Here is a 50,558-nt window from a genome sequence, read left to right on the forward strand (position 1 = left end):
CGCCTCACTCCGAGGCGGCGCCCCTCGCGTCGTCGAGGGTGAGCGCCGCGACGACCCCGGCGCCGACCATGAGCAGGATGCCGATGAACGAGGTCACGACGACGCCGCCGTCGAACGCGTGCGCCGCGGATGCCAGCAGTTCGGCGGATGCCGCGGCGGGCAGCGACTCCGCGACGTTGACGGCACCCGCGAGCGTCTCGCGCGCGGCATCCGCCTGCGATGCCGTGAGGCCGGCGGGCAGGTCGAGCGACGCGCGGTACCACGCCGCGAGGATGCTGCCGAGGAGCGCCGTGCCGAGCACCGCGCCGAGTTCGTAGGCCGTCTCGGAGACCGCCGAGGCCGCGCCGGCCTTCGCCGGCGGCGCCGCCGAGAGGATGAGCTCGTTCGACACGGTCTCGGCCATGCCGATGCCGAGTCCGAGCAGCACGAACGCCACCACGACGCCCGCGACGCCCTGGCCCGCGGTGAGCGCGACCGTGAGGTAGCCGGCGGCGGAGACCGCGAGCGCCGTCGGCACGAGCACGCGCGGGCGGATGCGCCGGGCGAGCGGCACCACGGAGAGGCCCGCCGCGATCATGGCGACGAGGCCGGGTGCGAGCGCGAGCCCTGCCTGGACCGGCGAGAGCCCGGCGACGAGCTGGAGGTGCTGGGAGACGAAGAAGAGGAACCCGACGAGCGCGATGACGCTGAGGAGGTTCACGACCACGCCGCCGCCGAACGCGCCGACGCGGAAGAGGCGCATGTCGAGCATCGGCGTGCGCGCTCGCAGCTGTCGACGCACGAACCACGCGCCGAGCGCGAGTCCGCCGACGATGGATCCGACCGCGACGACGTCGACGCCCTCGGTCGCCAGGTGCTTGATGCCGTAGACGGCCCCGCCCATCGCGCCGAACGAGAGCACGATGCTGAGCACGTCGATGCGGCCGGGCGCGGGGTCGCGGCTCTCTGGGATGAGCATCGGCAGCAGCACGACGAGCGGCACGAGCACCGGCACGGCGAGGAGGAACACCGAGCCCCAGGCGAAGTGCTCGAGCAGCACGCCGCCGACGATCGGGCCGAGCGCGGCGCCGGCCGCGAAGCCGGACGCCCAGATGGCGATCGCGAGGCGCCGCTCCTCGCGCTCGGTGAAGACCGAGCGGAGCAGCGACAGCGTCGAGGGCATGAGCATCGCGCCGAAGAAGCCGAGCGCGGCACGCGCCGCGATGAGCGCCTCGGCGGTCGGCGCGAACGCGGCGGCGATCGACACGACGGCGAACCCGATCGAGCCGATGAACAGCATGCGACGGCGGCCGAACCGGTCGCCCGCGCTGCCCATGGCGACGAGGAGCGCCGCGAGCACGAGCGGGTAGGCGTCGATGATCCAGAGCTGCTGCGCGGCCGTCGGGCCGAGGTCTCGGGCGATCGCGGGCAGCGCGAAGCTCAGCACGGTGTTGTCGACCGCGACGAGCAGCACCGGCAGCATGAGCACGGCGAGCGCGACCCAGCGGCGGGTCGCGCCGCGCCGCGCGACCGAGCCGACGCGGCCGGGGTCGGGGCGCGGGGCGGATGCCGCGGCATCCGTCTTCGCCTCGGCGGCGGCACCCTGGAGGGTCGGGTCGATCGTGGTGGTGTCGAGTTCGTTCGTCATGTCGGAGTCCTATTACTGTACCGGCTGGACGGTAGAGTATCAGATGCCGACGACCGTTCCCCTCGCTACCATCGGAGCCATGAGCCGACCCCCCGCCGCCCGCGACGCCGTCCTCGACGCCTTCGAGCGACTGCTCATCGACGGCGGCGTCCGCGCGGCGACGCTCGACGCGACCGCCCGGTCCGCCGGCGTGTCCAAGGGCGGGCTGCTCTACCACTTCGCCAGCCGCGACGCGCTCATCGAGGGCGTGCTCGAGCGGTTCTCCCAGCTCGTCGACGACGACATCGCCGTGCTCGAGGGCGCGCCGGAGGGCGCCATCGCGTACTACGTCCGGAGCTCGATCTCACAGGACAGCCCGCTCGAGCGCGCCGGCGTCGCCGCCGCACGGCTCGCGCAGGCCGGCAGCGCGCCCGCGGTGCGGATGATCCGCGACGTCCGCGACCGATGGCTCCGCGCCATCCGCCGGCACGTGCCCGACCCCACGATCGCCCTCGCCGTCACGCTCATCGGCGACGGCCTCTACTACGACTCCGCGCTCCACGGCGTCGACCCCGAGATCGGCGTCGACGCGCCGCACGGCGCCGACATGGACGCCCTCGTCGCACTGCTCGAGCAGCTCGCGCACGGCGGCGCCGGCGGGGCGGCCGACTGACGGTCGACGCCAGCGGCGCGGATCGCGTGCGGGCCGCCCGCGACGAATCGCCCGGTGACGCCGAAGGGCGGCGGGTCGCGCGTGCGACCCGCCGCCCCGCGGCATCCGTCTCGGACTAGGACTCGGTGATGTCGATCTCGACGAGCACGTCGGCGGCGATCGCCTCGCCGACCCGCTCGAGCACCTCGGCCGGCACCGGCGAGTCGACCGTGAGCACCGACAGCGCCTGGCCGCCCGCCTCGCGTCGCGCGATCTGCATGCCGGCGATGTTGATGCCCGCCTCGCCGAACTCGCTGCCGTAGACGGCGACGATGCCCGGGCGGTCGGTGTACAGCATCACGATGTGGTGGTCGGCGATCGGCACCTCGACGTCGTAGCCGTTGATGCCGACGAGCTTCTCGGTCTGCTTCGTGCCGGTGAGCGTGCCCGACACCGACACCTGCGTGCCGTCGGCGAGCGCGCCGCGCAGCGTGATGACGTTGCGGTACTCGGGGCTCTCGGCATCCGCGATGAGACGGACGGCGACGCCGCGCTGCTCGGCGAGGAGCGGCGCGTTGACGTACGACACCGACTCGCTGACGACGTTCGTGAAGACGCCCTTCAGCGCGGCGAGCTTCAGCACGCTCACGTCGTAGTCGACGAGTTCGCCGTGCACCTCGACGTCGAGGCTCTCGAGCGGGCCCTGGGCGAGCCCGGCGAAGAGCTGGCCGAGCTTCTCGACGAGCGGGATGCCGGGGCGCACGTAGGGGTCGATGATGCCGCCCGCGACGTTCACGGCATCGGGCACGAGCTCGCCCGCGAGCGCGAGGCGCACCGACTTCGCGACCGAGATCCCGGCCTTCTCCTGCGCCTCGTCGGTCGAGGCGCCGAGGTGCGGCGTGACGACGACGTTCGGGAGGGCGAGCAGCGGCGACTCCTTCGGCGGCTCCTGCACGAAGACGTCGAGGCCGGCGCCCGCGATGGTCTTCGCGACGAGCGCGTCGTGCAGCGCGTCCTCGTCGATGAGGCCGCCGCGCGCGACGTTCACGACGAAGGCCGTCGGCTTCATCTTCGCGAGCTGGTCGGCGCCGATCATGCCCGTGGTCTCCGGCGTCTTCGGCATGTGGATCGTGATGAAGTCGCTCTGCTCGAGGAGGTCGTCGAGCGTCACGGTCTGCACGCCGAGCTGCTGCGCGCGCGCGGCCGTGATGTACGGGTCGTACGCGATGACCTCGACGCCGAACGCCTGCAGGCGCGCCGCGATGAGCGCGCCGATGCGACCGAGGCCGATGATGCCGACCGTCTTCTCGTAGAGCTCGGTGCCGGTGTAGGCCGAGCGCTTCCACTCCCCCTGCGCGAGCGCCGAGTGCGCGGCGGGGATGTGGCGGGCGAGGCTCAGGATGTGGCCGACCGTGAGCTCGGCGGCCGAGATGATGTTCGAGGTCGGGGCGTTCACGACCATGACGCCCGCGGTCGTCGCGGACTTGATGTCGACGTTGTCGAGGCCGACGCCCGCACGCGCGATGACCTGCAGCTTCGGCGCCGCGGCGATCGCCTCGGCGTCCACCTTGGTGGCCGACCGGACGAGGATCGCGTTCGCGTCGGCGAGCGCCGCGAGCAGCGCCGGACGGTCGGTGCCGTCGACGTTGCGCACCTCGAAGTCGGGCCCGAGGGCGTCGACGGTGGCGGGCGAGAGTTCTTCGGCGATCAGCACGACCGGCTTGGTCACGGACGGATCCTCACTGCGTTCGGGGATGCGGTGCGTGCACCGCGGGACGTCGCGCCGGCGTCGTCGGGGCGCGGATGACGCGGCCAGCCTACTTCAGGGGTATCGCGCCGCCCGAATCGTGTGACGTGCTCAGACGAGCGGCGGCATCCGTCGCCCTCGCTCAGGCGAGCAGCGCGTGGGCGGTACGGTGGTACCGCCCACGCGGGCGCGAACGCGGCCGTCACTGTGTCAGGCGCAGACGCCGCTCGACCTGGTCGAGGGTGCTCGGTACCTCGCTCGAGGGCTGTGGTTGGCCGGCTCGGCGCTCGGCCTGGTCGCGATACTCGTACGGCGCGATCTCGGCGAGGAGCGCCTTGGACCGCAGCTGCCCGCGCAGTGCGTCCTGCTCGGCCATGGTGGCGCGACGCGTGTCCACGTCGCGAAGTGCCGCGTCCCGATGCTCGGCACGCAACGCCTCGGTGTCGACCCGTGTCGACCGGTCGCGGTCGACCGTCGAGGGCCCGTGCTCGGCGCACGCGCTGAGCCCGATTCCGAGGCTGAGGGAGGCGAGGATCGCGGCTCCCGTGGCGATGTTCCTGGTTCGTGTCCTGGTATCCATGACCTCAGGCTGGATCCGCCCGGTATGGCCACGAATCGGCACGGGTATGGGTTCGGTATGGGCCTCGGGACGTGTTCGTTGACAGCCCGCTCGCGGAGCTTCCATCATGAGCTCGTGGAGATCCGGGCATTCGGTGACCTCGCGATCGACGGTGGACGGCTCAGCCCCAAGGAGCGCGCTCTCCTCGCCGCCCTCGTGCTCGACGCCGGGCGGCCCGTCACCCCGGCGGCGCTCGCCGACGCGGTGTGGGGCGACGATCTGCCGGCGACCTGGCCCAAGCAGGTCCAAGCGGCAGTCGGATTCATCCGTCGCGCGCTGGGCGCCTCGGCGATCACGACGTCCCGCGCAGGGTACCGGCTCGACGTGAGCCCCGACGCGATCGACGTCGTGCGATACGAACAGCTGGTCGCCGACGCTCGAGACCATCGGGAGCAGGGTGACCCCGCGCGGGCGATCGACCTGCTCGACCGCGCCGAGTCGCTGTGGCGGGGAGCCCCCTACGCGAATCTCGACACCGCGCGTGCGGCCGCGGAGGCCGAACGTCTGGGAGAGATCCGACTGACGGCGGCCGAGGATGCGCTCACCGCTCGACTCGAGTGCGGGGAGCACAGAGCGGTGGTGCCGGATGCCGAGCGCCTCGTCCGCGCCGAGCCGCTCCGCGAACGGCGTTGGGCCATCCTCGCGACCGCCCTCTACCAGGGCGGTCGCCAGGCCGAGGCACTCGCATCTCTCCGACTCGCACGGACCCGCCTCGCCGACGACCTCGGGATCGAGCCGGGCGCCGAGCTCGTCGACCTCGAGGCAGCGATCCTGCGGCAGGATCCAACGCTCGATGCTCCGGCCGCAACAGGCGGCGAGGAGTCTCGATGCCCGTACCGCGGTCTCGAGGCGTACGGTCCCGGCGACCAGGAGGAATTCTTCGGTCGTGACGATGACATCCGCGCCGCTCTCGACCGCATCGAACGCTCCATGTTCCTCGCCGTCTCCGGCCCATCGGGATGCGGCAAGTCGTCACTCCTCCTCGCCGGCGTGGTGCCTTCGCTGCGCGCCCGGGGCCGCACCGTGACGGTGATCCGCTCCCCCGCCGCGTCGATCGAACGGCTTCGCGGAGCACTCGACGCATCCGCGACGGACGTCCTCGTCATCGACCAGTTCGAGGAACTGTTCCATGCCGGCCTGGACGATTCGGGCATCGACGACGTCGCAGGGCGAGTCGCCGCCATGACCCGGGCAGGCACCAAGGTCGTCATCGCCGTTCGAAGCGACTTCCTCGACGACTGCACGAGCCGGCCGATCCTCGCACCGCTCTTCGCCGACGGCGTGCACCTCGTCGGTCCGCTCACCGAGAACGGACTGCGTGCCGCGATCGAGGAGCCGGCGCGACTCGCCTCGCTGCGGCTCGAACCGGGCCTCGTCGAGCTGATCCTCCGAGACACGGCCGGAGAGCCCGCCGGTGTGCTCCCCCACGTGTCCCACGCCCTGGTCGAGACCTGGATGCGGCGGGAGGGCCGGACGATGACGGTCGCGGGATACGAGGCCTCCGGAGGGATCGCAGGGGCCATCGCCCAGTCGGCCGACCGCCTGTACAGCGGCCTCGACGAGGCCGAGCGCGAGGTGTGCCGGACGACGTTGCTGCGGCTGGTCTCGATCAGCCCCGAAGCCCTCCCCGTCCGGCGACGGGTCGCGCTCAAGACCATCCGCGAGGACCCCGCTCGAGCTGAGATCGTCGAACGCCTCGAGTTCGCCCGGCTCGTCAGCTCCGACCAGGATTCAGTGGTCGTCTCGCACGAGTCCCTCGCGCTGGCATGGCCGAGACTCCGCCGTTGGCTGGAGGCCGATGCGGAGGGCGCGAAGACGATGACGGCGATCGCGGCGGCCGCAGAGGCGTGGGATGCCGACGGGCGGCCCGACGACGAGCTCTTCGTCGGAGCGCGACTCCAAGCCGCGCTCGAGTGGCGCACCGCGACGAACCCCGAGCTCATGGGCGTCGAGTCGGCGTTCCTCGACACGAGCGCGGCGAAGGCCAGGGCCGCTGCGGACGCGCTCGCCGAGCGAGCACGGCACGACCGACGCCAGAACCGCCTGCTCCGGGGCCTCCTGGCCACGGCCGTTGCGCTCGTCGTCATCGCCGCCGGATCGGGTGTCCTCGTGGCCATCGGCGCTGCGGAGACCGAGCGGCAGCGGACCCAGGCCGACATCGAGGCGCTCACGAGCACCTCCCTTTCCTTCCGCGGGACCGAGCGCGACGTCGCGGCGCTCCTCGCGGTGGAGGCCTACCACCGCTGGCCCGACGATGCGCGGACTCGCTCAGCCCTCTTGGGGGCGATGACCGCATCGCACGGGCTGGTCGGCGCGACGTACGTCGAGGGAGTCGAACGGATGACCGGGGTCGTCGTTCCGGGTACCCGTCACGCCGTGCTGGCGACGTCCGCGCAGGAGGTCGGCGTGTTCGACGTCGAGTCCGGGGACCTCATCCGACCGCTCGACGTGCCCAAGCTGCACTCGGGCGTCGACAGTCGGATGGGGCCGACCGTCAGCGGCGACGGAGGACGGATGGCCCTCGCCGAACGCGAGTTCGGCGAGCAGGGCCCCACGGGCATCGTCCGGATCACCGTCGCCGACGTCGCGACCGGAGATCGGGTGGTCGGTCCGATCGAGGTCGACGCCTCCCTCAGCTCGATCACGATCGACGGAGACGGCGCGACCATCGCCGCGCTCGACGAGACCGGCGGCGTGCGGCTCGTCGATGCCGGTGACGGCACGGTCCGCACCGTCGCCGGCACCACGACGCACGAGCCGGAACTCGACACCAACCGGGCCGGGGTCGTGCGATTCGCGCCCGACGGACGTCTCCTGTACGGGACGCTCGAGGGGCCGCTCCTCGTCATCGACCCCACGTCGGCGACGGTCGTCGACATCGTTCGGATGCCGGCCGCATCGACGAACGTGTCGATGAGCCTGCTCCCGGACGGTCGGGTGATCACGACCGGAGATCGACGGATCGCACTCGTCGACCCCGCGGCGAAGCAGGTGACGTGGTCCCAGGTGTTCGCGACCCGGCTCGACAGTCCCTGCGTCTGGGTCGCGGCAGCCGCTTCCCTCGGCACGGTGTACTGCGCCGACTCATGGGGCAGCATCGAGGAGCGGAGCCTCGAGACCGGCGCTCCGACGGACCGGGCCTTCTCGCCCCAGCTCGGCTTCGTGGGACCGCTGGCTCTCTCGGAGAGCGGCCGGGAACTGATCGTGATCGGGCGCGGGAATCCGGCGATCACGCGGTGGATGCTGGACGGGTCGGGAGCGGTGACGCGCGTCGTCGCACCCGGTTGGTCGATCCTTGACCGATACTCCTCCTCCGGCGCGAGCCTGCTGGTCGGCCGACGCACCGATGATCTGGGTTCGTGGGAGGACTATCGCGAGTTCGCGGTACTCGACGCTCGCACGGGCGAGATCACCCGGACTCTGCCGACTCCGTCCTACGGCGTCAGGTGGGTCGGCTCGGAGACCCTCCTCGGCGACATCGGCGGCCTCGGAGAGCAGTACGTCGCCTCGTACGACATCCGCACGTCGATGACGTCGCTGGTGGAGGCCTTCCCGCGCAGGACCGTGGACGTCTGGGCGAACGCAGACGGGCGCCGAATGTACGTCGGGACGGAGACCGGCGACATCCTGACGTACGACTCGACCACCGGTCGGCGAGTGGAGCCGACGCTCCATGCGGACGCAGGCCTCTTCAACGTCACCACGAACCCCGACGGAAGCGAGGTCCTCGTGACGAGCGCGAAGGGTTTCGACCCCGCGACGACGACGGTCTTCGACGCCGACACCGGCGAGCGGCTCCGTACCGGCCTCGAGGGGTTCTTCTGGACCACGATGACCGCACGGGGTGAGATCATCGCCGCGACGAACAACCGCATCGTGCGCTTCGACGCCGAGACGATGGAACGGATCGGTTCGCTCCCCGGCGTCCCCGGGGGCATCGACGAGATCAGCGTGAGCCCCGACGGGCGGACACTCAGTGTCTATGCCATGAACGAGACGGTGTCGGTCTACGACTTGGTGGGCGGCATCCGGCTGGGCGACCCGATACCGGTCTCGGGTGAATTCACCATGTCCGGCCCCTTCGGGGCGAACGGCGATGAGATGGCGGTGAACGTGCCCGGCGGCATCGCCCTCTGGGATCTCAGGCCATCGGCCCAGGCCGAGGCCGCGTGCGCGATGGCGGGCCGCGATCTCACCCGCGACGAATGGGGGGCCTATCTCGGCGACGTGGACGAGTACCGTTCGACCTGCGGATTCGGCACCCTCGAGTAGTACCTCGTCGTCGGGGTGCGGCCGCTCAGGCGAGCAGCGCGCCCGGACCGAACATGAGCAGGATGTCGAGGTAGAGCAACGCCGACACGGCCAGCCCTGCAAGGTAGAGGGCCGCCTGCACGAGTGCGCTGCGGCGCCTGCCGATGAGGAAGGCGATCGCGAAGAGCGCGACCGGCAGGAGGATCGCGAGGATCAGGACGATCCAGCCCGTGACGCTGAGGGTCGTACCCAGGGCCGAGGCGACGCCGGCGATGCCCACGAGGTTGCCGACGGCCTCCCACGCGTCGTACGCGAAGAACAGCCCGAACGCGATCGCGAGCACCAGTTCGAGCCAGAACGGCGTGCGACGGGCCCGAGCGGTCGCCGCGGAGCCGGTGCCGGCCGGGTCGGTCGAGGCGGGCTCGGCGCTCATACGGTCACCCCCGCCACGAACGGGACGGGCAGCAGGACGACGGCGCCGACCGCGAGCCAGGTGAACCGCAGCGGGACCTGCCCGCGCGTGAGGGCGAACGCGACCGCGAACCACATGGCCGGGGCGATCACGGCGAGCGCGAGACCGAGCGCGAACATGAACTGCCCGACCGGGTCGGTCGCCGTGTTCGTCACTCGGAGCACCGTGAGGATCCAGCCCAGCGTGTAGAGGAGGAACACGCCGCCGAAGACGCCCAGCAGCACCAGCTCGGCCGAACCGATCTGCGGCCCCGCAGGGGTGCCGTCCGCACTGGTGGATGCCGCGGCATCCGTCGCCTCGTCATCGCCGTCGCCCGCCGCGTCGCCGGGCGTCGTCGGCTCGCCGACGCGCTTCCACCCGGGCGCGAGCGTCGCGTCCTCGTCTCCCTCCCAGCGGAGGGCATCCTCATCGTCGCCGTCACGGCCCATGTGATCACCCTATCGACGGCCGTGCCCGCCGGACGCGACGGCGGGCACGACCGGCCCAACCCGGGCGATCAACGTCCGCCGAGCGGACTCAGGTCGTCGTCGACGGTGTCGACGACGGCCACCTCGTCGATCGGAGGCTGCGACGACCGCGTCGCCGCGTTCGATCCGTTCGGGCTGAGATCGTCGTCGACGGTGGAGGTCGGAAGCCTGAGCAGCTCCTCCAGCTGCCGCGCCTGCATCGGGCTGAGGTCGTCGCGGACGGCGGACGACACCGACGTCTTCGCGGATTCGGAGGTCTCCTCCGAGCGGGTGCCCTGGCACCCGGCGAGCGCCACGCCGAGGGCGACGGCGGACGCGGCAGCGGTGATGCGGATGACTGCGGTTGCGGTGTTCATGGTTCGACGGTTCGCCCCACCGGTATGGGACAGGCGCTCGAGCGGTATGCATCCGGTATGCGTCGCCCCGCAGCCTCGTTGACACATGGTCTCTCGCGGGAGAACACTGCGAGCATGGGCATCAGGGTCTTCGGCCCGCTCCGTCTGGATGGGTTCTCGCTCAGCCCGCGCGAGCGCATCGTGCTCACCGCGCTGGTCCTCCGCGCCGGCCGGCCGATGACGACGGACGAGCTCGCCGATGCGGTCTGGCGGGACGCGCCGCCGGAGACCTGGCCCAAGCAGCTCCAGGCGTCGGTCGGGCGCATCCGTTCGGCCCTCGGACGCGATGCGATCGAGACCAGACCCGGCGGCTACACGCTCCGCATCGACCCCGACAGCGTCGATGCCGAGCGATTCGAGCGCTTCGCGTCATCCGCCGAGGAGCACTTGGAGGGCGACGACCCGGCGCGCGCGGTGGACGCCGCCGACCGCGCGTTCGCGCTCTGGCAGGGCTCGCCCTACACCGACCTCGCCGACTGGGCACCGGCCGTCGTCGAGGCGGAGCGCCTCCGCGAGGTGCGGATGGGGCTCGAGGAGGTGCGGCTCGCGGCGCGGCTGCGGCTCGGCGAGCACGCGGCATCCGTTGCCGAGGCCGAGCGTCTCGTGCGTGAGGCGCCGCTGCGGGAACGCCGATGGACCATGCTCGCGACCGCGCTGTATCGAAGCGGGCGGCAGGCAGACGCACTCGCCGCGATACGCACGGCGAAGGAGCGGCTCGCGGCGGACCTGGGCGCCGAGCCCGGCCACGAACTCCGGGAGGTGGAGATCGCCGTCCTGCGTCACGACGACTCGCTCGAACTCGGCGACGCACCGCGACCTCCGAGCGACGCCTGCCCCTACCGCGGGCTCGCCCCGTTCGGGGTCGAGGACGAGGACGACTTCTTCGGGCGCGCGAGCGACACGACCGCGGCGCTCGCCAGGCTCGCCCGATCCCGATTCCTCGCGGTCTCGGGAGCCTCGGGGAGCGGGAAGTCCTCGCTCGTGCGAGCGGGCCTCATCCCCGCCCTGCGGCGTCGGGGCGACCGCGTCGTGCTGCTGATCCCTGAGCGCGACCTCGACGTACACGTGCGTGACGCGCTGTGGGGAGCGCGGCGCGCAGATGTGATCGTGATCGACCAGTTCGAGGAGGTCTTCCACGTCGGCGAGGCCGACGTCGACGCCGCTGCCTCGGCGATCGCCGAGGCCGCGGCGTGCGGGACGACCGTGGTGCTCGTCGTCCGCTCCGACTTCCTGGACGACTGCGCCGCCCACCCCGACCTCGCGCCGCTCGTGGCCGAGGGCGTGCACCTCGTCGGCCCGATGGCGCCCGACGCACTGCGCGAGGCCATCGAGCAGCCCGCGAGACGGGCGGGGCTCCGGCTCGAGCCGGGCCTCGTCGAGCTGCTCCTCCGAGATGCCGCGGGCGAGGCCGGGGCACTCCCCCACCTCTCGCACGCGCTCGTGGAGACGTGGCTGCGACGCGAGGGCGGAACCCTCACGGTCGCCGGCTACGAGGCTTCGGGTGGCATCTCCGGCGCGATCGCGCAGTCCGCCGACCGTCTCTACCAGTCGATGGACGCCGAGCAACGCGCGCTCTGCCGCTCGGTGCTGCTGCGGCTCGTCGCACTCGCTCCCGACGGGACGCCGGTGCGCCGGCGCGTCCCGTCGAGGCCGCTGCGATCGGATGCCGCGCGCGACGACGTGCTCACGCTCCTCTCCCGCGATCGCCTGATCAGCGCCGAAGCGGAGTCGGTCGAGGTGGCGCACGAGTCACTCGCCACGGCCTGGCCGCGACTGCAGTCCTGGCTGGCGGAGGACGCCGAGAGCACCCGCCTGCTCAACGCCGTCACGGCGGCCTCGGAGGCCTGGGCCGCTGCCGGTCGGCCGGACGACGACCTGTATCGCGGCGCACGACTGCAGTCGGCCCTCGAGTGGCGGGATGCCGCTCACCGCGACCTCACCGACGTGGAGGTCGCCTTCCTCGACGAGTCGGCTGCACGCGCTACCGCCGAGCGCGACGAGCTCGCCGAGCGCGCCCGCCGCGACCGTCGCCAGAACCGTGGCTTGCGTGCACTGCTCGCCGGAGCCATCGGTCTCATCATGCTGCTGGTCGGCGTCGGTTCGGTGGCGGTGGTCGCATCGCGGGAGGCGAGCGCACAGCGCGACAACGCGACGATCGAAGCACTCGTCGCGACGGCGCTGTCGCTCAGCTCGAGGGAGCGCGACGTCTCGGCCCTCCTGGCCGCCGAAGCGTACCGACGCTGGCCGGACGACCCGCGCACCCGATCCGGGCTCATGGGGGTGCTGCAGCACGCGGGCGGCTTCATGGGCAACGCCTACGTCGACGAAGCGCCGGTTCCGGGTGCCGTCGTTCCCGGGACCGAGACCGCCCTCGTCGCGACGCCGGACGGAGGCATCTCCATCCGCGACCTCGAGACGGGCGCCGTCGTCCGAGCGTTCGATGCGCCGACCCCGGCACCGTTCATCGGTCGCCCGGTCCCCCTCGCCGGAGTGAGCGACGACGGCCGTGTCGGCGTCGTGCTCCGGCCAGTCGAGGCGGAGTCCGCCGGACCCTTCGATCGCGACGTCGTGTCCTCCGAGCTGGTCGCCCTCGACCTCGCGAGCGGCGAGCCGGTGCTCGGCCCCGAACCGGTGCAGATCGGCAACGGTGCACTCGCCGTCGCCCCGGACGGATCGACGATCGCGATCGCCGATGACCGCGATGGATCGATCGCGATCGTCAGGACCGACACCGGGACCGAGCGCCGACTTCCCGCTCGGTCGACCGAGTCCAGCACCTCCCTGCTCTTCGCCGCCGACGACCGACTCCTGGTGGGGGGTCCCGGCGCAGAGGTTCGCATCGTGGACGTGACGACCGCCACGATCGTCGACTCGGTACCGGTGCCGGAGTACACGGCGAACCTCGCGCTCACGATCAGCTCGTCCGGCACGCTCATCGCAAGCGGCGATGCCGGGGTCATCGCCTACGGCCTCGGCGAGCAACGACTGCTCTGGCGCAACGACGGACTCCCGTCGCCGTGCAACTCCGTCGCGGTCTCCGAGGAGGTCGGACGGGTCTACTGCGCGGGATGGGCCGGGCTCATCCCGCAACTCGACCTCGCCGACGGCACCGCGTTCGAGTCCGACCTGACGTCGCTGCTCGGGGACACCGGCCCCCTCTTCATCACCGATGGCGGGACGACGCTGGTGGCCATGCTCGTCCACTCCGGCGTGATCGCACGGTGGAGCCTCGCCGGCGACGGCCCGGCCCGCCGGCTCCTCGCGCCGGGGGAACTCGCCCTCACCGATTACGGCCGAACGGAGAGCACGATCGTCACGGCTCCACCCGGGACCGGCGATACCACCGCGAGCGGGTCCTGGTCGGACGCGGTCGTGCGCGACTCGTCGACGGGCGAGATCCGGTACCGGTTCGACGCTCCGCTGTCGGACGTCACGTGGATCGCGGACGACCGTCTGATGATGCGGTTCTCGGGCGAGGATGAATGGCGCGTGATCGAACCCGACGGCTCGTCTGCGCCGGCGCCGTGGCAGGGGGACTGGTTCTGGCTCATCGATGCGGGGACGAGGATGGTGACGCGCACCGACGCGCCTTCGATCTCGGTACTGGATGCGCGCACGTTCGAGCCGATCGGCGACCCGATCGACATCGGCGGCATGCCGGCGTGGGCGTCGGCGGCGCCGGACGGCTCACGGCTCGGGATCACCTACTTCACCGACGACGCCACGATGATCGACGGCGAAGTCTCGCCATTCCGGCTCGCGATCGTCGACCCCGCGACCTCCGAGATCCTCGCGGATGAACGGGTCCCGTTCGGCGCCTTCATCCTCATCGGCGACGGCCAGCTGATCGGCATGAACGACGACCGCGTCGACCGATACGGGATCGATCCGATCGAGAAGATCGGCACCCTGCCCGGCACCGCGGGCGGCCTCGGTTCGCCGACGCTCAGCGACGACGGCCGGACCCTGCTGGTCAGCGCGGGGGACGGATCCAGGATGCTGTACGACCTGCCGAGCGGCGTGCGCCTCGGCGAGCCGATCACGGGCGGAACGGGCAGCACCGGCATGCTCCGCCCGGACGGCCGCGAGATGGCCATCACGATGCCGGAGGGCGTCATCGTCTGGGACCTCGACCCGGAGCGCCAGTTCGCCGCGGTGTGCCGCATCGCCGGTCGCAACCTGACCCCGCAGGAGTGGAGCACGTACCTCGCCGACTTCGGCGCCCCCGAGAACACCTGCGGATTCGACGACTGAACCGGCGATGCCCGGTGCCCCGGCCCGGTCGCCACGATCGCGAGATCCGTGTCCGCTCAGCCGCAGGAGTCGGCCACCAGTCGCTCAGACGTGTCGGCCGTCACGAAGGGCCGCTGCGCGAGTGCGAGGACGGCGCACTCCTTCACAGTCCGGGGCTGGCGACCGGTCGCGGCGGCCATCCGCTGCTCGATGCGGTCCGCGGGGAGCCCCGCGAACTCCTGGGCCAGGGCCTGGCGCCGCTCCGCCTCCCGGAGGATGGCCTCCTCGAGGCGGTCGGCCGGCGCAAGGTGGGACAGGTACGCGGGCCGCTCCGCCCGGACGCCCGCCGACACCCCTCCACCCTGGGTCTGCGCGGCAGTCGCACAGGCCGAGAACGACAGGGCGACTCCGACGGCGGCCACGATCCCGGCCGAGGCGCGAACGATGCGTACGCGGCGGTTCCCGATGCGAGTGTTCATGATGCTCCCTTCGGCCGGAACGATTCCGGCGTTCGCATTCACGCTCGCAACCTCGGATATCGGCGGACGATCGGTCGATATCCGTGCGATATCCGTTCGGAACGGGCACAATTGACCGTTACCTGAGATTGTCTCGATACTTCAGGCATGAGCATGCGGATTCTCGGCCCGATGGACACCGGCGGCCCTTTGCTGAGCCCGAGGGAACGCACCATCCTCACCGCGCTCATCGTGCGACGAGACGCCGTGGTCTCCCCCGCCGAACTCGCCGAGGCGTGCTGGGGCGAAGCGCCTCCGGCCACGTGGGCGCAGCAGATCCGCAACGCCGTCGCGAAGATCCGATCGAGGCTCGGCGCCGATGCCGTGCGCACGGTCGGCGTCGACTATCGACTCGGGATCGAGCCCGACGCGATCGACGCGGTGGAGTTCGAGCAGGCGGTCGCGCAGGCCCGGCGGCAGGCGCTGCAGGGCGCGCACGATCGTGCGGCGGCGGGCTTCAGGAAGGCGCTCGCGCTCTGGCGTGGCGCTCCACTGCCTGACGCCGCGGACTGGCCACCCGCCGTGATCGAGGCCGCCCGCCTGGTCGAGATCCGCAGGAGCGTCGAGGAGGAACTGCTCGACGCCAGGCTCTCGGCCGGCGAGCGAGGCTCCGTGATCGCCGACGCCGAGCGCCTCGTACGCGAGGAGCCGCTTCGCGAGCACCGCTGGGCGATCCTCGCGCTGGCGAACTACCGGGCCGATCGGCAGGCGGAGGCGATCGCGGTCATCCGCGGTGCGCGAGAGCGGCTCGCCGGCGACCTCGGCATCGATCCGAGCCGAAGCCTCGTCGAACTCGAGACGGCCATGCTCCGGCAGGACCGGAACCTCGAGGCACCCGATATCGTGCTGGGCGAACGCGAGGTCGCGGCATCCTGCCCCTATCGGGGACTCGCCGCCTACGGCGACGACGACCGCGCGCTCTTCTTCGGTCGCGATGCCGACATCGAGGAGGTCCTGGCGCGCTGCGGTCGGCAGTCGGTCGTCTCCGTCGTGGGGCCGAGCGGGTCGGGCAAGTCGTCGCTCGTGCGCGCGGGCGTCGTGCCCCGACTGCGCGACCAGGGCCGCAAGGTGGTGATCGTCACGCCCGGCAGTGCGGGCGCCGAGCAGCTGCGGGCGTCGTTCGGGGACGGCGCGGCGGTGGTCTGCATCGACCAGGCCGAGGAACTCCGGACGCTGCCGGACGACGAGCTCCGCGAGGTCGGCGTCCGCTCGGCCGAGTGGGTCGAGCGGGGCGGATGCCTCGTCCTGGCCCTGCGCTCCGACTTCATCGACCGGGCGACCGGCATCCCGTCGCTCGGGACGCTCATCGGTCGCGGCCTGTACGCGCTGTCGCCCCTCGGCGAGGACGGCCTACGGGAGGCGATTACCCGCCCCGCCGAATCGGCGGGACTCGAACTCGAGCCCGGCCTCGTGGAGCTCATCCTTCGCGACGCAGGTGATCGGCCCGGCATCCTCCCGCCGCTCTCGCACGCGCTCGTCGCCACCTGGACCAGGCGCGAGGGCGCGACCCTCACGGTCGACGGCTACGAGACCTCGGGAGGTATCGCGGGCGCGATCGCCCTGTCGGCCGAGCAAGTGTTCCGGGGGCTCTCGCCGACCCGCCAGGAGGTGTGCCGGTCGCTCATGATGCGCTTGGTCGAACGCACGCCGGAGGGCGTGACGGTGCGCCGCCGGGTGCCGCTGGCCACGCTGAGCTCGAGCCCGGAACGGCGTGCCGTCGTCGAGGCCCTTGTGCAGGCGCGCCTCGTCACCATCGACGGCGACGCCGCGATCATCGCGCACGAGGCGGTGGGCACCACCTGGCCGCGTCTTGACGGGTGGCTGACCGAGGACGCGGCGAACGCCCGCATTCTGCGACGGATCGAGGCCGCCGCAGCCGCGTGGGACGCGGCGGGGCGCCCGCCGGACGACCTGCTGCGCGGCGCCCGCCTGCACGGTGCGACGGAGTGGCGCGACGGCGCGGACCCCGACCTCACCCCGATCGAGACCGCGTACCTCGACGCCTCGCTCGAACTGCACCGGTCGGAGATCCGCGAACTCGAAGCCCGCTCCGCCCTCGACCGCAGGCGCAACTCGTGGCTCCGCGGCGCGCTCGTCGGGGCCGCGCTGCTGCTGGTGGCCGCCGTCGTCTCGGGCGGCATCGCCGTCGTGCGCGGCAACGAGGCGAGTGCCGCCGCCGAGGACGCGACGATCGAGGCGCTTGCCGCGACCTCGCTCGGCATCCGCGACAGCGACCGCGCCGTCGCGGCGCTCCTCGCGGTCGAGCTGCAGCGTCGCTGGCCCGACGACTCACGGGCACGATCCGCACTGATCGGAGCCCTCACCGGCGCGGACGGGCTCGTGGCCCGGCTCTCCCTCGGCGAATCAAGGGTGAACGGCGCACTGGTCCCGGGCACCCGAACGGCCTTCATCGTCGAGGATCGCCTGATCGACGACGAGTCCCCCGGGGCCACGGCCGAGCCTCGTTCGGTCCGGGTGATCGATCTCGACGACGGCCGCACGATCCGCGAGTACGACGTCGACCTCGCACCGGTGGACTCGAGGTTCGAGCGCGACGTGTTCGTGAGCGAGGACGGATCGACCGCGTTCATCCAGTCGGGCGCGCAGCGCGATCCGGCGCGCGACAGCTGCTGCAGGAACTACTTCGACGCGGTCGACCTGGCGACCGGGGAGCAGCCCTTCCCGACCGTGGACTTCGACGACCGCACCGGGCAGGTCCCCGTGGTGGTCGCGGACGGGTCCCGCGCCTACTTCAACCACGCCGTCACCGGGGATCCGGGCTGGGTCGACCTCGCGACCGGCGCGGTCATGTTCTCGGTCGAGCACGACCCGCTCGAGTTCGAGGGCGTTCCCCTGTACACCAACGGTCTCGCGCTGATCGACGAGCGGCTGTACGTCGGCGGCGAGGAGGGCATCGTCGCGTACGACGCGTCGAGCCTCGAGCGGCTGGGACGGCTGGGCGACCTGCCCGGCGACCTGGTCAACCAACTGCTGCTGCCCGACGGCGACGGCGGGCTCATCGTCTCCGGGAGCGAGGGCGGGGTCGCGCGCCTCGATCTCGCCTCCGGCGAGGTGCTCTGGCAGCGCGCCCCCGACGAGATGCGCTGCGGCGAAGCGATCATCGTGCCGCCCGACCGATTCGTCTGCACCGACGGGATCGGACAGATCCATCAGTTCGAGCTCGCGACCGGTCGGGCCACGGGCGCGTCGCTCGACACCCTGTCGGACTGGAGTCGCGGGCTCGGCCTCCTTCCGGAGACCGAGGAGGTGGTGACGTTCACGACCCGATCTCCGGCATCCCTGCTGCGATGGCGCATCGACGGCATGCCGGCGATCACCCGCCCCATCGCCGAGGGCCAGGTCGCGGTCGACGGGTTCGGCGCCGACGACACGCTGCTCATCACCGCTGACGCGCCCGCCGCGCACGGCGCATCGCCCGGGGCCGTCCGGCTGTGGAACGTCGAGGACGACACGCGGGCGAGCGACGACGCGTTCGAGCAGGTGTGGGTCGGCCGGGACACCGTCGCGGTGAACCAGACCGGGTTGGGCGACCAGGTGCTGCGTTCCGTCGACTCGGACGCGACGATCGAGGTCGACGTGCCCGACGACGCGCGCGACGGATGGTTCGTGCCGCATGGCTCGACCGGTTCCTACGGGTTCGTGGTGATGCACGAGGGGTTGCTCGCCTTCGACCCCGGCAGCGGCGAACCCGTGACGCTGATCGAAACCGCGGTCGACCCCGTCATGTTCGGAAGCGGGCATTCGCAGGTCGGCGAGGATCGGGTCTCGTTCACCTGGTGGGACGCCGAGCACGGCCGCACCGTCACGAGCGTGTATGACATCGCTTCCGGCGAGGAGGTCGCACGAGGGCTCGAGGACGACGAGACCGTGGTGGGCCTGCCCGGTGGCGATGTGGTGAGCGCGAGCGCGGCTCGCCTCAACCGGAGCACGGGTGAGCTCGAGCCGGTGCACTCGTTGCCGAAGTCCGGCGTCACCCCGGCCTACATGAACGTCAGCGACGACGGCTCGACCCTGCTGCTGTCCGGTCACGACCAGCGCATCGCGATCTACGACGTGATCGACGTGCGGCGGCTGGGCGACGAGATCTCGACGCCCCAGAGCCCGAGCCAGTGGTGGCCGGCGGGGTTCCTGAGCTCCGACGGCCGACTGATGGCGACGAACACCTTGGACGGCGTGCTCCTCTGGGACCTCGACCCCGGCGCCATGCGCGACGCCGCATGTCGCATGGTCGGCCGCGACCTCACCGAGCTCGAGTGGGCGACCTACTTCGGCGACGAGGCGTACCACGCCACCTGCGCCGACTCCATCGGGTCGGGTGTCACGGCGGGTTGACCGCCCCGAGACGGATATTCGACGAGGGCGCCCGAAATGCGATGTGCATGGGCGCCCTCGTGAACCAGTGCGGCGACGGTCGCTGAAGCGCGGGCCCTAGCGGGCGACCTCGCCGTCGACGTAGTCGTCCTCGCTGACCTGGGTCCACGCGAACAGCTTGCGCAGCTCGCGACCGGTGGTCTCGATGGGGTGACCCTCGCCCTTGGCGCGGAGTTCGAGGAACTCCTTGGCGCCGTTGTCCTGGTCGTCGATGAAGCGCTTGGCGAACGCGCCCGACTGGATGTCGGCGAGCACGGCCTGCATGTTCTCCTTGACGTGCGGGTCGATGACGCGCGGGCCCGAGACGTAGTCGCCGTACTCGGCGGTGTCGGAGACCGACCAGCGCTGCTTCGAGATGCCGCCCTCCCACATGAGGTCGACGATGAGCTTCAGCTCGTGGAGCACCTCGAAGTAGGCGATCTCGGGCTGGTAGCCGGCCTCGGTGAGGGTCTCGAAGCCGTACTGGACGAGCTGCGAGACGCCGCCGCAGAGCACGGCCTGCTCGCCGAACAGGTCGGTCTCGGTCTCCTCGGTGAAGGTCGTCTTGATGACGCCGGCGCGGGTGCCGCCGATGGCCTTGGCGTACGACTTCGCGAGGTCCCAGGCGGTGCCCGAGGCGTCCTGCTCGACGGCGATGATGTCGGGGATGCCGCGGCCCGCGACGAACTCGCGGCGGACGGTGTGGCCCGGCGCCTTCGGCGCGACGAGGATCACGTCGACGCCCTCGGGCGCCTGGATGTAGCCGAAGCGCACGTTGAAGCCGTGGCCGAAGACGAGGGTGTCGCCCTCCTTCAGGTTGTCCTTGACGGACTCGGCGTAGATGTGGCGCTGGAACTGGTCGGGCGCGAGGATGACGACGACGTCGGCCCACGCGGCGGCGTCCGCGACGCTCTTGACCTCGAAGCCGGCCTCCTCGGCCTTCTGGGTCGACTTCGACCCCTCCTTGAGGCCGATGACGACCTCGACGCCCGAGTCGCGGAGGTTCTGCGCGTGCGCGTGGCCCTGCGAGCCGTAGCCGATGACGGCGACCTTCTTGCCCTGGATGAGCGAGAGGTCGGCGTCCTTGTCGTAGTAGATCTCAGCCATTGCTGTTCTTTCTCCTTGGGTGGGGTTCAGGTGACGGATGGCCTCGGCGCGACGCCGTGGCATCCGCTGGTCAGTTCTTGAAGACGCGCTCGGTGATCGACTTGCCGCCGCGCCCGATGGCGAGGAGGCCCGACTGGGCGATCTCCTTGATGCCGTAGGGCTCGAGGACCTTCAGCAGCGCGGTGGTCTTGCCGGAGTCGCCGGTGACCTCGATCACGAGCGCGTCGGTCGAGACGTCGACGACGCGGGCGCGGAAGAGGTTGACGGCCTCGAGCACCGGCGAGCGCGTGGTGTTGTCGACGCGCACCTTGATGAGCAGGTGCTCGCGCTGCACCGACTGGGCGGGGTCGAGCTCGACGATCTTGATCACGTTGACGAGCTTGTTCAGCTGCTTGGTGACCTGCTCGAGCGGCAGGTCCTCGACGTCGACGACGACGGTGATGCGGCTGAGGCCGTCGATCTCGGAGTGGCCGACCGCGAGCGACTCGATGTTGAAGCCGCGGCGGGCGAACAGTCCCGCGACGCGGGTCAGCAGGCCGGGCTTGTCCTCGACGAGGAGTGAGAGCACGTGGGTCGACATGTCAGTCCTCCTCGCTGAATGCCGGCGCGTGGTCGCGGGCGTACTGGATGTAGCTGTTGGAGACGCCCTGGGGGACCATCGGCCACACCATGGCGTCGGCGGAGACGACGAAGTCGATCACGACCGGGCGGTCGTTGGTCTTCAGCGCGAGCTTGATCGCGTCGTCGACCTCCTCCTCCTTCGTCACCCGGATGCCGAGCGCGCCGTAGGCCTCGGCCATCTTCACGAAGTCGGGGACGCGCGCGGTGTCGTGGCCCGTGTTCAGGTCGGTGTTGGAGTACCGGCCGTCGTAGAACAGGGTCTGCCACTGGCGGACCATGCCGAGCGAGGAGTTGTTGATGACCGCGACCTTGATCGGGATGTCGTTCAGGGTGCAGGTCGCGAGCTCCTGGTTCGTCATCTGGAAGCAGCCGTCGCCGTCGATCGCCCAGACGGTCCGGTTCGGCTCGGCGACCTTGGCGCCCATCGCCGCGGGAACCGCGTAGCCCATGGTGCCCGCGCCGCCGGAGTTCAGCCACGAGTTGGGGCGCTCGTACTTGATGAACTGCGCCGCCCACATCTGGTGCTGGCCGACGCCCGCGGCGTACACGCCCTCGGGCCCGGTGAGCTCGCCGATGCGCTGGATCACGTACTGCGGCGCGAGCAGGCCGTCGGAGGTCGGCGCGTAGCCGAGCGGGTACTCGGTGCGGAGGCCGTCGAGCGTCGCCCACCACTCGTCGATGTCGGGCGCACCCGCCTTGGTGACCTCGCGGTACGCGGCCAGCAGGTCGACGAGGACCTCCTTCGCGTCACCCACGATCGGCACGTCGGCGGCGCGGATCTTGCCGATCTCCGCCGGGTCGATGTCGACGTGGACGACCTTCGCGTCGGGCGCGAACAGTGCGGCCTTGCCGGTCACGCGATCGTCGAAGCGCGCGCCGAGGACGATCAGCAGGTCGGACTCCTGCAGCGCGAGCACGGCGGGGACGGTGCCGTGCATGCCCGGCATGCCCAGGTGCTGCTGGTGCGAGTCGGGGAACGCGCCGCGCGCCATGAGCGTGGTCACGACCGGTGCGCGCGTGCCCTCGGCGAGCGCGAGGAGCTCCTCGGACGCCCCGGCGCGGATGATGCCGCCGCCGACGTAGAGCACCGGCCGCTTGGCCTCGGCGATGAGCTGCGCCGCGGCGAGCACCTGCTTGCCGTGGGCCTTGGTGATCGGACGGTAGCCGGGCAGGTCGAGCTTCGGCGGCCACGAGAACGCGAAGGTCGCCTGCTGGGCGTCCTTCGTGATGTCGACGAGCACGGGACCGGGACGGCCGGTCGAGGCGATGTGCGCCGCGGCCGCGATCGTCGCCGGGATCTCCTCGGCGCGCTTCACGAGGAACGAGTGCTTCGTGATCGGCATCGTGATGCCGACGATGTCGGCCTCCTGGAACGCGTCGGTGCCCATGAGGTTCGAGAACACCTGGCCGGTGATCGCGAGCAGCGGCACCGAGTCCATGTGCGCGTCGGCGATCGCGGTCACGAGGTTCGTCGCGCCGGGACCAGAGGTCGCGATCGCGACGCCGAGCTTGCCGGTCGACGACGCGTAGCCCTCGGCGGCGTGGCCGGCGCCCTGCTCGTGGCGGACGAGGATGTGCCGAAGCCGGCGGCTGTCGAGCAGCGGGTCGTAGACGGGGAGGATCGCGCCGCCGGGCAGTCCGAACACGTCGGTGATGCCGATGAGCTCGAGCGATCGCACGACCGCCTCGGCTCCGGTGAGCATCTCGGGCCCGTTCTGGGACTGCGACAGGGTGGCGGGCGATGGCACGGTGCTGGCTTCCGTGGACATTCGATTCCTGTTCATGGTGATGGTGTGTTCGGGACAGGCGAGAGCCTCAGCCCGTCGTCGCGCCTTCGGCTGCGGAGCGCACGAGCTTGGAGTACTTCGCGAGGACGCCTCGGGTGTAGCGCGGGGGAAGTGCGGCCCAGCCGTCGCGGCGGGCTGCCAGCTCGGACTCGTCGACCAGTAGGTCGATGGAACGAGCCGCGATATCGACCCGAATCAGATCACCATCGCGCACGAAGGCGATCGGACCTGCGTCCACCGCCTCGGGTGCCAGATGGCCGATGCACAGGCCGGTTGTGCCGCCTGAGAATCGACCGTCCGTCAAGAGTAGTACATCTTTTCCGAGCCCAGCGCCCTTGATGGCGGCGGTGATGGCGAGCATCTCGCGCATGCCGGGGCCGCCCTTCGGGCCCTCGTAGCGGATGACGACGACGTCGCCGTGCTTGATCTCGCCCGCGGTGAGCGCGTCCATCGCAGCGCGCTCGCGCTCGAACACGCGGGCGGGTCCCTCGAAGGTCGCCGCGTCGAAGCCCGCGGTCTTCACGACCGCACCCTCGGGGGCGAGCGAGCCGTGCAGGATCGTGAGGCCGCCGGTCTCGTGGATCGGGTTGTCGAGCGTGCGGAGCACCTCGCCGTCGAGGGCGGGGATGTCCATCTCGGCGAGGTTCTCGGCGAGCGTCTTCCCGGTGACGGTCAGCGCGTCACCGTGCATGAGCCCGGCGTCGAGGAGCGCCTTCATGAGCACGGGGAGGCCGCCGCGGCGGTCGACGTCGTTCATGACGTACTTGCCGAAGGGCTTGAGGTCGCCGATGTGCGGCACCTTCGAGCCGATGCGGTTGAAGTCGTCGAGGGTGAGCTCGACCTCGGCCTCGCGGGCGATGGCGAGCAGGTGCAGCACGATGTTCGTCGAGCCGCCGAGCGCCATGCCGACCGCGATGGCGTTCTCGAACGCCTTCTTGGTGAGGATCTGGCGAGCGGTGATGCCCTGCTTCAGCAACTCGACGACCGCCTCGCCCGAGCGGTGCGCGTAGTAGTCGCGGCGGCGGTCGGCGGAAGCCGGGGACGCCGACCCAGGGAGCGAGAGCCCGAGCGCCTCGGCGACCGACGCCATGGTGTTCGCGGTGTACATGCCGCCGCAGGCACCCTCGCCGGGCGCGAACGCGCACTCGATGCGCTTGGCGTCCTCTTCGCTCATCTTGCCCGCCTTGACGGCGCCGACCGCCTCGAACGAGTCGATGATCGTGATGTCCTTCTCGGTGCCGTCGGACAGGCGCACCCAGCCGGGCGCGATCGAGCCCGCGTAGAGGAACACCGATGCGAGGTCGAGCCGCGCGGCGGCCATGAGCATGCCCGGGATGGACTTGTCGCAGCCCGCGAGGAGCACCGAGCCGTCGAGCCGCTCGGCCTGCATGACGACCTCGACCGAGTCGGCGATGACCTCGCGCGACACGAGCGAGAAGTGCATGCCCTCGTGGCCCATCGAGATGCCGTCGGAGACCGAGACGGTGCCGAACTGCAGCGGGTACCCGCCGCCGCCGTGCACGCCCTCCTTGGCGGCCTGGGCGAGCCGGCCGAGCGAGAGGTTGCAGGGCGTGATCTCGTTCCACGAGGACGCGATGCCGACCTGGGGCTTGTCCCAGTCGGCGTCGCCCATTCCGACCGCGCGGAGCATCCCGCGGCTGGTGGTGGCCTCGATGCCATCCGTGACGACGCGACTGCGGGGCTTGGGATCGATCTCCGACATGGGTCGAGTCTACGGGCCGCGCGCGACCCGTTTCGCCGCGGGACCGGCGCTCGCGGCGGCATCCGTTCGCCACGGCGTCCAGTGCGGGGCGGGTGCCGCGCCGCGGCGTTTCAGCGCGCGGCGTCGCGCACGTCGGCGAGGAGCTCGAGCAGCTCGGCGACGTCGTCGGGCCCGTTGAGGCGGTATGCGGCGAGCGACTTGCCCTGTCCGACCTTCACGCCGACGTCGACGCCCTCGAGGACCGCGAACGCGTCCTCGTCGGTGATGTCGTCGCCAACGTAGATCACGGCGTCGGCCCCCGCGTGCTGTCGCAGCCGCACGAGCGCCTCGCCCTTGTCGCTGGCCCGGACCGCGAACTCGAGCACGTTCTTGCCCGAGCGCGTCGCGAGGCCGGGCAGTTCCTGCTCGACCATCTCGCGGGCGCTGCGCTGCAGCGCGGCACCGGCCCCGGCGCCCAGCTTGCGGGTGTGCAGCGCGATGCCGGCGGGCTTGCGCTCCACCCAGGCGCCGTCCGCAGCGGATGCCGCCTGCTCGACGATCTCGATGAGCTGCTCGAGCCGCGTGAGCTCGCCCTCGCGCAGGTCGATCGTCACGTCTCCCCCGCTGTCGAGCTGCAGTTCGACGCCGTGCGAACCGCTGAGGAGCGCGGCGACGGGCGGCGACGCGACCTCCTTGAGGCTGTCGAGCGCGCGCCCGGAGACGAGCGCGACCCGGGTGTCCTCGTGCTCCGACATCCGTTCGATCGCGTCGCGGGCGCGTGCGGTCGAGCGGGCGTCCTCCGGGCGGTCGACGATCGGGGCCAGGGTGCCGTCGAAGTCGAGCGCGACCAGGAGTCGCGGGGCCTCGGCGAGCTTGGCGACGGCACTGCGGAGCCCGTCGGGCACGCCCGGTTCGATCTTCCCGACCCCGGTGAGGGTCTCGAGGAAGGTCGCGGACCAGTTGGCGACGTCGTTCTCCTTGACGCGCTTGCGGAGCACCCGCATGCGGCGGGCCCGCTCGCGCTTGGAGAGCTTCGTCGCCTCGACCATGGCGTCCTTCAGGCCCTCGATGTCGTGGGGGTTCACGAGGATCGCCTGGCGGAGCTCGTCGGACGCCCCGGTGAACTCGCTGAGCAGCAGCACGCCGTCGTCGTCGTACCGGCTCGCGACGTACTCCTTGGCGACCAGGTTCATGCCGTCGCGGAGCGCCGTGACGAGCATGACGTCGGCCGCGAGGTACAGGGCGGCCATCTCCTGGCGCGGGTAGCCGTGGTGGAGGTAGGTGATCGCGGGGTGCCCGAGGGTCGAGTAGTCGCCGTTCAGGCGACCGACCATGAGCTCGATCTCGTCGCGCAGCTGCCGGTAGGTCTCGACGCGCTCGCGCGACGGGCTCGCGACCTGCACGAGCGTGGCCTGCTCGACCGAGAGCCGCTCGTCGCGCAGCAGCTCGCCGAACGCCTTCATGCGGTGGCGGATGCCCTTGGTGTAGTCGAGGCGGTCGACGCCGAGCATGACGATGTCGGGGTCGCCGAGGCTGCGGCGGATGGCGCGGGCGCGTTCCTGGACCTCGGGCATGCGCGCGAGGTCCTCGAACGCTGCGGCGTCGATCGAGATCGGGAAGTGGCGGGCGACGACGTGGCGCACCGCGTCGTCCTCGCCGGGTACGTCGATCACGGTGCCGCGCGTCTTGTAGCCGAAGAGCCGGCGGACCGCGCGGGAGAAGTTCCCGGCATCCGCCGCCCGCTGGAAGCCGATGACGTCGGCGCCGAGCAGGCCCTCGACGACCTGGCGTCGCCAGGGCAGTTGCGAGTAGATGCCGTACGCCGGGAACGGGATGTGGTTGAAGAAGCCGATGACCAGGTCGGGCCGGGCCTCGCGGAGCATGCGCGGCACGAGCTGCAGCTGGTAGTCCTGCACCCACACGACCGCGCCCTCCGCTGCGGCGGCCGCGGCCGCCTGGGCGAAGCGGCGGTTGACCGCGACGTAGGCCTCCCACCATTCGCGGTGGAAGCTGGGGGGTGCGATGACGTCGTGGTAGAGCGGCCAGAGGGTGTCGTTCGAGAAGCCCTCGTAGTACTCCTCGATCTCCTGCTCGGAGAGCGGGACGGGCACGATCGAGATGCCGTCGTGCTCGAAGGGCGCGAACTCGCGGTCGGCGACGCCGGCCCAGCCGACCCAAGCGCCGTCGTTGGCCCGCATGACTGGCTCGAGGGCGGTGACGAGCCCTCCCGGCGAGGCCTTCCACTGCGTGTCGGCGCCCTCGCCGCCGACGTAGTCGACTGGCAGGCGATTGCTGACCACGACCATGTCGTAGATCGGCTCGATGTCGGGCTCGGTGTCGGAGTCGGTCGCGGGCTTCACGTCGTCGGATCCTCCTGGCGGCTCGTGGATCAGGCTAACAGCCGAAGGTCCCCACCCGATCCCCAGCCGTCGGGGCTAGACTTCGAGCCTCATGATCCGTATCGGTATGAGCACCACTTGCGTGTACCCACTCGAACCCGAGCACGCCTTCCGTATCGCGAAGGATGCCGGGTTCGACGGCGTGGAGATCATGGTCTCGCAGGAGGCGACGACGCAGGATTCCGAGGCGCTCGTCGAGATGTCCGAGCGCTACGAGCTCCCGATCCTCTCGATCCACGCACCGGTGCTGCTGCTCACGCACTTCGTCTGGGGCCGCGACCCGCGCGTCAAGCTGGCCCGCACGGCCGAGCTCGCCAAGGCCGTCGGAGCGGGCAGCGTCGTGGTCCACCCGCCGTTCCGCTGGCAGGCGAGCTACGCGCTCGAGTTCCTCCCGATCGTGCGCACCCTCTCCGAGGAGCACGGCGTCGAGATCGCGGTCGAGAACATGTTCCCGTGGCGCGCCGCGGGTCGGAACATGAAGGCGTACGCGCCCGGATGGGACCCGCGGCAGATGGACTGCGACGCGGTGACCCTCGACTTCTCGCACGCCGCGCTCTCGGGCACCGACAGCATGCAGCTCGCGACCGACCTCGGCGAGCGCCTGCGTCACGTGCACCTGTGCGACGGGTCGGGGGCCATCGGCGAGGGCCAGATCTTCGACGAGCACCTGCTTCCGGGGCGAGGCAGGGAGCCCGTCGCCGAGGTGCTGCGCATGCTCGCCGACCAGGGCTGGGACGGCTCGATCGTCGCCGAGGTGAACACGAGGAAGGCGAAGACCGAGTCCGAGCGGCTCGAGATGCTGCGCGAGACCGTGGAATTCGCACGCGAGCACACCGCCGTCGCCCCGATCGCCGCGCCCACCGAGGCGCCGCACGAGTCGCCGCTCCGCCGCGTCATCGACGCGATCATCCCGGGTCGCCACTCCTAGACGGTCGCCGCCTGCGAGTCGGCGGCGGCGCAGGGCACGAGCCCCGACGCCGCCGCGCTGCCGGTCAGGCGCTCACCGGTGCGAGCCGCGGTGCGGTGCGGATGCCGCGGCGCCTGGCGACCACGATCGCGGTGCCCGCCACTCCGAGCACGCCGAACAGCATCAGCGCTCCGGCCGCGGCCCAGACCCCGGATCCGCCCGCGCCCGAGACGATGAGCTGCATGCCCTGCACCGCCCAGGTCAGCGGCAGGAACGGGCTGATCGCCTGGTACGGCCCGCTCACGATCTCGAGCGGGTAGACCCCGCCGGATGCCGCGAGCTGCAGCACCACGAGCACCAGCGAGACGACCGTGCCGATCCGGCCGAGCCAGGCGCTGAGGAACGCGTGGATCGCGGTGAACACCACCGCGAGCAGCGCCGAGAACGAGAGCGTCTGCGGCAGCAGCGACCACGCGACGCCGAGCACGGTGTGCATGAGCAGCACCACGGCGGCCGCCTGCGCGAGTCCGACGAGCGAGCCGCGGAAGAGCGTGCGCGCGACGAGCGTGCTCGTCGGCGCGGTCGTCTCGAGCGCCTCGCGGCGGAGCGGCCGGAACACGAGGAACAGCGTCATCGCGCCGAGCCAGAGCCCGATGGGGCCGATGAGCATCGCGACGACCTCGCCGAACGTGGAGATCTCGTTGGCCCGCGTCGCCTCGGTGACGACCGGCTCGGCGACGACGCCCGCGGTCTCCTCCGGGTCGAGCCCCTCGAGCGACGAGGTGCCCTCGGCGCCCTGCGCGAGGCCGTCGGCGAGCTCGCCCGTGCCGTCGGCGAGCTGGGCCGCACCGTCGGCGGATGCCGCGGCGCCGTCGCTCAGCTGGGTGAGGCCGCTCGCGATACCGCTCACGCCGGACGCGAGTCCGTCCGCGCCGTCTCGCAGTGCAGGCGAGCCGGCCGCCGCCTGGGACGCGCCTCCGGAGAGCTGCGAGATGCCGGACTGCAGGCCGTCGATGCCCGACCCGGTGCCGGAGACGAGCGCGGCGCCGCCTGCGGCGAGTTCGTCGAAGCCCGTCGCGGTGCCGGCGCGGAGCGCGTCGCCGCCGTCGACGAGCTTCGTGAAGCCGCCGGCGGTTCCGGTGCGAAGCTCCTCGCCGCCCTTGGCGAGGCCCGCGAACGTGGCATCCGTGCCGCCGACGATCGCGCGACCGCCCTCGGCAGCGGTCTGGACGTTCGCCGCGTACTCCGCCACGGCGGCCTGGGCCAGCGCACCAGTGGGGTCGGCGGCGAGCAGCGCGGGGATCGAATCGGCGACCTGATCCCCACCGCCCGCGAGCCGGTCGAGCTCGTCGATGTACGCGGCGGTCCCATCGGAGAGCTGCGCGCCGGCGTCGGCGACGCCTCCGAGGTATGCCGCGATGCCGTCGTCCACGCCGGTCCCGGCGGCCTTCACGCCGGCGACGTACTGCGCGATGCCGCTGTCGATGCCCGCTCCGGCCTGCGCGACGCCGCCGACGTACTGCGACACGCCCGAGGTGATGCCGTCGAGGCCGCCCGCCTCGGCGTCGAGGGTGCCGAGCCCGCCCGCGAGCTGCTCGACGCCCGCCGTGTACTGGCCGACGCCCGACGCGTAGGCGGCGGCGCCGTCCGCGGCCTGCGCGGTGCCGTCGGCGGCGGACCCGATGCCGCCGGCGAGCTGGTCGAGCCCGCCGGCGAGCGAGTCCGCGCCGTCGGCGAGCTGCCCCGCGCCGTCCGCCGCGTCGCCGAGCGAACCGCCGACCTGCACGAGGTTGCCGTACAGCCCCTCGAGGTACTGGGTCGTCAGCTCGTGGCCGAACGTCGTCGCGATCGCGTCGCCGACGGTCGCGCCGATGATGCCCGCGAGGTAGCTGTGGGCGTCGTCGGTGCGGATGTCGAGGGCCGCCGTCGTCGGCGCGTCGCCGGCGAGCGAGGTGACCGAGGCCGAGAAGTCGGCCGGGATGGTGAGCACCGCGTACGCCTCGCCGTCGGCGAGCTTGGCGGCTGCCTCCTCGTCGTTGGAGATCGTCCAGTCGAACCCGGTGTCGCCGTCGCCGGTGAGCTCGGTCACGAGCAGGCGACCGGCGAGCACGGGCTGCTCCTCGCCGTCGGGCGTGGTCGTGGTGACCATCTCGTCGTTGTTCACCACGACGGCGGGGATCGAGTCCATGCGCTCGTCGGCGCCGCCGACCGCACCGGCGACGAGGCCTGCGACGGCGAGCGGGACGGCGATGACGGCCGCGAGCAGCGCGGCACGGCGGCCTCGGCGGCGCACCGCGGGCGCGACCTGGGCAGGGGCGTCGGGTCGGGTCATCGAAGTGCCTCCATGGGGCGAGTGGCGAGGTCGATCGTGCGGATGCCGCGGCGCTCGAGCGCCGCGCCGGCGGCGTCGAGGTCGGCGTCGGGGTCGGCGGTCGCGATGAGCACGACGCCGGGGGGCAGGATGCGGTCGAGCGCCGTCCACGCGGCGGCCGAGCCGGAGAGGCCGTCGAAGTCGACGACGATCGCCCGGGGGTGCTCGGCGAGCGCCGCAGAGACGGTGACGAGCAGTCGGTCGAGCGCGTCGAGCGACGCGATCGGGGTGTCCGGGTCGATCGTCCGCGAGCGGCGGGAGGCCTCGTCGCCCGGCGCCATGCGTGCGTCCGCGACGCGGCGCAGCGCCGCGTCGACGGCCGATCGGGTCGAGTCGAGGCGGTACCAGGCTCGGGTCGCGTCGGCACGCGCGGCGATGAGCTCGCCCGCGCTGCCCGCGGCCGCGGAATCCGCTGCCCCGTCGGCGATCGCGACGCGGCGCATGACGGTGCCCGCGTCGATCGGGAGGGGTGCGTCGAGCACCGCGAGGCGCCCGCCCGCGGGCAGCACGCGACCGGCGAGGGTCGCGGCGACGAGGCGACGCTCGGCCGGCTCGCCGAGCACGACGAGGGCGCCGCCGCGCGGCACGCCGACCGAGATCGGGCCGATCGGCGCCGCCGGGTCGCCGACGAGGAGGTCCTCGGCGAGCACGTCGGCGTTGCGCGCCGCGGCCCACTCCGATTCCGCGAGGTGGGCGCGCAGGCCCTCGCCCTCGATGTCGACGTCGGGGAGGATCCGGCCGAGCCACTTCGGCAGCCACCACGCGCCGCGACCCGCGAGGGCCATCGCCGCGGGGACCAGCGTCATCCGCACCAGGAACGCGTCGAACGCCACGCCCACGGCGAGCGCGAACGCGATCCCCTTGATGACCCCCGTGCCCTCGGGCACGAACGCGAAGAAGACGAAGAACATGATGAGCGCCGCCGCCGTGACCACGCGCGCCGCGTGCTGGAAGCCGTGCACGATCGAGCTGCGCGGCTCGCGGGTCTTCACGAACTCCTCGCGCATGCCGGAGACCAGGAACACCTCGTAGTCCATGGCGAGGCCGAACAGGACGGCCATGAGCAGGATCGGCAGGAAGCTGAGGATCGGCCCCGGCTCGATGTGCATGAGGTCGGCCATCCACCCCCACTGGAAGACCGCGACCGTCAGGCCGATCGCGCCGAACGCGGAGAGCAGGAACCCGAGCGCGGCCTTGATCGGCACGAAGATCGACCGGAACACGATGAGCAGGAGGATGACCGACAGGCCCACGACGATGAGCGCGAACGGCACGAGTGCGTCGTTGAGGCGCTGCGAGATGTCGATCGAGACGGCTGTGTAGCCGGTCACGGCGATCGGGGTGCCGAACTCGTCGGCGATGTCGCCCTCGAGTGCGCGGATGTCCTGCACGACCTGCTTGGTCTCGGGGTCGGTCGGCGCCGATTCCGGGATGACCTGGATGATCGCGGTGTCGACGGTCTCGTTCGGCAGGCCCTGACCGACGTAGGCGACGCCGTCCACTGCGGTGAGCCGGGCGCCGATGGCGTCGAGGTCGTCGAAGATGTCGGTGGTCTGCGTGATGTCGACCGTGACGATGAGCGGGCCGTTGTAGCCGGGGCCGAAGCCCTCGGCGATCATGTCGTAGGCCTCGCGCTGGCTCGTGCCCTCCTCGCCCTGCCCGCCGGGCAGGTTCAGGTCGAGGCTGGCCGCGGGCACGGCGGCCGCGCCGAGCAGGCCGACGACGAGCAGCACGAAGACCACGGGGGCCTTCAGCACGGTGTCGACCCAGCGGCGACCCATCGTGCGCGTTCCCGAGTCGTCGGAGGCGACCGCTCGACGGTGTGCGCGGCTGCCCGGCTTCGGCGCGAGCCGGCCCTTGGCGATACCGAGCAGTGCGGGCAGCAGCGTGGTCGCACCGAAGACGGCGACGAGCACCGCGAAGGCCGCGCCGACGCCCATGACGCTGAGGAACGGGATCCCGACGACGAGCAGGCCGAGGAGCGCGATGATGACGGTGAGGCCCGCGAACACGACGGCGCCGCCCGCGGTCGCGACCGCCTCCGCCGCGCTCTCCTCGGGGTCCATGCCGCGCGCGAGCTGCGTGCGGTGGCGCGACAGGATGAAGAGCGCGTAGTCGATGCCGACGGCGAGCCCGATCATGACGGCGAGCATGGGGGCCGTGCTCGAGACGGTCGCGAACGCGGCCACGAGCGAGATGCCGCCGAAGGCGGTGCCGACGCCGACGAGCGCGGTGAGCAGCGGCATCCCCGCCGAGAGCAGCGAGCCGAACGTGATGAGCAGCACGACGCCCGCGAAGATCACGCCGAACGCCTCGGTGATGGTCAGGCCGAACGTCGTCTCCTGGAACACCTCGCCGCCGAACGCGACCTCGAGCCCGGCGTCGCGGCCGGTGTCGCCGGTGGCGAGCACGGCGTCGATCTGGTCCTCGGTGACATCCGTCACCTGACCGTCGAACTGCACCTGGATGTACGCGGTGCGCGCGTCGTCGGAGACCTGGTCGCCGGCGTACTCGTCGTACGGGCCGAGCACGCTCGCGACGCCGTCGAGGCCCTCGAGCTCCGACTCCATCTCCTCGATGGCGTCGCGGTACGGGGCGTTCTCGACCGAGTCGCCGGCGGGCGCCTCGACGACGGCCTTCGCCGACGCGCCGGCGGTCTGCGGGAAGACGGCGGCGAGCTGGTCGATCGCGTCCTGGGATTCGGTTCCGGGGATCGCGTAGGACTCCTGGAGCTGGCCGCCGAGGCCGATGCCGGCGCCGACGAGGCCGCCGAGGGCGATCACCCAGGCGATGATGACGACCCAGGCGCGACGGTAGGCGAAGCGTCCGATGCGGTGGAGGAGGAGTGCCACGGTTCTCTCTCAGATGCTGGGGGTTCGGGCGGGGGTGAGGATCTCGGCGATGATGCGCCGGAGCGCGTCGCGCATCTCGTCGTCGCTGGGGAGCGTCGACTCGTCGGCGAAGCTCCGTCCGGCCGTGAGCAGGAACGCGGCTCCGCCGAGGGCGATGCCGAAGCGCACCTGGTCGTCGACGCTCTCGCGCTCCTCGCAGACCGCGGACGCCAGGCGGCGGACGGCGACGTTCGCGCGGGCGATGACGGGCAGCTCGGAGAGGCTCTGGCCCTGGGTGAGGAAGACGTGCACCGCCTCGCGGTGCTCGAGCAGGAGGTCGACGACACGGTCCACGAGCTCACCGCGGCGGCCGGAGCGCCGGGCCGACAGGAAGGCCTCGAGCACGTCCTCGAAGCCCTCGACGGCGGGCGCGATGGCCGCCTCGAGCAGCGCCTCCTTCGAGGCGAAGTGGTAGAGCACGCTCGACTTGGCGTAGCCGGCCTCGTCGGCGATGTGCTGCAGCGATGTGCCGGCGAATCCGACCGTCGCGAACTGCTCGAGGGCGGCGTGCTTCAACTCGTCGGCGGCGCGCACGCGCGGCGTCGTTCTCGCATCGGTGGGCATGCGATCGACGCTAATTGACCGATCGGTCAGAGTCTGCACGATCGGTCAGACTCCGGGTGTTCTCACAGTCTCGACGGCCCGCGTCAACCGGTCGCGCGAGCCGATCCGAACGCGATAGCGTTGCGGAATGCGCAAGTACCTCTTCAGTGGAGCGGTCCTGAGTTCGCTGTTCGGCGCGGTCGGAGTCATCCGCGCCACACAGGCCGGGCCTCGCGACTGGAGGCTCGTGCTCATGTGGATCTCGTGGGCCGCCACGCTCGCCATCGCGATCGGAACGGTCGCCGACGAGCAGAAGCGCCGCGAACTGGTCGAGTAGCCTCGGCCGACCCGAACCGTCCGCGTCCGACGGCTCGACGCCCCAGCGGCGTGTCCGAGCCCGGGGGGTCGTCGCGTGACGGACACTGGACGAAACGCCGTCCGATGTAGTCCGCCACCCGTCCCGACCGAGAGGACACCGATGTTCCGCCGCTGGCGCCGCGCTCGGCTCGCCGCACAGGCCGCAGCCCACACCGCACCCGCGCCCTCGCCCCGCGCAACGGCCGCCGACCTCCGCGGCGAGCACATCTTCGAGTTGGTCAACGCTCGCCTCTCGCGGTTCATCGGCCCGGACGGCCAGTGGTCCCTCGTCCGTCGGCAGGCGGACGACTCCGACCGCATCTTCCAGTCGATGCTCACCCACCAGATCGCCGCAGAGGTGACCCGCGCGATCCTCGAGGAGCGCGAGCAGGTCGCCGTCGTCGTCCCCGCCGACGAGACGTCGCACGCGCTGAGCTGGACCCCTGCCCCGCTCGTGATGTGGGCCGACCCGGTCCAGGCCGACGAGGCGGATGCCGCTTCGCCCGAGGCTGAGCTCGAGGCCGAGAACGTCGCCGTGCTCGCCGTCGAGGAGTCCGCGCGCGCCGCCTGACGGCATCGCCCGGCGTCCGAGGTGCTGGCGCGCGACCCGCGGTCGACCCGGCGGCTCGGAATCCGAGGACTACGAGCCGCCGGCGACGGCGCTGAGCGCGTCAGGGCATCTCAGTCGCCGCAGATCCCCCGGGCGGTGTCGTTCTTGCCCTGGCCGCCGATCGCCTTGACGACGTCACCGACGTTGGTGAACCCGAGCGCGCCCTCGGTGTTGATGGTCTTGTGCACCTGGCCGAAGCAGGCGGCATCGGCGGGCGCAGCCTGCGCGGGCCCGGCGACGCCGAGCGTGGCGAGGGCCGCGATGAATCCGGTGGCGAGAATGCGCTTCATTGAACTTCCCCTTCGATCGGCGGGTGCGTATTCACCCTTCATCCAGTCCTTCCGCCACCAGGGCGGCTTCGGATGCACCCCGGCGGGAGCGATTCGAGATTCCGCGAGTGCGATCGTGCCCGGCGTCGAAGGTCGTGGTCGGCTTCGGCGCTCCAAAATCGCCCACGGATTCTTGTACGGCCACCTCGCGCGGCCACTCCCCCGCCGTTCGTAGCGTGAACGACACGGGCAACCCGCCCGCTCACGCCGACCGATGGGAACCGCATGACCGCCGCACCCAGCCCCGTCTCCGCGCCCGAACGGCGCCGCGCCCGCACCTCCGCGCGCGACCTCGCGCAGATCGCCGTCTTCGCTGCGCTCATCGCCGCGCTCGGCCTGCCCGGCGCGCTGTACGTGGGAGGCACAGCGGTTCCGATCACGTTCCAGACGCTCGGGGTCATGCTCGCCGGCGCGATCCTCGGCGCGCGCAAGGGCGCGCTGAGCGTCGTGCTGCTGCTCGCGCTCGTCGCGGCGGGCCTGCCGTTGCTCTCGGGTGGCCGCGGCGGCCTCGGCGTCTTCGTCGGGCCGTCGGTCGGGTACCTCATCGGCTGGGTGCTCGGTGCGCTCGTCATCGGCTGGTTCACGGCGCGCCTGCTCCCCCGCTACCGGGTCCTTCCCGCGCTCGGCGCCACGGCGCTCGGCGGCATCGTCGCGATCTACCTCGTCGGCGTGCCGGTGTTCGCGGCGATCACGGGCACGCCGCTGGGCGTCGCGATCGCGGGCTCCGCGGTCTTCCTCCCGGGCGACCTGCTCAAGGTCGTCGTGACCGTGGTCGTCGCCAAGGGCGTGCACCGCGCCTGGCCCGGGCTCATCGAGCCGCGTGCATGGCCGTGGAAGCGCGCCGTGGAGGCTCCCGCGCAGTGACCGACCTGCTCGGCGCATCCGGCGACCGCATCGCGCTCTCGTTCGGCGGACGATCCGCCGGATCCGACGAGCTCGCGCGTGCCGTCGCCGGCGCCGAGCTGCCCTCCGGCGAGGGGCCGGTCGGATGTCGCGCCGACGTCGATCCCGTCACCGTGATCACCACCGTGCTCGCCTGCCTCGACCGTGGTCGGCCGGTACTCGTCGGAGGCTCGCAGTCCTACGCCGACCGCATCGCCGACGACCTGCCCGCGGGCACCGCGCTCGCCCTCACGACGTCAGGCTCGACATCGGCCGACGGTTCGCCGCGCGTGGTCGCGCGCACGCTGGAGTCCTGGCTCGCGTCGGCCGGGCCGCTGGCAGCGCTCACCGGCCTCGGCGCGAGCGACCGCATCGCGGTGACCGGTCCGCTCGGCGCGTCGATGCACCTCTACGCGGCGCTGCATGCGCTCTGGATCGGCGCCACGGTCACCGACGACCTCGCGTCGGCCACCGCGCTGCATGCGACCCCGACGCGCCTCGCGCGCCTGCTCTCCACCGAGGCGGCACTGCCGACGACGGCGATCGTCGCGGGCGCGGCACTGCCGGCCCGCCTCCGCGAGCAGGCGACGGCGCGCGGCATCCGCCTCGTCGAGTACTACGGCGCCGCCGAGCTGTCGTTCGTCCTCGCGGCCGGCCACGAGCACGACACCGGGGAGAACGCGGGCATGCAGCCCTTCGAGGGCGTCGAGGTCGACCTGCGGCCCGCCGACGCGGGCCTCGAGCTCTGGGCGCGGTCGCCGTACCTCGCACTCGACGTGGTCGGCGGGCGCATGCGCCGCGACGCCGACGGGTTCGCGACGGTCGGCGACCTCGCCGAGCGCACGCCGAGCGGCGGCATCCGGGTGCTCGGACGCGGCGACGCGGCGATCATCACGGCCGGCGCGACGGTGCTCGCCGAGGACGTCGAGGCGCGCCTGGTCGCGCTGCCCGGGGTCCGCGACGCCGCCGTCGTCGGCGAGCCGCACGACCTGCTGGGCGAGCGCATCGCGGCCGTCGTCGAGCTCGAACCCGGCACTCGGCTCGAGGCCGTGGCCGATGCCGCACGCGCCGCGCTCTCCCCGGTCGAACTGCCGCGCCGCTGGTTCGCCGCCGACCTTCCGCGCACCGCCTCGGGCAAGCCAGCGCGCGGGCGCGTGCGCGACGACATTGCGGCCGGGCGGCTCGGGACGGGCCATCCGCCGCCCTTCGCCGACCGGAGGCGCGCATGAGCCGAGACACGGCACCCGTGATCGTCGCCGCACGACGCACCGCGATCGGCACCGCCGGGCGGGCGTTCGCCCTGCGCACGGTCGACGCACTCGCCGCACCCGTGCTCGCCGCGGTCGCCGCTGAGGTGGCACCCGCCGGAATCGACGTGGACGACGTGGTGCTCGGCAACTGCATGGGTCCGGGCGGCGATCTCGCGCGAGTGGCCGCGCTCCGCGCCGGACTCGGCGTGGGCGTGCCGGGCGTCACCGTCGACCGGCAGTGCGGATCGGGGCTCGACGCCGTGATCCAGGCGGCGTCGCGGGTAGGGGCCGGCGATGCGCGGCTCGTGCTCGCCGGCGGCGCCGAATCGGCGTCCACCGCGCCGCACCGATCGTGGCCCGACTCCGGTGCGCGCTACGCACGCGCGCCGTTCGCTCCTCCGGGCCTGCCCGACCCCGACATGGGTCCCGCGGCCGAGCACCTCGCCGGGGTGCGCGGCATCAGCCGCGAGCGGCAGGATGCCTGGGCCGCCCGGTCGCACGCCCGTGCCGCCGCCGCCCGCGACGCCGGGCGGTTCGACGCCGAGGTCGTCGCCGTCGACGGCGTCGCCCGCGACGAGCGGCCGCGGGCCGCGATGGATGCCGCGATGCTCGCGCGATTCGTGCCGGCGTTCGGTCACGGCCCCGGCGCCGGCGCCGGCGTCGGCGCACGCGTCGACCACGAGGCATCCGCCCGCGACGTCGCCGGGACGGTCACCGCCGGCAACTCCTGCGGCTTCTCCGACGGCGCCGCCGCGATGGCGGTCACGACCGCCGACCTCGCGCGCGACCTGGGCCTGCCCGCGCTCCGGATCCGCGCGACCGCGGTCGCCGCCGGCGACCCGGCGCTGCCGGGACTCGGCGCGGCGTGGGCCGGACGCCGTGCGCTCGAACGCGCCGGCATGACCGCCGCCGACCTCGGCTCCGTGGAGATCACCGAGGCGTTCGCCGCGCAGGTCCTCGCGGTCGGCGACGAGCTCGGGCTCGACGAGGAGACGATCTCGCGGGACGGCGGCGCGATCGCGCTCGGCCACCCCTGGGGCGCGTCGGGCGCCGTGCTGCTCGTGCGGCTCGCCGCCCTGATGGCGGCCGCCGACGACGGCCGTCCGGGCCTCGCGGCGTGCTCGATCGGCGGCGGCCAGGGCGTCGCCATGATCGTGGAGCGCGTCGCATGAGCGCCATCCGATTCGACGGGGTCAGCCACCGCTTCGACGACGAGCTCGTCGTCGACGACGTGACCCTCGAGCTCACCGAGCGGCGCATCGGCATCGTCGGCGCCAACGGCTCGGGCAAGTCGACCCTCGCGCGCATGGTCAACGGCCTCGTCAGCCCGACCGCGGGCCGCGTCACGGTCGACGGGCTCGACGTCGCCCGCCACGGTCGCGAGGTGCGCCGCCGCGTCGGGTTCGTCTTCACGAACGCCGACACGCAGATCGTGATGCCCACCGTGCGCGAGGACGTGGCGTTCACGCTGCGCCGGCACCGGCTGGATGCCGCGACCGCCGCCGCACGCGTCGACGCGGTGCTCGACCGCTTCGGGCTCACCGAGCTCGCCGACCGCCCGGCGCATCGGCTCTCGGGCGGGCAGAAGCAACTTCTGGCCCTGGCCGCCGTGCTCGTGGGCGAGCCCGCGATCGTGGTGGCCGACGAGCCGACCACCCTGCTCGACGCGCGCAACGCGCGCCGGATCGCCGAGCACTTCGCGACGCTGGACGAGCAGCTCATCGTCGTGAGCCATCACCTCGAGCTCCTCGAGTCGTTCGATCGCGTGATCGTGATGGAGGCGGGCCGGATCGTCGCCGACGCCGTGCCCGAGGTCGCACTCGACGCCTACCGGGCATTGATCGGGTGACCGGGCCATGATCGGCGTCTTCCATCCCGGCTCCTCCGTCGTCCACCGCACGCCGGCGCTCGTGAAGCTCGGGCTGCTCGCGGTCGCGGTGACGGCGACCGCGCTCGTCGGGTCGCTGCCCGCACTCGGGATCGTCGCCGCGGTCGCGATCGGTCTCTTCGCACTCGCCCGGATCCCCGTGCGGATCGCCTGGCGACAGGTCTCGCCGATCCTCTGGGTCCTCGCGTTCGCGGTGCCGGTGCAGTGGATCTTCGCGGGGTGGGAGGCCGCAGCGACCATGGGCGCAAGGCTCGTGCTCGCCGTCGCCCTCGCCGCCGTGTACACGCTCACGACCACCGTGTCGGCGACCCTCGACGCGATGCAGGTGCTGCTGCGCCCGTTCGCCAGGTGGGTCGACCCGGACCGCGTCGGGCTCGCGCTGGCCCTCGCCATCCGCTGCGTGCCCCTGCTCGCCGACCTCGTGCGGGAGGTGCTCGACGCGCGCAAGGCACGCGGCGCCGAGGGGTCGCTCACGGCGCTCGCCGTGCCGGTCATCGTGCGCACGCTGCGCACGGCCGACCACCTCGGCGAGGCGCTGATGGCGCGCGGCGTCGACGACTAGGCGTCGGCGGTCCGACCGCCCGTCTCGAGCACGTCGCCGGCCGGCAGTTCGCGATGGCCTCCGAACTGGAGCCGCATCGCCGAGAGCAGCTGGTTGGCGTAGCGATCGTCCTCTCGCGAGGCGAACCGCTCGAAGAGGGCTGCGGCGAGCACCGGCGCCGGGACGCCGGTGTCGACCGCGGCCTTGACGGTCCACCGGCCCTCGCCGGAATCCGAGACCCGGCCGGCGAGACCGTCGAGCGTCGGATTCTCGACGAGCGCGGCCGCGGTCAGGTCGAGCAGCCACGACGAGATCACGGACCCGCGACGCCAGAGCTCGGCGACGGCCGGCGTGTCGATCGTGAACCGGTAGAACTCGGGCTCCTCCAGCGGGGCGATCTCCGCCGAGTGCTCCTCGGGGCGGAGCCCGGCATCCGCGTTCTTCAGGATGTTCATCCCTTCGGCGAGCGCCGCCATGATCCCGTACTCGATGCCGTTGTGCACCATCTTGACGAAGTGCCCCGACCCCGACGGTCCGCAGTGCAGGTACCCGCGCTCCTCGGGCGCCAACTCGCCCGTGCGGCCGGGCGTGCGCTCGATGTCGCCCGGGCCGGGTGCGATCGAGCGCAGGATCGGCTCGATGCGCGAGACCGCCTCGTCGGGTCCGCCGACCATCAGGCAGTAGCCGCGCTCGAGGCCGAACACCCCGCCGCTCGTCCCGGCGTCGACGTAGTGGATGCCGGAGGGCGCGAGCGCTTCGGCACGGCGCACGTCGTCGCGGTAGTTGGAGTTGCCGCCGTCGATGATGACGTCCCCGGCTTCGAGCACCGCGGCGACCTGGTCGACGAGCTGCCCGGTGATCCCGGCGGGGACCATCAGCCACACGGTCCGTGGAGCGTCGAGCTTCGTCGCCAGGTCGGCGATGCTCTCGGCGCCGGTCGCGCCCTCGGCCGCGAGTGCGGCCACGGTGTCGGGATCGACGTCGTAGACGACGCACTCGTGCCCGTCCCGCATGAGACGCCGCACGATGTTCGCGCCCATCCGCCCCAGTCCAACCATCGCGATCTGCATCAGCCATCCCCCGTCGCTCAGCCGACGCGGCTCGCTCGGTCCGGCCGGCGCGTTCACGCCGCAGTCTAGGACTCCTCTCGGACGCGCCGCACGCCATGGAGCCCCGATCTCCGGCCTCGCCGCGGCTCGAAGGGTCCGGTGTCCGCAGGTGCGGGCACACTGGTCGACGCGGACCCTTCTCCGCAGTTCGTCCCGCCGTCACCCGGCCGACCTCCTGGAGCACCCGACCCGATGATGGGCATCACCCATGCCACGAGCGGCGCCGCCGCCTGGCTCGCGATCACCGGAACCATGCCGATCGTCACCGCCGGCGCCTACCCGCTCGACCCGGTCGGCGTGCTCGCCGGCACGGCGGTGTGCGCGGGAGCAGCGCTGCTGCCCGACGCCGACCACCACAGCGCCACGATCGCGCACTCGGTGCCCGTGCTCGGCAGGCTCGCGACGGGCGTCGTCGAAGCGGCATCCGGCGGTCACCGGCAGGGCGCGCACTCCCCCGTGGGCGTGCTCGTGACGTTCGCGGCGGCGTGGGCGCTGACCCTCGTCGCGTTGCCCGTCGATCCGCTCGGCTCGCTCGCCATCGGCGCCGGCGCTGGCACGGCCGCACTGACGGCGTTCGGGCTCAAGGCGCGCGGCCTCATCCGCTCGTGGCCCGCCGCATGGGCGATCGGGGCGATGCTCGGCGCGTTCATCGTGGTCTTCGCGCCCGAGCAGGTGGCGTGGTTCCCGCTCGCGGTGCTCGTCGGCTTCGTCGCGCACCTCGCGGGCGACCTGCTCACCACGGGCGGTCTGCCCGGGCTCGTCTGGCCGTGGCGCATCCGCCCGCCCCGGGCGCTCCGTCCGGTGCCCGTGCTCAATCGCGTCTGGCTCCCGAACGGCTACGTGTCGCTCCCGGTCCTCGGCGACACGGGATCGCTCCGCGAGACGATGCTCGGCGCGCTCCTCGGCACGTACTGCTTCATCGGCTCGACGTACGAGGTCCTCCGGCTGATCGGCGTGGACCCGTTCTCCTTCTGGTGACGGACCGCGTAGCGAGTCCGGCCGACGCTCACTCGTGAGCCGACCCCCACGCGGCGTGCTCATCTGTGGGTGATTCTGCTCACAAGCGTGACTGTCGGCGTGTCGCAGCTTATCGTGAGGACATCCCGACCTCGACGAGGAGTTCAGCATGACCAGGGAACCCGGCGGCTTCGACCGCGACGCCCTCGCCTCTGCCGCCCGAGCCTTCACCGCCCAGCAGATCGCCAGGTGCGCTGCGATCGGCATCGACGCGTCCGGATACGGGATCAGCCACCTCGCCATCCGCACCCGCACGTGGAACGACTACGTCGGGGCGCGTGACGCGATCGAGTCGTACTCGACGGCGAACCTCGAGAACGTCTGGAACGGGCGACCGATCTCCAAGCTGATGCTGGCCGAGCCCATCGAGGTCGCCGACGGCATCGGCATCCCGCTCATCGAGCTCATCCCGCCCTTCCACCAGCGCGTCTACCGCATGGGCCTCGAGCACGTCGGCTTCGTCGTCGGTCCCGGGCATCAGGCATTCATCGAGCGGCACCGCGAGGTGCTCACGGGCCAGCAGTTCCAGAGCCGATTCTGTGCCCCCGTCTACCGACTCTTCGACGACTACACGCACGTGAAGTTCTACGAGACCTCGCTGGGCGACGTCTGCCGGCTCGAGGGAGCCGCGTTCGACGGCATCGTGCACGCCGACTGGCAGCCCGCGGATCCCGACGCCGGACCGTACGAGATCGGCTGCGACTGAGGCCCGCGCGATGGACCGCGACCTCGAGGGCACGACGGTGCTCGTCACCGGAGCGACCGGTGGCCTGGGCTCGGCGATCGCCGAGCGCTTCGCGCACCGCGGCGCGAGCGTGGTGCTGCACCACCGGTCGCGCGAGCGTGACGCGGAGCGCCTCGCTGAGACGCTCGCCACCGCGCACGGCGTGGTCGCCGACACGGTGCGGTGCGACCTCTCCGACGAGCACGACATCGAACGGATGTTCCGGGCGGAATCGCCGGCCGCGCGGGCGACGGTGCTCGTCAACAACGCCGGCGTCTACCCCGTCGCCGGGTTCCTCGACCTCGGCGCAGACGACTGGATCGAGAGCTTCCGGTCGAACGTGGTCGCGGCGTACCTGTGCACCAGGTTCGCCGCGCCCGCGATGATCGCCGCCGGCGGCGGCGCGATCGTCAACGTCACGTCGATCTCCGCCGACCGCGCGACGCCCGACCAGGCGCCCTACGGCAGCAGCAAGGCCGCGCTGCGTTCGCTGACGCGTACCTCCGCGGTCGCGCTCGCGCCGCACGGCATCCGCGTCAACTCGGTCTCGCCCGGGCTCGTGTGGCGCGACGGGCTCGAGACCGAGTGGCCGGAGGGACTGGCCCGCTGGTCCGATCGTGCGCCGATCGGCCGAGCCGTCGGGCCTCGCGAGATCGCGGACGCGTGCGCCTTCCTCTCCTCACCGGCGGCGGCGGGCATCACGGGGCACGACCTCGTGGTCGACGGCGGCATCACGGCGGTCTCCGACTACTGACGGGGAACTCGATCCGCGTGCCGAGGCGAGGATCGTCTCTGCCCCGGGAATGACGAAGGCCCCGGCGATCACTCGCCGGGGCTGCCGGTGCACCCCCAGGGACGTGAACCGTGAACCCACTGACAGCGATGATCAGGCCGGCTCCGCCTTGTCGAGAGCCTCGGAGATCCCCGGCGACTTGTCACCGTGGTGATGGATGACCTTCCACCCGTCGCCCTCGCGAAAGTAGATATTCGTGACCCGGGAGTTCACCGTGAGCTGCGTGCCACTGACACCGAAAGCGGCGTGTTCGACGCCCACTTCGTATGCCATGTCCCCGTGAACACGGAAGAGTTGATCCGTGATCTCCACATGACCGCCTGTGCTCGACCGGGCCACGCGCTCGAACGACCCCTTGATCTGGTCCCATCCCACCTGACGATCGCCGATCGGGTGCATCGTCGTCGCCTCGGGGCTGTGCACCCAGATATCGGTCAACGAACCGGCGTCCCCGGAGAGCATGCGATTCAACGCCGCGTAGAACGCCTTCGAGGCGGCGCGCACATCGTCTTCGGCGGTCATTTCCCCTGCCACTCCAATCAGGAGCTTCTCCGCGGTTTCCACTGTGAGGGAACGGGCGTCCGGGTGCTGGATGCCCACGAACATGCTACGGCGATCGGCCGACCAGCACAGCCCGGTCACCTCGATCGCAGTTCCGCACGAACCAAAGAGAGAAGCCCGGTACCCACGCGATCCGCGTGGTACCGGGCTTCCACTTGGTGCACCCCCAGGGACTTGAACCCTGAACCCACTGATTAAGAGTCAGTTGCTCTGCCGATTGAGCTAGAGGTGCGTTTCGGCCGGGTTTTCTGCAACCCCGAACCGAGGAACAACGGTATCAGGTGACCGCCCTGAACGCGAAATCGTGGTCGGCTCGGGCGAGTCAGGCGCCGGAGCCCCGTCGCGTGCGGTCGATACGATGAACCGGTGACGGATGCCTCGTACGCCGACGACCTCGCCCTCGCCCTCGAACTGGCCGACCTCGCCGACTCGGCCGCCATGGCGCGCTTCCGCGCGGTCGACCTGAGGATCGACACGAAGCCCGACCGCACGTTCGTGACCGAGGCTGATCTCGCGGTCGAGCGCGCGGTGCGCGAGGTGCTCGCCGAGCGTCGCCCGGGCGACGGCATCCTGGGCGAGGAGTACGGCACCGAGGGCACCGGTTCGCGGCAGTGGATCATCGACCCGATCGACGGCACGTCGAACTTCCTCCGCGGTGTGCCCGTGTGGGGCGCGCTCATCGCGCTCACGGTCGACGGCGCTCCGGTCGTGGGCGTCGCCTCGATGCCCGCCCTCGGGCGGCGCTGGTGGGGCGCGCCCGGTGTCGGCGCGCAAACGACGGATGCCCCGGGCGCCGCGCCCCGCGACATCCGCGTGTCGAACGTGGCCGACCTCGCAGACGCGTCACTCAGCTTCCAGAGCGTCGCGCAGTGGCGCGAGGCCGGCTACCTCGGGCGGCTGCTCGCGCTCGGCGAGCGCGTGTGGCGCGATCGCGCGTACGGCGACCTGTGGTCGTACTGCCTGCTGGCCGAGGGCCTCGTCGACGTCGTGGGCGAGTTCGACGTGAAGGCATGGGACCTCGCCGCGCTCATCCCGATCGTCGAGGGCGCCGGAGGGCGGTTCACGTCGGTCACCGGCGAGGCGGGCCCCGGCACGGGCAGCGCCCTGGCCACCAACGGCCTGCTGCACGACGCGGTCCTCGAGGCGTTGAAGTGAGCCGCTCGCTCGAGGTCTGCATCTTCACCGAGCCCCAGCAGGGCGCGAGCTACGACGAGCAGCTCGCGCAGGCCCAGGAGACCGAGCGGCTCGGCTTCGACGGCTGGTTCCGCAGCGATCACATCCTGCACATGGGTCCGGGCAGCCCGCTGCCCGGACCGACCGATGCCTGGACGACGCTCGCCGGCATCGCCCGCGAGACCGAGCGCATCCGGCTCGGCACGCTCGTCTCCCCGGTGACGTTCCGGCACCCCGGCCTCCTCGCGATCCAGGTCGCGCAGGTCGACGACATGTCGGGCGGTCGCGTCGAGCTCGGCCTCGGTGCGGGCTGGTTCGGTGCGGAGCATGCCGCGTACGGCATCCCGTTCCCCGACCGGCGCTTCGACCTCCTCGAGGAGCAGTTGCAGGTCGTCACCGGCCTCTGGCAGACGCCGCCGGGCGAGCGCTTCTCCTTCGCCGGTCGGCGGTACGAGCTCGTCGACGCGCCCGCGCTGCCCAAGCCGGTCCAGTCGCCCCTGCCGCTCATCATGGGCGGCGGCGGGCCGACGCGACTGCCCGCGCTCGCTGCGCGGTTCGCGACGGAGTACAACCGGGGCTTCTCCGACGAGGACGAGATCGCCGCGTCGTTCGCGCGCGTGCGCGCCGCGTGCGAGGCGATCGGCCGCGATCCCGACACGATGCGCCTCAGCGTCGCGCTGCCGACGGTCGTGGCGACGGATGACGCGAGCTACCTCGCACGCCTCCGAGCGATCCACGCCGACCCCGACACGTTCGCCGAGGTCAACGTCGCCGGCACCCCTGAGGTCGTGGTGGAGAAGATCCGACGCCTCGTCGAACTCGGTGCCGACCGGGTGTACCTGCAGCTCGTCGACGAGCGCGACCTCGACCACGTCGAGCTCATCGCCGCCGAGGTGCTCCCGCACTTGGGCTGAGCGGTCGACCCGACCGTCTCCGAGGCATCCTCGTCATCGTGCGCGGAACGTCCGTGGATTCGCGTACCCTTGTGGGTGAGGGCCGGGGGGCCTCGAGGGGGAAGACATGCGGGCGATGGCACGCCGCCGACACGAGTTCGTCGACCAGCAGCCGCTGGATCCTGAGAACGATCCGTACGCCGCCTACCTGATCTGGAAGGCCGAGCGCGACGCCGAGGAGGCCGCGCTCGCCGACGACGGCGCAGCCGACGGCTCCGACGGCGACGACGCCGAGACGGAGCCGGCCCGCGGGTCGTGGCTTCGGCGGCTCGCCGCCCGCGCCCACGTGAACGCGTCCCGCGAGCGCTGACCGCCCAGACGCCGATCGCCGCGACTCGGCGCGGCGATCGGAGGACTGGCACAGCGTGCGATGACGACCGGTGGTGGAGATGGGGGGAATTGAACCCCCGTCCATCGCTGGGATTCCACGGTTTCTCCGGGCGCATCCTGTGAGGCGTTCTGCTCGGCCCCGACCCTTGCCACAGGCAGCCAGGTCGACGGGCCCAGCCTGAAAGAGTCCCGTACGACGCTCAGGCGACGTCGCACAGCGAGTTCCCTAGATGACGCCAGCGACCGGGGCGGGAACGAACCCGGGCTGACGGACTAACGGACTCGCTTAGGCAGCGAGGGCGTAGTCGTTCTGCGACTTATTGGCAGTTATTGTTTCGCAGGGAGCGTTCACGAGATAACCCTGCATCCTCGGCCCGCTTCACGCGGTCTCGCAGGCGATGTCGAAACCGATCATCCCCATGAGACGCGCTCCGACCGTCGGTCGGAAGGCGGGTCGTCATCGCACGCTGTTGAGTTGCCAACCGCGCGAGGCCCTCGAAGGGTGCGCGGCCCTACAGGATACAACAGGTGCACCCGGCGGGGCATTCCGGATGCCGCGCACGGAATCGTTCATGTGGCTGTAACCCGCGGGGCTCCGCCAGCACGTAGCGTCCCCGCATGGGACGTTCCGAGATCGCCTCGCCCCGAACGGGCACCGCCGCCCGCACCGGGTCGGCCGCCGCACGCCGCCGCACTGGAGCCGCATGATCGCGCGGGTCGACCCGTTCATCGGCACCGAGGCCGTCGACCTGCCCCCGCAGACGGGGCTGGCCGCGACCTGGTGGTGGCCGAAGCCGCAGGTCGGCAACACCCATCCCGGCGCGACCTATCCGCTCGGGATGGTCTCCGCGTGCGCGTACTCGGGCGCGTACCCGACCGGGTACGGACGATACGACCTGGCGACCGAGGGCGTGCCGCCGATGATCCACGAGGGCGGCGTGGCATCCGGCTTCACGCACTTCCAGCAGTCCGGCACCGGCGCCATCCGCAAGTACTACAACTACTTCCGCGTCACGCCCATGCTCGAGCCCCTCGACGTGCTCGGCCGCACGTGGGAGCTGCTCGAGGAGGCGGCGGAACCGGGGTACTACGCGGCGACGCTCGACTCCGGCATCCGCGCCGAACTCACCGTCGGGCCGAAGTCGGCCGTGCACCGCTACACGTTCCCGCGGAACCCGAACGCGCGGATCGTGATCGACTTCTCGCTGGGCGGCCTCTCGATCCCCCACGGCGAGACCATCCCGCTGCGCGCGAAGCTCGAGCAGGTCGCGCCGGGCATCGCACAGGGTGAGATCGTCGTCGAGGGCGCACCCCTGTCGGTGTACATCGAGTGCGACGCGCACACCTGGCGTCAGATGCTCTGGTACGACCGGCGCCTGATGCCGGGCGGCACTCGGCTCGCGTTCGACCACATCCGTCCGACCACCCTGCGCCCGTTCGGCCTCATGTGGGCCGGCCCGAGCGAGCCCGGGCAGAGCATCGAGGTGCGCATCGGATTCTCCCTCCGCGGGGTCGAGCAGGCCCGTGCGAACCTCCGCGCCGACGAGGACACGGGCCCCGCGCGGTTCCCGCACCGGCGCGACCGGACGAAGAAGGCGTGGCGGAAGCACCTGAAGGGGATCACGGTCGACACCCCGTCGACCGAGCGCCAGACGATATTCTCGACGGCGCTCTACCACTCGCTGATCAAGCCGTGCCTCGCACCCGAGGAGAGCCCGTTCTGGCCGACCGAGGGCCCGTTCGTGTTCGACCTCTGCACGATGTGGGACATCTACCGCACGCAGCTGCCGCTGATCACGACGCTGTTCCCCGAACGGGCCGTCGAGCTCGCGAACGCGCTGCTCACGATCTGCGAGGAGGAGGGCAACTTCCCGATCGGCTACCGGATGGCGCGCGGCAGCGACCGGTTCTCCCGGCAGGGCAGCGCGCTCGCGCAGACGTTCCTCGCCGACCTCTGCCAGCTCGGCCTGCCCGGCGTCGACTGGGAGTGGGCGCTCGTGCACATGCACGCCGACCTCCGCCGCACGTACGGCGAGGACTTCCTGCTGCGCGGCGTCGCGCACCCGATCAGCCACACGCTCGACCTCGCCTACGGCTACTGGTGCACGGCGAAGGTCGCGGCGCGTGTCGGCGACCGAGCGCTCGTCGAGGAGTTCACGGCGCTCGCGACCCGGTGGGTCAACGCGTTCGACGAGCAGACCGGGCTGCTCCACGACTCGACCTTCTACGAGGGCAGCCGCTACAACTACTCGTTCCGGCTGCTCCACGACATGCGCAGCCGCATCGAGCTCTCCGGGGGCGACGAGGGCTTCGTCGACGCCCTCGACGCGTTCTTCGGGTTCGGCGCCGAGCCCGTGCGGCAGCCGGGCGTCGCGCCCGGCCTCGCCGAGCTTGCGACGGGCTACGCCCTGGGCCGGTTCGAGGGACTCAACAACGAGCCCGACATGGAGGCGCCCTGGGCGTACCACTACGCCGGTCGCCCGGACCGGACCGCAGAGGTCGTCCACGCCGCCGTGCACCAGCAGTTCGGCACGGGCCGCGGCGGCCTGCCGGGCAACGACGACTCGGGCGGCATCAGCTCCTGGTACGTCTGGGCGAGCCTCGGCCTGTTCCCCGTCGCCGGGCAGAACCTCTTCCTCGTCAACGCCCCGTCGTTCGCCGAATCCGAACTGCGCGTCGGCGGCGACGCGTTCCGCATCGAGACCGCCGGGTTCGTCGAACCGCACCGCGACGGCCCCGTGCAGTACGTCCAGTCCGCCGAGCTCAACGGCGACCCCCTCGACCGAACCTGGCTCCGCGGCGACGAACTGCATCGCGGCGGCAGCCTGCTGCTGCGACTCGGTCCGGAACCGAGCGAGTGGGGCCGGATGTCGCGCCCGCCCTCGTCGCCGGAACGCTGACCGCGCGGCATCCCACCGCCAGACCTGCCCGATCAGGACGCGCGCCTCGCGCCCCACCAGGAAAGGAGGAGCCATGAACGCTCCGCCCCGGAACCGCCTCGTCATCGTCAACCGCGCCGACCCGGTCATCTGCGGCCACTCGGTCGAGGGGCGCAACCTCGCCGAGGCCGCGCTGCAACGCGGCTTCGACGAGGTGCGCATCGTGACCTGGCCGATCGATCGCCTCGAGGCGGCCGGCCTGCCGCTGAAGCCCCTGGATCGGATGCTGCCCTACAGCCCGGGCATCATCGTCGAACGCCCCGAGCCCGTGGGCGACTACAAGGTGCCCGACGGCCGCTACCTCGCCGGCATCACCGGCCGGCTGGTCGAGCTCTTCACCGACGGCGTGCCGACGGTGTGCCTGTCGCTCTACCTCAGCCCCCACACGGTGGCCGTCACCGACGCGGTGCGCGCCGCATGGAGCACCGGCCTGCCGGTGAACGTGACGACGATCGCCGAGGCGGTCGGGTCGGATGTCACGAACGTGGTGCGCTCGTGCGTCGAGGAGGGACGCTTCGGCGCCGCCGCGCACATCCTCTCGAGCTACCTCGCGCAGGACCACTGCGTGGCGGTCTCGGAGTACACGCGCGAGCTCATCGTCGCCGCGGCGTCGGAGATCGACGCGTTCCACGGCACGCGCTTCGCCGAGCAGTGCCGCGACCGCATCCGCATCTCCTACCCCGCGATCGACACGTCGCAGTACCTCGACCTCGACCCGGCGATCGTGCGCGGGGTGCTCGCCGCGCGAGGGCTCGAGCCCGACGGGTACGTGCTGTTCCTCTCGCGACTCACCGAGGCGAAGGGCGTCGACGACCTCATCGCGGGGTTCGAGCGCACCGCGGCGAACGACCGCCTGAAGCTCGTGATCGTCGGCCGCGGCCCGGCCGCGGAGAAGTTCCGCGCCCGCGCGGCGGCGTCGCCCGTGGCCGACCGCATCGTGTTCCTCGACGACGTCGACGACGCGGAGAAGCCCTACCTGATGGCCGGGTGCGCGACCTACGTGCTGCCGAGCAAGCCGCGACCGGAGTTCGTGGAGACGTTCGGCATCGCGCTCGCCGAGCAGATGCTCGCAGGTGGCGGCACGGTCATCACGACGGACACCGGCGGTATCGGCGAGGCCGTGGGCGAGCACGCGATCATCGTGCCGGTCGACGACCCCGATGCCATCGCCCGTGCGATCGACCGGGCGCTCGCGCTCACGCCCGAGGAACGCGCGCTCCGCGCCGAGCGGGCGAGGGCGTACGCGCTCCAGTTCGACCGGGGCGCCGTGTTCGAGCGCCTCTTCGACGGCGCGGGCGTGCTCCCGGAGCGCGCGATCGCCTGACGCGTGGTCGGGCTCCCGCCGGGCGCTGCCGCGGGGGGAGCCCGGCCCGGCGCCGCGGGCGCCCGCGGGCGACGGAGGGGCCGACGTATGCTGAGGTCGGCCGAGCCCCGGCGCGGCCG

Annotated in this window: 38 protein-coding genes, 1 tRNA gene and 1 other RNA gene; 20 read left to right on the top strand and 20 right to left on the bottom strand. The window is 72.0% G+C overall.

Annotated elements, in window-relative coordinates; genetic code table 11:
- Positions 1-4: 4 nt before the first annotated feature.
- Positions 5-1,627 (bottom strand): MFS transporter, encoded by a 1,623-nt coding sequence (locus ACFVHK_RS16750; RefSeq protein WP_376929811.1) that lies wholly within the window; start codon positions 1,625-1,627, stop codon positions 5-7.
- A 79-nt stretch (positions 1,628-1,706) separates the two neighbouring features.
- Between ACFVHK_RS16750 and ACFVHK_RS16755 the strand changes: the two genes are divergently transcribed.
- Positions 1,707-2,279, top strand: coding sequence for a TetR/AcrR family transcriptional regulator (locus tag ACFVHK_RS16755; RefSeq protein WP_376929812.1), 573 nt, complete (start codon positions 1,707-1,709; stop codon positions 2,277-2,279).
- 115 nt (positions 2,280-2,394) lie between these two features.
- Here the strand turns inward: ACFVHK_RS16755 and serA are convergent, their stop codons facing one another.
- The gene (gene serA, locus ACFVHK_RS16760; RefSeq protein WP_376929813.1) at positions 2,395-3,987 is read right to left on the bottom strand and encodes a phosphoglycerate dehydrogenase; all 1,593 of its coding nucleotides are present in this window, start codon (positions 3,985-3,987) and stop codon (positions 2,395-2,397) included.
- Between the two features lie 220 nt (positions 3,988-4,207).
- Entirely contained in the window at positions 4,208-4,585 is a 378-nt protein-coding gene (locus tag ACFVHK_RS16765) for a hypothetical protein (RefSeq protein ID WP_376929814.1), read from the bottom strand.
- 114 nt (positions 4,586-4,699) lie between these two features.
- On the opposite strand from ACFVHK_RS16765, the gene ACFVHK_RS16770 reads away from it, so the two are divergent.
- Positions 4,700-8,896, top strand: a complete 4,197-nt coding sequence (locus ACFVHK_RS16770) for an nSTAND1 domain-containing NTPase (RefSeq protein ID WP_376929815.1) — start codon at positions 4,700-4,702, stop codon at positions 8,894-8,896.
- Positions 8,897-8,921: 25 nt separating this feature from the next.
- Here the strand turns inward: ACFVHK_RS16770 and ACFVHK_RS16775 are convergent, their stop codons facing one another.
- The 3 genes from ACFVHK_RS16775 to ACFVHK_RS16785 form a co-directional block, all read right to left on the bottom strand.
- Positions 8,922-9,308, bottom strand: a complete 387-nt coding sequence (locus ACFVHK_RS16775) for a bacitracin resistance protein (RefSeq protein WP_376929816.1) — start codon at positions 9,306-9,308, stop codon at positions 8,922-8,924.
- Positions 9,305-9,775, bottom strand: a complete 471-nt coding sequence (locus ACFVHK_RS16780; RefSeq protein WP_376929817.1) for a hypothetical protein — start codon at positions 9,773-9,775, stop codon at positions 9,305-9,307. Before ACFVHK_RS16780 ends, ACFVHK_RS16775 begins: the two co-directional genes overlap by 4 nt.
- A 68-nt stretch (positions 9,776-9,843) precedes the next feature.
- On the bottom strand, positions 9,844-10,170 hold the full coding sequence (locus tag ACFVHK_RS16785; RefSeq protein ID WP_376929818.1) for a hypothetical protein: 327 nt from the start codon (positions 10,168-10,170) through the stop codon (positions 9,844-9,846).
- Positions 10,171-10,284: 114 nt separating this feature from the next.
- On the opposite strand from ACFVHK_RS16785, the gene ACFVHK_RS16790 reads away from it, so the two are divergent.
- Positions 10,285-14,463 carry an nSTAND1 domain-containing NTPase gene (locus tag ACFVHK_RS16790; RefSeq protein ID WP_376929819.1) on the top strand — a complete coding sequence of 1,393 codons (4,179 nt, stop codon included), beginning with the start codon at positions 10,285-10,287 and terminating at the stop codon, positions 14,461-14,463.
- Positions 14,464-14,519: 56 nt separating this feature from the next.
- Here ACFVHK_RS16790 and ACFVHK_RS16795 read toward each other — a convergent pair whose 3' ends face one another.
- Positions 14,520-14,921 (bottom strand): hypothetical protein, encoded by a 402-nt coding sequence (locus ACFVHK_RS16795; RefSeq protein WP_376929820.1) that lies wholly within the window; start codon positions 14,919-14,921, stop codon positions 14,520-14,522.
- Positions 14,922-15,068: 147 nt separating this feature from the next.
- On the opposite strand from ACFVHK_RS16795, the gene ACFVHK_RS16800 reads away from it, so the two are divergent.
- Positions 15,069-19,313: an nSTAND1 domain-containing NTPase gene (locus ACFVHK_RS16800; RefSeq protein ID WP_376929821.1), complete on the top strand. Its 4,245-nt coding sequence runs from the start codon at positions 15,069-15,071 to the stop codon at positions 19,311-19,313.
- A 96-nt stretch (positions 19,314-19,409) separates the two neighbouring features.
- On the opposite strand, the gene ilvC is transcribed toward ACFVHK_RS16800, so the two are convergent.
- From ilvC to ACFVHK_RS16825, 5 genes are all read right to left on the bottom strand, one after another.
- Complete coding sequence (ilvC, locus tag ACFVHK_RS16805) at positions 19,410-20,438, bottom strand: ketol-acid reductoisomerase (protein ID WP_376929822.1); 1,029 nt, start codon at positions 20,436-20,438, stop codon at positions 19,410-19,412.
- Positions 20,439-20,508: 70 nt separating this feature from the next.
- The gene (gene ilvN, locus ACFVHK_RS16810) at positions 20,509-21,018 is read right to left on the bottom strand and encodes an acetolactate synthase small subunit (RefSeq protein WP_376929823.1); all 510 of its coding nucleotides are present in this window, start codon (positions 21,016-21,018) and stop codon (positions 20,509-20,511) included.
- A 1-nt stretch (position 21,019) separates the two neighbouring features.
- Positions 21,020-22,828 carry an acetolactate synthase large subunit gene (locus tag ACFVHK_RS16815; RefSeq protein ID WP_376929824.1) on the bottom strand — a complete coding sequence of 603 codons (1,809 nt, stop codon included), beginning with the start codon at positions 22,826-22,828 and terminating at the stop codon, positions 21,020-21,022.
- A gap of 46 nt (positions 22,829-22,874) precedes the next feature.
- Positions 22,875-24,569, bottom strand: a complete 1,695-nt coding sequence (ilvD, locus tag ACFVHK_RS16820) for a dihydroxy-acid dehydratase (RefSeq protein ID WP_129233987.1) — start codon at positions 24,567-24,569, stop codon at positions 22,875-22,877.
- A gap of 110 nt (positions 24,570-24,679) precedes the next feature.
- A complete protein-coding gene (locus tag ACFVHK_RS16825) occupies positions 24,680-26,908 on the bottom strand; it encodes a bifunctional alpha,alpha-trehalose-phosphate synthase (UDP-forming)/trehalose-phosphatase (RefSeq protein WP_376929825.1) in 2,229 nt (742 codons plus the stop codon).
- 106 nt (positions 26,909-27,014) lie between these two features.
- Between ACFVHK_RS16825 and ACFVHK_RS16830 the strand changes: the two genes are divergently transcribed.
- Positions 27,015-27,875 carry a sugar phosphate isomerase/epimerase family protein gene (locus ACFVHK_RS16830; protein WP_376929826.1) on the top strand — a complete coding sequence of 287 codons (861 nt, stop codon included), beginning with the start codon at positions 27,015-27,017 and terminating at the stop codon, positions 27,873-27,875.
- A 64-nt stretch (positions 27,876-27,939) separates the two neighbouring features.
- On the opposite strand, the gene ACFVHK_RS16835 is transcribed toward ACFVHK_RS16830, so the two are convergent.
- From ACFVHK_RS16835 to ACFVHK_RS16845, 3 genes are read right to left on the bottom strand one after another with little or no spacing between them, the layout of a single operon-like run.
- Positions 27,940-30,186, bottom strand: coding sequence for a YhgE/Pip family protein (locus tag ACFVHK_RS16835; RefSeq protein WP_376929827.1), 2,247 nt, complete (start codon positions 30,184-30,186; stop codon positions 27,940-27,942).
- A complete protein-coding gene (locus ACFVHK_RS16840; protein WP_376929828.1) occupies positions 30,183-33,077 on the bottom strand; it encodes an MMPL family transporter in 2,895 nt (964 codons plus the stop codon). Before ACFVHK_RS16840 ends, ACFVHK_RS16835 begins: the two co-directional genes overlap by 4 nt.
- Positions 33,078-33,086: 9 nt before the next feature.
- A complete protein-coding gene (locus ACFVHK_RS16845; protein WP_376929829.1) occupies positions 33,087-33,680 on the bottom strand; it encodes a TetR/AcrR family transcriptional regulator in 594 nt (197 codons plus the stop codon).
- A gap of 127 nt (positions 33,681-33,807) precedes the next feature.
- Between ACFVHK_RS16845 and ACFVHK_RS16850 the strand changes: the two genes are divergently transcribed.
- On the top strand, positions 33,808-33,996 hold the full coding sequence (locus ACFVHK_RS16850; protein WP_129234927.1) for a hypothetical protein: 189 nt from the start codon (positions 33,808-33,810) through the stop codon (positions 33,994-33,996).
- A gap of 141 nt (positions 33,997-34,137) precedes the next feature.
- Complete coding sequence (locus ACFVHK_RS16855; RefSeq protein ID WP_376929830.1) at positions 34,138-34,587, top strand: hypothetical protein; 450 nt, start codon at positions 34,138-34,140, stop codon at positions 34,585-34,587.
- A gap of 110 nt (positions 34,588-34,697) precedes the next feature.
- Here the strand turns inward: ACFVHK_RS16855 and ACFVHK_RS16860 are convergent, their stop codons facing one another.
- Complete coding sequence (locus tag ACFVHK_RS16860; RefSeq protein ID WP_129234923.1) at positions 34,698-34,916, bottom strand: hypothetical protein; 219 nt, start codon at positions 34,914-34,916, stop codon at positions 34,698-34,700.
- A 264-nt stretch (positions 34,917-35,180) separates the two neighbouring features.
- Here ACFVHK_RS16860 and ACFVHK_RS16865 point away from each other — a divergent pair, with 264 nt between their 5' ends.
- The 5 genes from ACFVHK_RS16865 to ACFVHK_RS16885 are packed head-to-tail and all read left to right on the top strand — an operon-like array spanning position 35,181 to position 39,537.
- Positions 35,181-35,819 carry a biotin transporter BioY gene (locus ACFVHK_RS16865; protein ID WP_129234920.1) on the top strand — a complete coding sequence of 213 codons (639 nt, stop codon included), beginning with the start codon at positions 35,181-35,183 and terminating at the stop codon, positions 35,817-35,819.
- Positions 35,816-37,066 carry an ANL family adenylate-forming protein gene (locus tag ACFVHK_RS16870; RefSeq protein ID WP_376929831.1) on the top strand — a complete coding sequence of 417 codons (1,251 nt, stop codon included), beginning with the start codon at positions 35,816-35,818 and terminating at the stop codon, positions 37,064-37,066. The genes ACFVHK_RS16865 and ACFVHK_RS16870 overlap by 4 nt, the downstream gene beginning before the upstream one ends.
- Positions 37,063-38,259, top strand: a complete 1,197-nt coding sequence (locus ACFVHK_RS16875; protein ID WP_376929832.1) for a thiolase family protein — start codon at positions 37,063-37,065, stop codon at positions 38,257-38,259. The genes ACFVHK_RS16870 and ACFVHK_RS16875 overlap by 4 nt, the downstream gene beginning before the upstream one ends.
- Positions 38,256-38,936, top strand: coding sequence for an energy-coupling factor ABC transporter ATP-binding protein (locus ACFVHK_RS16880; RefSeq protein WP_376929833.1), 681 nt, complete (start codon positions 38,256-38,258; stop codon positions 38,934-38,936). Before ACFVHK_RS16875 ends, ACFVHK_RS16880 begins: the two co-directional genes overlap by 4 nt.
- 7 nt (positions 38,937-38,943) lie before the next feature.
- Positions 38,944-39,537, top strand: coding sequence for an energy-coupling factor transporter transmembrane component T family protein (locus ACFVHK_RS16885; RefSeq protein WP_129233590.1), 594 nt, complete (start codon positions 38,944-38,946; stop codon positions 39,535-39,537).
- Here ACFVHK_RS16885 and gnd read toward each other — a convergent pair.
- A complete protein-coding gene (gene gnd, locus ACFVHK_RS16890; RefSeq protein ID WP_376929834.1) occupies positions 39,534-40,586 on the bottom strand; it encodes a phosphogluconate dehydrogenase (NAD(+)-dependent, decarboxylating) in 1,053 nt (350 codons plus the stop codon). The two genes, ACFVHK_RS16885 and gnd, sit on opposite strands and share 4 nt — an antisense overlap.
- Positions 40,587-40,817: 231 nt before the next feature.
- Here gnd and ACFVHK_RS16895 point away from each other — a divergent pair, with 231 nt between their 5' ends.
- From ACFVHK_RS16895 to ACFVHK_RS16905, 3 genes are all read left to right on the top strand, one after another.
- Positions 40,818-41,603 (top strand): metal-dependent hydrolase, encoded by a 786-nt coding sequence (locus ACFVHK_RS16895; RefSeq protein WP_165307298.1) that lies wholly within the window; start codon positions 40,818-40,820, stop codon positions 41,601-41,603.
- Between the two features lie 148 nt (positions 41,604-41,751).
- Complete coding sequence (locus ACFVHK_RS16900) at positions 41,752-42,348, top strand: VOC family protein (RefSeq protein ID WP_376929835.1); 597 nt, start codon at positions 41,752-41,754, stop codon at positions 42,346-42,348.
- A 10-nt stretch (positions 42,349-42,358) separates the two neighbouring features.
- Complete coding sequence (locus tag ACFVHK_RS16905; RefSeq protein WP_376929836.1) at positions 42,359-43,120, top strand: SDR family NAD(P)-dependent oxidoreductase; 762 nt, start codon at positions 42,359-42,361, stop codon at positions 43,118-43,120.
- Between the two features lie 132 nt (positions 43,121-43,252).
- Here the strand turns inward: ACFVHK_RS16905 and ACFVHK_RS16910 are convergent, their stop codons facing one another.
- Both ACFVHK_RS16910 and ACFVHK_RS16915 read right to left on the bottom strand, forming a co-directional pair.
- A complete protein-coding gene (locus ACFVHK_RS16910; protein WP_376929837.1) occupies positions 43,253-43,759 on the bottom strand; it encodes a YybH family protein in 507 nt (168 codons plus the stop codon).
- 117 nt (positions 43,760-43,876) lie between these two features.
- Positions 43,877-43,952 (bottom strand) — tRNA-Lys (locus ACFVHK_RS16915).
- A gap of 134 nt (positions 43,953-44,086) precedes the next feature.
- On the opposite strand from ACFVHK_RS16915, the gene ACFVHK_RS16920 reads away from it, so the two are divergent.
- From ACFVHK_RS16920 to ACFVHK_RS16930, 3 genes are all read left to right on the top strand, one after another.
- Positions 44,087-44,875: an inositol monophosphatase family protein gene (locus ACFVHK_RS16920; RefSeq protein ID WP_376929838.1), complete on the top strand. Its 789-nt coding sequence runs from the start codon at positions 44,087-44,089 to the stop codon at positions 44,873-44,875.
- Complete coding sequence (locus ACFVHK_RS16925) at positions 44,872-45,807, top strand: LLM class F420-dependent oxidoreductase (protein ID WP_376929839.1); 936 nt, start codon at positions 44,872-44,874, stop codon at positions 45,805-45,807. Before ACFVHK_RS16920 ends, ACFVHK_RS16925 begins: the two co-directional genes overlap by 4 nt.
- 106 nt (positions 45,808-45,913) lie before the next feature.
- On the top strand, positions 45,914-46,156 hold the full coding sequence (locus tag ACFVHK_RS16930; RefSeq protein WP_129233598.1) for a hypothetical protein: 243 nt from the start codon (positions 45,914-45,916) through the stop codon (positions 46,154-46,156).
- Between the two features lie 71 nt (positions 46,157-46,227).
- Here ACFVHK_RS16930 and ssrA read toward each other — a convergent pair.
- Positions 46,228-46,595: a transfer-messenger RNA gene (gene ssrA, locus ACFVHK_RS16935) on the bottom strand.
- Between the two features lie 285 nt (positions 46,596-46,880).
- On the opposite strand from ssrA, the gene ACFVHK_RS16940 reads away from it, so the two are divergent.
- Together ACFVHK_RS16940 and ACFVHK_RS16945 are read left to right on the top strand one after the other, a co-directional pair.
- Complete coding sequence (locus tag ACFVHK_RS16940) at positions 46,881-49,076, top strand: glycoside hydrolase domain-containing protein (RefSeq protein ID WP_376929840.1); 2,196 nt, start codon at positions 46,881-46,883, stop codon at positions 49,074-49,076.
- Between the two features lie 73 nt (positions 49,077-49,149).
- Positions 49,150-50,439 carry a glycosyltransferase gene (locus ACFVHK_RS16945; protein WP_376929841.1) on the top strand — a complete coding sequence of 430 codons (1,290 nt, stop codon included), beginning with the start codon at positions 49,150-49,152 and terminating at the stop codon, positions 50,437-50,439.
- Positions 50,440-50,558 lie beyond the last annotated feature (119 nt).

This window comes from Agromyces binzhouensis (assembly GCF_042672355.1).
Classification (GTDB): domain Bacteria; phylum Actinomycetota; class Actinomycetes; order Actinomycetales; family Microbacteriaceae; genus Agromyces; species Agromyces binzhouensis.

What these genes read in the sequence shown, in the direction of transcription:
- ACFVHK_RS16875 (WP_376929832.1), top strand. Translation starts at nt 37,063, where the DNA reads ATGAGCCGAGACACGGCACCCGTGATCGTCGCCGCACGACGCACCGCG.
- ACFVHK_RS16900 (WP_376929835.1), top strand. Translation starts at nt 41,752, where the DNA reads ATGACCAGGGAACCCGGCGGCTTCGACCGCGACGCCCTCGCCTCTGCC.
- ACFVHK_RS16765 (WP_376929814.1), bottom strand. Translation starts at nt 4,585, where the DNA reads ATGGATACCAGGACACGAACCAGGAACATCGCCACGGGAGCCGCGATC.
- ACFVHK_RS16800 (WP_376929821.1), top strand. Translation starts at nt 15,069, where the DNA reads ATGAGCATGCGGATTCTCGGCCCGATGGACACCGGCGGCCCTTTGCTG.
- ACFVHK_RS16780 (WP_376929817.1), bottom strand. Translation starts at nt 9,775, where the DNA reads ATGGGCCGTGACGGCGACGATGAGGATGCCCTCCGCTGGGAGGGAGAC.
- ACFVHK_RS16785 (WP_376929818.1), bottom strand. Translation starts at nt 10,170, where the DNA reads ATGAACACCGCAACCGCAGTCATCCGCATCACCGCTGCCGCGTCCGCC.
- ACFVHK_RS16755 (WP_376929812.1), top strand. Translation starts at nt 1,707, where the DNA reads ATGAGCCGACCCCCCGCCGCCCGCGACGCCGTCCTCGACGCCTTCGAG.
- ilvC (WP_376929822.1), bottom strand. Translation starts at nt 20,438, where the DNA reads ATGGCTGAGATCTACTACGACAAGGACGCCGACCTCTCGCTCATCCAG.
- ilvD (WP_129233987.1), bottom strand. Translation starts at nt 24,569, where the DNA reads ATGTCGGAGATCGATCCCAAGCCCCGCAGTCGCGTCGTCACGGATGGC.
- ACFVHK_RS16930 (WP_129233598.1), top strand. Translation starts at nt 45,914, where the DNA reads ATGCGGGCGATGGCACGCCGCCGACACGAGTTCGTCGACCAGCAGCCG.
- ilvN (WP_376929823.1), bottom strand. Translation starts at nt 21,018, where the DNA reads ATGTCGACCCACGTGCTCTCACTCCTCGTCGAGGACAAGCCCGGCCTG.
- gnd (WP_376929834.1), bottom strand. Translation starts at nt 40,586, where the DNA reads ATGCAGATCGCGATGGTTGGACTGGGGCGGATGGGCGCGAACATCGTG.
- ACFVHK_RS16945 (WP_376929841.1), top strand. Translation starts at nt 49,150, where the DNA reads ATGAACGCTCCGCCCCGGAACCGCCTCGTCATCGTCAACCGCGCCGAC.
- ACFVHK_RS16885 (WP_129233590.1), top strand. Translation starts at nt 38,944, where the DNA reads ATGATCGGCGTCTTCCATCCCGGCTCCTCCGTCGTCCACCGCACGCCG.
- ACFVHK_RS16795 (WP_376929820.1), bottom strand. Translation starts at nt 14,921, where the DNA reads ATGAACACTCGCATCGGGAACCGCCGCGTACGCATCGTTCGCGCCTCG.
- ACFVHK_RS16830 (WP_376929826.1), top strand. Translation starts at nt 27,015, where the DNA reads ATGAGCACCACTTGCGTGTACCCACTCGAACCCGAGCACGCCTTCCGT.
- ACFVHK_RS16815 (WP_376929824.1), bottom strand. Translation starts at nt 22,828, where the DNA reads ATGTCCACGGAAGCCAGCACCGTGCCATCGCCCGCCACCCTGTCGCAG.
- ACFVHK_RS16865 (WP_129234920.1), top strand. Translation starts at nt 35,181, where the DNA reads ATGACCGCCGCACCCAGCCCCGTCTCCGCGCCCGAACGGCGCCGCGCC.
- ACFVHK_RS16850 (WP_129234927.1), top strand. Translation starts at nt 33,808, where the DNA reads ATGCGCAAGTACCTCTTCAGTGGAGCGGTCCTGAGTTCGCTGTTCGGC.
- ACFVHK_RS16895 (WP_165307298.1), top strand. Translation starts at nt 40,818, where the DNA reads ATGATGGGCATCACCCATGCCACGAGCGGCGCCGCCGCCTGGCTCGCG.
- ACFVHK_RS16880 (WP_376929833.1), top strand. Translation starts at nt 38,256, where the DNA reads ATGAGCGCCATCCGATTCGACGGGGTCAGCCACCGCTTCGACGACGAG.
- ACFVHK_RS16835 (WP_376929827.1), bottom strand. Translation starts at nt 30,186, where the DNA reads ATGACCCGACCCGACGCCCCTGCCCAGGTCGCGCCCGCGGTGCGCCGC.
- ACFVHK_RS16845 (WP_376929829.1), bottom strand. Translation starts at nt 33,680, where the DNA reads ATGCCCACCGATGCGAGAACGACGCCGCGCGTGCGCGCCGCCGACGAG.
- ACFVHK_RS16905 (WP_376929836.1), top strand. Translation starts at nt 42,359, where the DNA reads ATGGACCGCGACCTCGAGGGCACGACGGTGCTCGTCACCGGAGCGACC.
- ACFVHK_RS16790 (WP_376929819.1), top strand. Translation starts at nt 10,285, where the DNA reads ATGGGCATCAGGGTCTTCGGCCCGCTCCGTCTGGATGGGTTCTCGCTC.
- ACFVHK_RS16750 (WP_376929811.1), bottom strand. Translation starts at nt 1,627, where the DNA reads ATGACGAACGAACTCGACACCACCACGATCGACCCGACCCTCCAGGGT.
- ACFVHK_RS16775 (WP_376929816.1), bottom strand. Translation starts at nt 9,308, where the DNA reads ATGAGCGCCGAGCCCGCCTCGACCGACCCGGCCGGCACCGGCTCCGCG.
- ACFVHK_RS16860 (WP_129234923.1), bottom strand. Translation starts at nt 34,916, where the DNA reads ATGAAGCGCATTCTCGCCACCGGATTCATCGCGGCCCTCGCCACGCTC.
- ACFVHK_RS16855 (WP_376929830.1), top strand. Translation starts at nt 34,138, where the DNA reads ATGTTCCGCCGCTGGCGCCGCGCTCGGCTCGCCGCACAGGCCGCAGCC.
- ACFVHK_RS16940 (WP_376929840.1), top strand. Translation starts at nt 46,881, where the DNA reads ATGATCGCGCGGGTCGACCCGTTCATCGGCACCGAGGCCGTCGACCTG.